Here is a 57671-nt window from a genome sequence, read left to right on the forward strand (position 1 = left end):
CTAATCCCACCTAGGTTCATCCAATCGCGGAAGGCCCGAAGGTCCCCTCCTTTCCCCCGTAGGGCGTATGCGGTATTAGCAGTCGTTTCCAACTGTTATCCCCCTCGACTGGGCAGATCCCTAGGCATTACTCACCCGTCCGCCGCTCGCCACCTCAGAAGTAAACTCCCTTGTGCTGCCGCTCGACTTGCATGTGTTAGGCCTGCCGCCAGCGTTCAATCTGAGCCATGATCAAACTCTTCAATTAAAGTTTTGTTGCTTCCGTCTTACGACTTCAGCGGCTCAATGAATTCTACTGTTTTGATTCGCTTTGCTCACTAAGAAGCATCGCGTTTCAATTCATACATTACTGTATGTACATATTACTATGAACACTCAATCACCCTTTCCCGTTAAGGAGAATGACTTGAAAACATTGATTTAAATTTTTGACTGCCAACCCGAAGGCTAAGCAGTTTCGATTAACTCAACACCTGTGAGTGTCCACACAGATTTGCTTGATAAATTGTTAAAGAGCGTTGACCACACACTGAGTTTTCAGCGGGTCAGGGCTGCGTATTCTACGCATTCCCGTTAGTGCGTCAAGTAGTTTTTTCAACTTTCTCAACACTCATCGTTTAGCTCGCTAACCGATGAACTGCTTGGCTTTCTTTGCTTAACTTGCGTTTCGCGGTCTGCCGTGTCAGTGGATGCGCATTATAGGGAGATTGAGAAAGTCCGCAAGGGCTTTTTATCGATCATTGAATCGCACGTCGATATTTTAAACGTTATGTCCATTTTTTAGCTTATAAGCTCTATTTATCGGAGATAAGTAAGGTTTTTTATCTAATAATTGATAATTCACGCTCAATATTTCAGCAATGGTCTAGTGTAAAAGTAAATAATTCATTACCATATACTTGCTGTTAACAGTTATTTATCAATTTCCCATTCATCAGAGAGCATTCTTATGCAAAAGTCATTTCTTATTGTCTTGATTGTCGCCATTATTGGCGCAGTAGCACTATCTCAGTTCGCAACGCCATTATCAGCTATTGCTTTTGTCGCTGGCGCTATCATTGCAAGTCTTGTTTTTAAATTTGTTCCAGAGACTTCATCATCTCATGCTTCAGAAGAACAATATGTTGGCCCTACTATGACCTTATATGTAGGTAACCTGCCTTATCGTGTTCATGAGGGTGAAGTAAAAGTATTATTTGGCGAATTTGGTCCAGTAAACTCTGTGCGTTTAGTCAGAGATCGTAAGACGGGTCGTCGTAAAGGTTTTGGTTTTGTGGAGATGTCAGAATCAGGCGCTCAGAAAGCCATGGTTAAACTGAATGACTATAGTTTCCAAGAAAGAACCTTAAAAGTAAGAGAAGCAAAAACACAAGATTCGGAAGCTGCCGACCGTACAGGGACAGACGAGTAGCATTACCGCTTAAACTGTTTTGCTTTATTTTGTAATTTAGTTGGTTGTGGTGATTCGTTCGATAGTTGAAAAGCCACAATCAATTAATGTTGTTGTTAACCCTTCGCTGATTCCCACCTTAGTATAGAAAGCTTGCATAACTGACTCCCTTACAGCTTCTCTCTCATCTGTTACTCTGTGCTCTTCCACAATAAGATTCTGTTGCGTTAAAAGAGTAACAACTCGCTTTGCAATAGCAGCGCCAGAATCCATTAGTTTTACGCCAGCACCGAGCACTTGTTGTAATTCAGCTTTGATCATAGGGAAATGAGTGCAACCTAGTACCAGAACATCCAATTGTGCGGCAACGACTGGTGCCAGTAATTGTGCCAATCTATGCATATCCAACATTCCAGTCGCCACTTTTTGTTCTGCCATCATCACTAATTCAGAACACCCAAAGAGTTCGACATGGCAATCATCAGCAAATTGGCTGATGAGTTCATGGGTATAATGACGCTTAACTGTGCCTGGTGTAGCCAAGAGTCCAATACGTTTACTCTTAGACATTAGAGCGGCGGGTTTAATGGCGGGGACAACACCTACGACAGGGACTGTAAGATGTGCACGTAATGCCGGTAACACAACAGTACTTGCAGTATTGCAGGCAACGACCACTATCATTGCATTGGTACGAGCCACTAGATCGCATACTAATTCGACACAGCCAGAAATTAATACCTGCTCTTCCAGCTCACCATAGGGCAACCTAGCGTTGTCGAAAAGATAGCAATAGTCGCTATGGGGCAAACTCTTGCGGATTTCAGCCAGTACAGATAGACCACCAATCCCAGAATCAAACACTAATATAGGTCGCGACAAGCGAATCTCCAGTTTCGGATATATAAATAAACTATACAGATTGGACGCATTAACGATTCGATGGCTGCTTTACCGACGGAATCCAGCCAAATACCATAGAACCACATTCAAGTGCGCGGATTTTCCCATAGCTTTGCGAAAACCGCAAAAGCAAGGTACTGGACATTCGTGTCACCTAGTATAATATTTGCGCCCCAATTTACAGCAACGGTGAATCAAACAATGAACTTAGCAGCAATGGACCCTCAGACTTATGATGCGCAGTTAGAACACAAGCGTATCAAGCTAGAACAAGCCTTTGCCCAATTTGAAACACCGAGTGTTGAAGTTTTTGCCTCAGAGCCAGCTAACTACCGTATGCGCGCCGAATTCCGCATGTGGCATGATGGTGACGACTTATACTATTACATGTTCGATAAAGTATTGAATGAGAAAGTACGTTGCGATCAATACTTACCAGCTAGCGTACTCATCAATCAAATGATGTCGGCCTTAATCGCCGAGCTGAAACCGAATCCGAGTCTAAGGCACAAATTGTTCCAAGTGGATTTTTTGTCGACTTTAAGCGGCGAGATTTTAGTGTCTTTGCTTTATCACAGGCAGCTTGATGACCTATGGCGCGCCGATGCGACTGCACTGAAAGCCAAGTTAAGTAGCCAGTTTAACGTCAATATCATCGGCCGTGCCCGTAAGCAAAAAATCGATTTAGATAAAGACTTTGTGGTCGAGTCATTACAAGTAAATGATAAAACCTTCTTATATAAGCAAATCGAAAACAGCTTTACTCAACCCAATGCCAAAGTTTCCGTAAAAATGCTGGAGTGGGCTATCGATGCGACTCAAAACAGTAAGGGGGATTTACTCGAGCTCTACTGTGGTAATGGCAACTTCTCTATCGCACTAGCGCAAAACTTTAATCGCGTATTGGCCACCGAACTCGCTAAGCCTTCAGTCGATGCGGCGCAATACAATATCGAAGTGAATGGTATTGATAATCTGCAGATTATTCGTATGTCAGCCGAAGACTTTAGCGATGCCATGGCGAAGAAACGCAGCTTTAGACGTTTAGAAGGTATCGATCTTGACAGCTATGTTTGCAACACCATTTTTGTTGACCCACCACGCGCGGGGATTGATCCTGATACGCTGGCGTTAGTCCAAGGTTATGAGCGGATTTTGTATATATCCTGCAACCCAGAAACCTTAAAAGATAACCTGCAACAACTGAACGAAACCCATAAGGTGACCCGCTTTGCCTTGTTTGATCAGTTCCCTTATACAGATCACATGGAAACGGGTGTACTACTCGAGCGTCGTTAATCACTTCAGATAAACTGAGCTCGACTGCAGAACACTTCAACGTAAATTCGCTAAAAATAATGGAGCCTTAGGCTCCATTATTTTAGTAAATCTGCATCTCACTCAGATTAGCGGTGTTCAACCTTATGCTGCAAAGCCTCGGCGCCTTTGGCGACCATGCGCAATTGCATGACTAATTGATCGGCAAGAATTTTGCGGTCAGCCCGTTTCATATCTAATGCGGAAGCGCCAGCATTAAACACCAGTGTCACTAACGCTTCAGCCTGTGCACGGGCTAGCAAGGGGGTTCGACCCGCTTTGGCTTCGGTATAATGAGCCAATTCAGAAATAAAATGTTCAATTTCGCGGGCAACTGCCGCACGGAATGCTGCCGAGGTTCCAGAGCGTTCATGCAACAAAATACGGAATACGTTTGGATTCGAATCAAGCACTTCCATAAAGGTATCAACGGAAATACGGATCACACTGCCACCCACTTCAGCTCGCTGACGGCCTTTACGCATCATCTGCCTTAGGGTTAACCCGCCCTCGTCCACCATAGTAAGACCGAGTTCGTTCATATCTTTAAAATGGCGATAAAAAGATGTCGGCGCGATATTAGCTTCCCGAGCAACCTCTCGTAAACTCAGACTTGAGAAACTGCGCTCAGCACTTAGCTGATTAAAGGCCGCATCGACTAAAGCTCGACGAGTTTTCTCTTTTTGCTGTGCTCGAATACCCATTCTTAAATCCGCTAACTGAATGTAATAACGCGATAATACCGCTTTTAGGCATTAAACACAGCCCCATCGTCCTTGACCAAACAATATAGCTAAGCTAAATTAGCTTACAGATGTACGCTCAAAAGCGAATTTTGGAAACCTATAATGAAAAAACCCCCTATCATCTGGCTTAATGTCAGTCTGTTTGCCATCACTTTTCTCAGTGCGGTAATTTTAGTTCCATGGCGCGGTATTGTTCATGGCTATGGTGCCAGTGAATGGATCGCTTTTATTGTTTTAGCCTTTGCCAGTGGCCTGTCAATCACCGCAGGTTATCACAGACTCTGGTCACACAAGGCCTATAAAGCCCATCCGGCGGTGCGTTTTATATATGCCCTTGGTGGTGCTTTAGCATTACAAAACAGTGCATTGCACTGGGCATCTGATCACAGAGTTCACCACAAACACGTAGATGATAACGACAAGGACCCGTACTCAGCCAAAATGGGATTCTGGTACAGCCATATCGGTTGGATGCTGCGTGAGTATCAGTCGCAACGCTATCACGATTATCAAAATGTGCGTGATCTGCAAAATGACCACATTGTCATGTGGCAACACAAACATTACCTCGCACTCGTGTTGCTGATGAACATTGGACTGCCTGCACTGCTTGGTTGGCTCAATGGTGACGTGCTGTCTATGTTATTGATGGCGGGGTTACTGCGTTTAGTGGTGGTGCATCACTGCACTTTCTTTATCAACTCTTTAGCCCACGTGTGGGGCAGTCAGCCTTATACCGATAAGAATACCGCCCGCGATAATGGCTTCTTGGCCATGTTGACCTACGGTGAGGGTTATCATAATTTCCATCATATTTTCGAAAATGACTATCGTAATGGCATTCGATGGTGGCACTACGATCCGACCAAATGGTTGATTAAGTCATTATCTTGGTTGGGATTAGCTAAGGATTTGCGTACGAGTCCACAGGAACGTATCGAGAGCGCACGCTTACAGATGCAGTTATTACGTACCAAACGGAAAGTTAATAACCTGCCTAATGCCGATGAAATTATTGAAAAAATCCAAGCAGAGTATGAGTTATTAAAGCTGCACTTAATGGATTACTATCAAGCACAGAAAACCTTGCTTGAGGCCAAGCGTAAGCAACTTGTCGATCAGCAACTATTGCAACAAGTTGAAGAGCTAAAGGCGCGTTTCTTAGTCCAGCAAAAACATTGGCGCAGCCTGACCGCAACTTATAGCTAAACCACAATTCTGCCCGAAAGTCATACGGCCACCTTGCATGGTGGCCGTATCTGATTATGATGATGCCTTAATCACTTAAATAGGCTGTTGAGATCATGTCAGATTCCCCAGTTACACTCCCAGAATCAATCAAGCTAACAGAATATAGTCATGGCGCAGGTTGTGGCTGCAAAATATCCCCTAAAGTGCTCAGCACTATCTTAGCCTCGCAATTACCTGTATTTACCGATCCAAATCTGCTGGTTGGTAATCAGAGCCGCGACGATGCTGCAGTGTACAAACTCAATGATGACATAGGCATCATTAGCACTACCGATTTTTTTATGCCAATTGTTGACGATCCATTCACCTTCGGTCGTATCGCAGCGACCAATGCGATCAGCGATATTTATGCCATGGGCGGCACGCCTATTATGGCGATTGCAATTTTAGGTTGGCCAATCAATAAACTACCCGCAGAAATCGCACAGCAAGTGGTCGATGGCGGCAGACAAGCCTGCATGGAAGCGGGGATCATGCTAGCCGGTGGTCATAGCATAGACGCACCCGAACCTATTTTTGGTCTCGCGGTTACCGGGCAAATTGCCTTAAGTGATTTAAAACAGAATGATACCGCTAAAGCCGGCGATCGTTTATATCTCACTAAACCTATCGGCATTGGTATTTTAACCACAGCGCAAAAACAGAAAAAACTCCGCGATGAAGATAGTCTCATTGCGGTAAATGCCATGTGCCAACTCAATACTATAGGCGCGACCATTGCAAAAATTAGCGGTGTAAATGCCCTGACCGATGTCACAGGTTTTGGACTGGCGGGACACTTACTCGAAATGTGCCAAGGCGCCAACCTCACTGCGAAGCTTAAATTTGATGCAGTGCCATTGTTACCACGCGCCTTAGATTATTTAGCCTTAGGTTGTGTTCCTGGCGGAACTCACCGTAATTACGATAGTTATGGCGAGCATCTCCCCGAGCTCAGCGAGCATCAAAAAGCGATACTGTGCGATCCGCAAACCAGTGGTGGCCTGTTAGTTGCCGTCTCGGCCGCAGCTGAAGCGGAATTAATTGCCCTACTCGATGCGAACCACATAACCCCAATCTGCATTGGGTCACTGGAAACACCGACCACTGCAGCGAATGTGGTGTTGTGCTGATGCCAAGCGCTATTGTAGCCGCAGAGCAATATAGGGAAATTTTCCTCAACCAACATCCGATGATGGATGTGCGAGCGCCCATAGAGTTCACTCGGGGCGCGTTTCCCAACTCGACCAACTTGCCCTTGATGCTGGATAGTGAAAGGGAAAAAGTCGGTACTTGTTATAAGCAATTTGGTCAGCAAGCCGCGATTGCATTAGGTCATTCACTGGTGAATGGTCCCATCAAGCAACAGAGAATCGAGGCTTGGGCTAGCTATGTTAAAGCCAATCCTAATGCTTACCTTTATTGCTTTCGCGGCGGCCTGCGCTCGCAACTCACTCAGCAATGGCTCAAAGAAGCTGGGATCGAAGTCCCCTATATTCAGGGTGGCTATAAGGCCATGCGCCAATATCTGATTGGCGTGATTGAAGCGGCACCCGCTCAGCAACCGTTATTGAGTTTGAGCGGGATGACGGGCTGCGGTAAAACCGATTTTCTACTACAGCGTAAAGAAGCGGTTGATCTTGAAGGGATAGCCAATCACAGAGGCTCTAGTTTTGGAAAGAATATCGACCCACAGCCAACGCAGATTAACTTTGAAAATCAACTCGCCATTGCCTTGCTACAACACCAAACAAGTGGCGCGGCGTGTTTACTGCTCGAAGATGAAAGCTTCCTGATTGGGCGTTCGGCGCTGCCGCAGACATTTTACAATGCCATGCAAGCCGCTAATGTTTTAGTGCTAGAAGAGTCGGACGATGCGAGGCTCGAACGCTTACGCTATGAATATGTGCATAAAATGTATAGCGGCTTCTGTGAGCGCCTAGGGCCGGAAGCAGGTTTTGCGGCTTTCAGTGAATATCTATTACAGAGTTTAGTGAGCATTCGCAAACGTCTAGGCGGAAAACAACATCAAGAACTGCAAGATTTGATGCAACAAGCCCTCGATCAACAAATTAACCAGAATGACACTTCGCAGCATTTAGTCTGGATAAACCTGTTATTGCACAAGTATTACGATCCTATGTATCAATACCAATTACAGAAAAAGTCTGAACGTGTACTCTTTAAAGGTTCGCACCAAGCCATGCATGAGTGGCTGGATAGCTATCAAACACGATAAATCGCCACCCTAAAATAACCGCGAACATTAGCTTCGCGGTTATCACTTCACTTTATTTCATACTGCCATAACAGATTTAAGACTTGCCCAGCAGGCTCGCCACTTGGACTCTCAAAGATTCCTTATTCGCAAGCTTACCATCGACGGCATCCGTTAAATCCACCGACACCCTTGACCAAAAACGCTTGGGCATTTTAGCCAAAGCATGTCCGCCCTTGTGGCTAAAGTAAGATCCCCATAATCCGTGTAGTGCCATAGGAATGACTGGCACTGGATCTCTGGCCAAAATCTTATCAATTCCGGGACGAAAATCGCCAAGTTCACCGTCAGGTGTGAGTCGACCCTCAGGGAAAATACATACCAACTCGTCATTGGCGAGCGCTTCATGAATCGCCTCAAAGGCACGATTATAGGTCTCTTCACTTTGCTTAGGCGAACAGATAGGGATCACACCTGCATGGCGGAACAAATACTTCAACAGAGGAATTTCGCTGATGGATTTATCCATCACAAAGCGGATTGGCCGTGTCGACGCTCCCATAATAATCAATGCATCCACATAACTCACATGGTTACAAACTATGATGCCAGCCCCTTCCTTTGGAATTTTCTCTCGGCCTGTGACTGTCACTCGATACATAACATGACTGAGTAAGTAACTGATAAATCGTTGTGTAAATTCTGGTACTTGTGAATAAACATAGAGCGCGACTACAGCATTCATCACGGCGAGTAGCAGAAATAACTGTGGAATAGTCCAACCTGCAACGCCCAGTAACAGCATAGATAACAGTGCCGAAACCACCATAAACAATGAGTTCATAATGTTATTGGCTGCAATCGCCTGAGCACATTCGCCCTTAGCCGAACGCGATTGAATAAAGGCATACAGAGGTACAATAAACAAACCGCCACTAACGCCAATCATAAAGAAATCTAGCATCACGCGATAATGTTGGGACTCGCCAATAAAGGCCTTTAATCCATAGACAAAACCAGCATCCACTGGCACAGGTGGAATAGCCCAAAGCAAATCGACACCAAAGATAGTTAATCCCAATACCCCAAATGGCAGCAAACCGAGTTCCACATGGCCGTAGGAGAAACGTTCACAAACGAAGGAGCCAACAGCAATCCCGATGGAAAACATGCCTAATAATAATGACACCACAGTCGCACCAGAATGCAAATGCAGCTTAGCAAAGTTAGGAAACTGAGTCAGATAGGTCGCACCTAAAAACCAAAACCAACTGATCGCGAGGATAGCCATCCAGATTGAAGGCGTTTGACGGGCTTTTTTGATGCTACGCCAAGTGCCCGATAACGGCCTGAAACGTATTTTTTCAATGACGCCCTCTGGGGGTAATGCAGGAATCGCTCGGCTCGATAAATATCCTGCAAAGGCTAATACAGCAACAGTAATCGCCGACCAAAGCGTACCGTTTTCATCAGAAACCAAGATCCCCGCACTCAAAGTGCCCACCAGAATAGAGAGAAAAGTGCCCATTTCAACCCAAGCGTTGCCTGTGACTAACTCGTCCTCTTTCAACGCTTGGGGTAACAAGGAATATTTAACAGGACCGAAGTATGCAGACTGACTACCCGTTAAAAATAACAGTAATAACATCATCATGTAGCTCTCACTCAGAATCGCAATCGCGGCGCTAAACATGATGATGACTTCGAGTAATTTCAATCGGCGAATAAGTTTAGCCTTATCCATATTATCGGCGACTACACCCGCATGGGCCGAAAAGAGGAAAAATGGTAAAATGAACACCCCAGCCGCCAAGTTCACAAACATATCGACGCTTATGGGTAGGTCTTTCACTTGGCTAAAGGTCACTAATAGCAGCAACACATTTTTATAGATGTTGTCATTCAATGCGCCTAAGCACTGAGTCGCAAAATAGGGTAAAAAACGTTTTGTTAGCAGCATGATAGTTCCTTCTGGTAACCCATTCCTTGTAAATACGCTTGTACGTGACTCTCGAGTAAATCCTGCAGTGATAATGACTCAGCGAAGAGCTTATTATCGAGTGACAGAGAGGTCAGCCCATGAATCCCCCCCCATAATACCCGGCTCATACTGAGATGCTGTGTCTGCGTAACTTCGGGAAATAGTTGCGCCAATTCACACTCAATCAGAGTAAATAACCCCGCTATCAATTGCCCTTGCGATTCAGGCAAGGGTTCAGAATCGAGTAATTGCAGCTCAAAAACCAGCTTGAAAGCTTGGCGCTGCTCATGGGCGAATTGACTATACTCCCACGCCATTGCAATAATTTTACCTAAACTGTCGGCCGCACGAACACACGTCAATCGGTCGTGCAAAGTCCTAAGCGTTGACTCAGAAACCGCCAGTAATAAATAGTTGTAGCTACCGAAAATATTGATCAAGGTACTAGGGACATAACCAATTTGGCTGGCCACTTTGCGTAAGCTGAGCCCTATGGCACCTTGATCTATCAGTAACTCAGTTGCCGCTTGTATTGCCATCGCGCGAATTTCATCATGGCTGTGTTCTTTTCGTCTGGCCATAGGTCTCATCCCCTGTTGAATAGCAAGAGACTAACAGCAGTTAAAATAAAAAACAACGTTCAAAATAAGTTTATTTTACGTACAGAAGAGGGTAAATAATGAAGGATATTATTGAAGATGATGGATAAAGATAGGCACTCGAATTAGATTCCCTCAGCAAGCCGAACTGGATCCGTGGGATGACATCACCTAAAAGAGCATAAAAAACGGCGCGCTCAGTCAGCACACCGTCCATTATTTTGATTTAAAAATCATTCTTAATTCAAAGGTGATTTTTATTTGAGGATAATCTTTGGTTCAAAGATAAGCGCGCGATTTAAGGCCTGCGATAAGTCATCACAACCCTATCTGCGCCATCGCCAAAATAATCGGCCTCAAAAGTTGAATCAATGAAACCTAAATGCTGATATAAGCCATGGGCAGGGTTACTCGGATCAACGGTTAAACACACCCGCTCAACTGACACGGGCAACTCGGCTAAACATTGTTGCATCAAACGTTTGCCGAATCCCTTCCCGCGAGCATTTTCACTCACTGCGACAGATAATATCCACATGCAGTTAGGATCGCTACTCTGGGCACTGAGCAAATAGCCTTGTAGCTGATTATCTGCATCCACGGCCACTAAAAATTGCTCTGGCCAACAATCAAATCCCTGACGGAAGAAAAAATCGGGATAGCTGTGCTCGCCAAAAATAGCCTGTTCGAGCTGATAAACCGCGAATAACTCTGACTTTAATACCGGACGTATAGACTGCATTCGAAAATCATTCACCTATTAAAATCTTATCCCACTCTAAGTTGGGTGCGCCCACGACGATGAAGTTAGGGTTCTCTAAGCTCTCGCGCTCATTGTAGGTTAACGGTTGAAGCTCAGTATCCATCAACTGTCCACCCGCTTCCTCGACGATAATTTGCGCGGCTCCCGTGTCCCACTCACCCGTTGGTCCGACTCGTACATAACAATCAGCACGACCTTCGGCAACAAGACAACTCTTTAACGCTGCGCCCCCCATAACGACTAACTCACAGTGTTTAGGATGGTTGAATAGGGTCAACACAGATTGGGGGTCCTGACGGCGACTTACGGCCAATCTTAGCGATACCTTTTCACGGTGCTCAATTTGGCGACTGCTAATACGCACTTCTTGTTTATCCGTGCGTTTGTACGCCCCTAAACCAGCAATAGCGTAATAACACACTTGCGTCATCGGCACATAAACCACGCCCATCACGGGACGATTGTGTTCCACCAGCGCGATAATGACTGAAAAATCACCGCTGCCAGCGATAAACTCCCCCGTACCATCGAGCGGATCCACCAACCAATAGCGCTTCCAAGATTCACGCACATTCAACGGAATGTCAGCGGCCTCTTCAGATAACACAGGAATATCAGGCGTTAAGGCGGTCAATCGGTCACAAATGATCTTGTTCGCCGCTAAATCTGCGGAAGTGACAGGGGTATTGTCAGACTTCATTTCTCGCTCAAAATTACCTTTGAGATAAATGTCACGGATAGTTATCCCTGCATCGGTCGCAATCGCAATAACTTCGTCGATCAACTCTTCTGGCTTCATAACAACTCCAATCGCCTGCTGAGCGAATGTTTTGCAAGCGTGCAAACTCTGAACGCTTAAAAGGAAAAAGATTATTTATGTAAATATTTTTGCGCCAAAAACAACGCGCTCACACTACGGGATTCAGAAAAATCGACATCATCGAGCAAGGCTTCCCAATCGGCGAGCGCCCAAGGCACCACATCAATTGGCTCAGGCTCATCACCTTCAAGGCGACTCTCATACAGATCTTCTGCAAGAAAAATTTGCATCTTACTAGAGAAATAACCCGGAGCTAGGCTGAGTTCTTTCAGTAAGGTGAGCTTATTCGCTCCAAAGCCAATTTCTTCCTGTAATTCACGGTTAGCAGCTTCTATTGCTGTCTCACCGGGATCGATCAAACCTTTTGGGAAACCGAGTTCGTAATTATCAGTTCCTGCAGCATATTCGCGTGCCAGTAGCATTTTCCCTTGATGAATAGGCACTATCATCACAGCGCCACGACTACCGCCTTTCATGCGCTCATATTGACGCTCTACACCATTGGAGAACTTAAGATGCACTTGCTCAATTTGAAATAATCGGCTTCTCGCGACAACTTCGGTATGCAATATTTCCGGCTTATTCTGCCGTTGCGACATAACTGCCTCTGGATAAAAAAGCGATAAATTAAATAAGGTAAGTGACAATCTTACTATCCTGTCTTTAATCTACAACCTGAATTTATTACATGCTCCTAATGGTAAGCCACAAATCCTTTGCGATATGCATCACAAACCCAGCCCAGCCTTAAGTGAACACCTTCAAAATATTCTCAAATATGATGTTTTTATTGGATAGTAAAAAGGGGCGAATGCCCCTTTTGATATGCTAACGTTTAAAATTGATATCGTAGATTGAGCTGGTAACTGAGGAAATCATTAGGCTCGATATCCACATATTGATACCCCAAACCTACAGACCATGAATCACTAAATTGATAGCTAAAACGCACGCCCGCATACCAATCTGTACCATCAAGCTCTGTAGTTAAACGGCTATTGCCCATAGTGCTACTGATATCCGCTTGCCACCTAAACAATCCGATGGGTACTTCAAACCGCCAAGCTTCATGTTGGAGTAAAGTGAAACGTAATCCCAGCATGACACCATCGGCCAGTACTGGCGTTACGGCTTTGACCTGCTCATGATATTGCTCAGGGGTGAGACTTGCGCCCTCAATCCGCGCACTTCCATTACCAAAGTCGGCATAGCCTAATTCGATGGCAACAAAGGGAGTCCATTGATAACCGATACTCACACCCAAAGCAGTATCTTTATCATCAACCGATGTTACAAAGCCTGTCCCCGCTTGTGGCTGTAGATCTCGCCTGCTGCTATCAACCTGAGCTTGACCTACAAATCCCTCGACGTACCAGTTATCAGCCGCATTTGCTTGATTAACGGAGCCTACGAGCAACACAGCGCCCAAGACTAATTTATGTAATTCCTTACGGCGAATTAAACCCATTGTAAGAATCAAACCTAATGCCCATAAGGACATACTGCCTCCACCCGACTTGTTATCTATCACCACATTTTGGTATGCCTTAACTGTGATTAACGCTTGCCCAGTTGCTTCGCCGCCCAATCCATCACTAATCTGATAACTCACAGTATCTACTCCATCAAATCCAGTTTTAGGGATATAACGTAGCTTATTAGATTCAACAGAAACCGTTCCTTGCTGCGCGGTTGCGCTGACTAAGGTTAAAACGTTGCCATCGGGATCGCTGTCATTACTCAACACATCGAGTAACAAGCTCGTTCTGTCATCTATGGCAGCACTATCGTTCACTGTCGTAGGTGCCGTATTGCCATTAACAATCACAGTCAACTCACTACTCGCAGTACCACCTTTACCATCGGTAATGCTATACACCAGCACATCTGTACCGATGAAATCGGTTGCTGGCGTGTAACTTAACTGCTGATTAGCCAAGATAACTACGGTTCCGAACTCGCTGGTGACTTGTGTTACCGTCAAGGCATCACCATCGCTATCCGTATCATTGGCGAGCACATCGACATCGAGACTCTGATTCCAAGGTAAAGATGCCGTATCTGGGTTCGCCACAGGTAAATGGTTACCATTGAGTATCACTGACACGCCACTTGGGTCGACAATGGTTCGGTTAGCGACGCCATCGTCATCGTTTGGCCCACCATCTTCTATGGTTAACTGCACACACCAATGGCCTTCAGTTAATCCAGAAGTCCAACGACTGTCTCCTGGTGGAGGACAGAAACCACGCTCACCTTCACTACTGGCGACACTATTGCGCGCATCAATCACAAAATCCTTCCAACCATTTTGGGCTTGATACTTACGATATACCGCATTGGCAGGAACTGGCGAACGTTGTGGTATCACCAGACTGTAACTCTGCCCTTGTTGCGGTAGTCCTGTAGCAATGAAGTCAAAAATCCCCCCCACATTGGCCGCGATACTGTCTTCAGGAACCAGATTAGGTAATAGTTGAATACCACTTTGCTCTTGCATCAGTGCAATATTACCTAAGCGTAAGCACACGCCCGCTTGCCCCTCTGCCAAGAAGTACACAGGCTGCAACTCACCTTCAGGCATCACGTTACAATCATTGATTGCATCCAAGTAATCTGGAATGCCATCGCGGTCTGTATCGGTAAATCCCTCTTGGTTATCAGGGATCAAATCACCGTCGGTATCAGTCCCCGTCAGAGGTGGCAAAGATGGGCGCACAACAATATAAACTTTCTCCGTGGTAGACAGCGCGGGTAAGCCGCTATCCGTCACAGTCAGGCTCACAGGATAAATGCCCGGTAAGACCTCTGTCGGCAAGAAGAACATCCCCGCATCATCGGACTGCAAGTTCAGCGCGCCACTCGACCATACAGATGTCAAAGTATCGTTCATGTTGGCATCGCTAATCTGCGCATGAATATGAACCTCGCCACCATTTTGTGCCACGATCAACTGACGTTCACCCGCTTGAGTCACCTCAAGAGTCACACTCGGGGCAATGTTAGCCTCAGTGATCGACACTTGTGTTTGCTTCTTACTGCCTAAATTCAAACTTGGATCTAGGCTGATCAACACATCTTCTTCAGCCTCAACTTCCCCATCCTCTATTGTTCTAAAGTGAATATGGGCCAATGTACCTGAAGTAATCTCCACTACCGCATCGACTAAGTCATGATCATTGCTGTCCGCGGAACCTGCAACCGTATAAGGAACTGATATTGGATACTCAGGCGCATCACCGTTTAAGTGAATACTAACAACAACCTCATTACCCTCACCCACGACTTGATCTTTACTCAAGGAAATTAATGGATGCACTTTTACTTTCTGAGCCTTAGTCGCTTTGTTGCCATCACGATCTACGGCTTGCCAGTAAGCAAGATAACTACCAGGGGCAAAGAATAAACGCTTATCGACCAAAGAAACGGGCAGTGGATGACCATTACGATCGACGGCCTTCGCAAACCCTAGATCCACCCGAGTGAACAAGCCTGTTGCATTAACCTCAACATCACTAGGTACAGTAATAACAGGTAAATTGTCAGCCTCCCCACCTTCTACCAGTAAGTTGACTTTTGCACTTGCGCGCCCTTTCTGACCATCACTAATGGTATAACGAAGTGCGACCGGACCAACATAAGCTGCAGGGGCAGTAAATATGAGTCCATCATCAGTAATCTGCACACTACCTATGTCTGCTGCCGCGCCATCGATAGTCAAAGTATCACCGTCCACATCAACATCATTCTCTAGCGCAGGTAGTGTGTATTTATCATCCGCTGTGCTGGCTAGAGTGTAATTATCATCTACAGCTTGTGGGTCATCATTCACTGGGGTGACATTCATGGTGATAGTCGCAGGCTCAGAACTCAGTTCAGCATCCTTAGCAATAAAGCTTATCTGATCTGCACCGTTGAAATCTTTCTCCGGTGTGTATAACCACACAGTTCCATGCTGCTCCAAAGTGCCCGATTCAGGTTGGCTCACCACTTCATAGGTAAGAGGATCACTATCTGCATCCTCCCCAGTAAGCGTGATCATCACAGAGCTATCTTCCTCTAAGGTCACACTTGCACTCGTCGCAACAGGCGCATCGTTAACGTTAGTCACTGTAATGCTAAAGCTTTGCTCAGCCGTTAAGCCATCCGTGTCCGTCACTCGTAAGGTGACCGCATGACTGCCCACATCAGCATTGCCAGGCGTGCCACTGAGTAACCCTGTCGCCGCGTTGAAGCTCAACCAGCTTGGTATCGTCACCGCACTAAATGTCAGTACGTCGTCCACATCGACATCTGTAGCGGCAAAGGTATAGCTATAAACAGCATCTTGCACTGCGGCCATAGTTGCTGTTGAAGTGATGGTAGGAGCGTCGTTGCTATTAGTGACTGTAATACTAAACGATTGATCTGCTGTTAATCCATCCGTGTCCGTCACTCGCAGTAACACAGCATGACTGCCCACATCCGCATTGCTCGGCGTACCACTGAGTAAACCTGTCACCGAGTTGAAACTCAACCAGCTCGGTTTGGTCACTACACTGAGGGTTAACACAGCACCCACATCTAAGTCGGTAGCTATCACTGTGTAACTGTAAGCTATATCTTGAGTTGCTGTAGTGATGGCTGGAGAGCTAATCACAGGTGCATCGTTGACGTTGGTCACAATAACCATGAAGGATTGGTCAGCCGTTAAGCCATCTGTGTCTCTAACCCTCAGTGTCACTGGGTGAGAACCCACATCAGCATTTGTAGGCGTGCCGCTTAATACACCAGTTGCGGCGTTGAAGCTTAGCCAGCTAGGCTTAGTTATCGCGCTTAACGTAAGTACATCGCCCACATCAGTATCCGCAGCCGCAAAGATGTAGCTATACGCTGCATCTTGGGTCGCTGCAGTCATAGCCATAGAACTAATCGTCGGTGCATCGTTGACGTTCGTCACAGTTAAATTAAACGCTGGTAGACTCGCGGATAAAGTGCCATCAGAAACGCTGATAACAATTCCGTTAGTCACACCAACATCTTGATTTAATGGAATACCAGACAACATGCCTGTCGCGGTATTAAATGTTGCCCACGTAGGTTTATTACTAATACTAAAGCTAAGTGTATCTCCCACAGAGTCAGACGCTGTCGGCGTAAACTGGTACGAAGCATCCTGATTCACGATTAATATCGGCGAACCACTAATAGTCGGTGCACCATTTGGCGTCACAGAGTTACTCGCACTTGAAGCATTACCACTTCCCACAGTATTCGCCGCAGTAACACTAAATGTATAGGCCGTACCATTTGAAAGCCCTGTAACTGTAATTGGAGATCCTGCTCCCGAACCCGTAAAACCACCGGGGCTAGATGTCACTGTATAAGCTGTAATTGATGAACCGCCATTAAATATCGGTGCAGTGAAGCTAACAACCGCTTGGCTATCCCCAGCGATTGCAGCTCCTATGGTTGGCGCTCCAGCCACGACAGCATTTACCGCAAAGGTTCTGCTCACCTGTGTAGCAGGTAAATAGCTACTATTACCTGCTTGATCTGCATTAATAGTACAGCTACCTGCCGTCACAAAGGTCAGTGCACCACCGGAGGTAATAGTACAAACGCCCGTAGTGAATGAAGTAAAGACAGGTGTTAAGCCTGAATCAGCTGTAGCCGTTAATGTTGGCGTAGTACCAAAGTTTTGCGCTCCAGGATTAGCAAAAGTAATGGTTTGGATTGCTGCCGGAGTAATCGAGTTGGATGCGCCCGATGCAGGGCCAGTACCCGCCACATTATCGGCAGTTACGGTAAAGGTGTACGCTTGGCCATTGGTTAAACCGGTCACCACAATCGGAGATGAACCACCGTGTACTGGAACGACATCTGCCGGGTTTACCGTCACGATATAACCGGTAATCGCCGAGCCACCAATATTCACTGGGGCAACAAAGGCAACACTTGCCTGGGTATCACCGGCGATTGCAGTCCCTATGGTTGGTGCACCGGGAACTACGGGGCTAACGCTGAAAGACTGGCTCACCTGCGGTGCAGCCAGGAAAGACAAATCGCCCGCTTGATCCGCATTGACCGTACAGGTTCCTGTCGTTATAAAGGTCAACACACCGCCACTGGTAATAGTACAAACACTGGTGGTAGATGAGGTGAAAGTGACAACATAACCACCACCTGCCGATGAGCTTGCGGTCAGCGTTGGCGAAGTACCAAAGTTCCGTGTTCCTGGATTAGCAAAGGTAATCGTCTGTGGTGATGCCGGAATGATCGAGTTGGAAGCTGCCGATGCTGCACCCGTCCCCGCCGAGTTGGTCGCGGTCACTGTAAAGGTATAGGCCACTCCGTTAGTCAACCCCGTTACAGTAATCGGCGAACTTGATCCTGTACCAGTTGCACCGCCGGAGTTAGCGGTGACTGTGTAGCCTCCGGCAAGGATCGGTGCGCCGCCAGTGCTTACCGGTGCCGAAAAGGTCACAGTGGCCTGAGTATCACCAGCAGTTGCAGAACCAATCGTTGGGGCACCGGGAACTATCGCATTCACAGTAAAAGTTTCGGTTGCAGTAGTGGCTGCATTGGTAGCCGAGTCACCCGCCTGATCTGCATCAATGGTACAGCTACCCGCTGTTACGAAGGTCAGTGCACCGCCGCTGGTGATAGTACAAACACCAGTGGTGGACGAGCTGAAAGTGACAGTTAAATTATCAGTTCCTGTGGCAGAGTCTGCTGTCGCTGTAAGGGTTGGCGTAGTGCCAAAGTTTTGTGCCCCGGGGTTCGGAAAGGTAATGGTTTGATTACCTTTAGGGGTTGCCTCGTTGGAGGCAACGGAAGCAACGCTGTCACCGACCCCATTGGTTGCTTTCACTGTAAAGGTATAGGCAGTACCGTTAGTTAAGCCAGTCACCACAATCGGCGATGTTGTAAAGCCATTGCCACCGGCAGTGATATTTCCCGGGTTAGAGGTCACGGTATAACCTGTGATTGCCGAACCACCATTATTCACAGGGGCCATAAAGGCTACAGAAACCTGCCCGTCTCCCGCTGTTGCCGTACCAATCGTTGGCGCATCAGCTACTGTTGGAATTGCAACTGTATGGGATGAGCCACTGGTAAACGCTGCCGGACCAATATTACCTGCCCCATCGGCAATATTGGTTGATGCATTGAGGTTTACTTTGATAGTACCGTTGCCAACAATACCACTCACAGTAACCGTGAAACTGGAACCAGACCCGGAGACACTGGCAATAGTGCCATTGGCTGTTCCGGTAATTCCTAACGCAAAGTCGTCGGTTGAAACGCCGGTCACCGATTCATTAAAGGTCACAGTGAAATTCACACTGGTAGCGGCCGCCGTTGGACTCCCGCTTACCACAATGCTGGATACCGAAGGTGCAACACCATCAATAACCAAGGCTTTATTGTTACCTAATGAATTGGCTGCACCCGGTGAAGCCAGGGTCAAGGTCGCGTCATTACCCGCAGCGTCCCTGATAGTTCCCCCGCCCAATGCCAGCGAACTGGTAGCTACATAATCAAGGTCACCGGAAATATCCCCAGCCTGAACGGTATAGTTAAATGTCAGCGTAGAGGTGCCACTACCGCTCGCATAGTTGATTGTCCGGTCGGTTGCACCCGTCTCCAATGTTAGTTGTGGAGTGCCGGTCACGGTTACGGCTTCACTGAAGTTGACCTGCACATCAATCGAATTCCCCGTGTTATAGGTTCCATTAGCTGTACTGGAATTTACTGATGTCACTGTGGGCACCACGCCATCAATAACCAGCGCTTTATTATTACCCAGTGAATTTGCAGCACCGGGGCTAGCAAGTGTGAGGATGGCATTGTTGCCTGCTGCATCGCGAATAGTACTGCCATTCAAAGCCAGGGCAGTGGTCGTGGTGTAATCCAAATCAGCAGTGACATCACCCGCCTGTACGGTATAGGTAAACGTCAGGGTGCTGCTGTTGGTGCCGCCGGTATAGTTGATCATTCTGTCGGTAGTACCTGTTTCCAGGGTTAATTGCGGAGTGCCGCTGGCCACAATCACGTTTTCACTGAAATTCACCTGGATGCTGATTGGATCACCCACTTTATAGGTGCCATCTGAAGTACTGGAGGTGACGGAAGTTACCGTGGGCGGTGTAGTATCAGGCATGCGTGGGCTGGTAATTTCTATGTCATCTACGGCAATCTGCAAACCAGTATTGACCGTAATTCGAACACCGTATATGCCGTCAAAATCTGTATTACCGGATACACTGAAAGTTCCATAGTTGTTAAACGGAACACTATTTAAAGTAACTGCAGCCCCCGCCGGAGAAAACGAGCTATCAAGCGCCTGGAGAGTAAAGTTATAGCTTGTCGCAGTAATACTATCTCCACTAGCTACCTTAATTGTCGTGAGATCAAATATTCCTTGATTGGCACGTAATTCGAGCCACTCTGGCGTATAACCGTTAACCGCCCCTATGCGCACAAAAGGAGCGCTGGTAGCACCTGTCATCCCTGTCGTCTGGTTGCGCATGGTAAAGTTCTGTGAACTGGGGTCAGAGTTGTTCTTCGCGTAGATGTCAAAGCCACTACTTAAATGGTTAGTTACGGAGATCAGACCACCAGGAGTCTGACCAGTGGTTGCACCTGCAATAATTCCGTTGCTTATGATTGCATCCCAACCGATAGTGCCGTCAACACCGTTATTTACCAGCGTCGCGAAAGCAGCTCGCGGCGTTAGTAACATCATCACGATGGCAAGCCAAAATAATTTATGCCATTTATTGTGGGAGGTGTTGGCAAATGGTTTGGTCTTATCGAGGTTGGTACGCAACATGGTATTTCCTTGAAAATTCATTAACGATATTTACATTACAAAAATTTCCGAATCGCATTAAGCAGCTCACTTATCGATCCAGGAACTTACCTTCCGCACTCTTTAACCGTTTGCTTTAACAAATTGCACAAGCGCCTGTGCAAACACTCTAAAGAACATTTACACAGATGCTTTTAACTCATACTTTTACTTAATTACGCGATGGGAATATCCCCTCAACCGCAATAATGAAGCTAACACCCAAATAAGGCTGAGCGATTGAAAAGGGAAGACCGTTACCTGTTGCGCCCACAGTAACCGTACCTGCTGGCGTTACAGTACCACCGCCATGAACTCCACCCAAGCTACCTGTAGCACCACTTGCCGGCGCAGTGCTGGTAAATAGCCCATGGAAATCAACAGTATCACCAAGGTTGGTGGCGGCGGTTACGGCAGTTAGATAAGTGGTTGAACCATTGGTGGGATTAGCTAATGCGTTTGCGGATGATGTGCCCACATCAATCGTCGGGGCACCAACCTGGCTGGCACTTCCCTGGAAAACTGCCGAGTGGTTGTGAGTCGGCAACTGGTTGATGGTGAGCGTAGTAGAGGGAGTACCTGCAACTTCTCCCAGAACAACCGCAGGAAGACCAGGCCCTTGCCCTTGCCCTGTCGGCACACGGCCACGTAGATCCGGTAACCCAAAAGTCGCTTGACCATCACCACCATAGGTAGTGCCCAGAATTGCAAAAAGCGCAGAATTTTGCGAAATGGACAGTAATTGCCCATTGCAAAAGGCCCAACCACGGGGAGCGAAATTACCAGCGAACATAGAAATTTGACCGATAAATGGATCTGACATTGTTTTTCTCCTTAAAATCACGATTTTGTCTGTTTAACGTTTTTCAACAATTTAAATACTCACGACATTTAATCGACAGCGAGTTCCTTTAGCTGATTTCAACATCACACGATAAAAGGACTATCTAGATAACATAAACCAAAAATAAAACAAGTTAATTACAATTAAACATACATTAAAAATTGATAAACACAATTGGGTAAAAAAAAATCAATATAGATACTTTCACTTCACTCCACCCCATAGCATCAACTCGTGAGTGTCAGAACAACTCTGGAGCTCAAACCCATACTGTAGATAAAGCTTTTTAGCTTGAGTATTTTCGCTCTCCACAGATAAACCAACAAGCAAATGGCGTTTCAGCGCTTCTTGCTTAATGGCCTCTAAAATGACCGAGCCAAAACCTTGTCCTCTCATGCCAGGTATAATAATTAAATCAACAATATGGATTTTATACTCACTGATATCGAGCATCACTTTCCCTACGGCTTGCTGGTGATAAAACAAGATATAAGTGTTGGCATTTGGATATTGTTCCCGATAAGAGGCCTCCTGCAGTCGATATTGTTGCTCCAGCATGGTTTCAACGACTTCACAGGACAAACCAAGTTCATAAAAGAACGTTTTTGTGGAATAAAAAAGCTGCGCCATAAATAAGCTATCGTTTGTATTAGCGGCTTTAACACTCAAGCCTATTGGTAGATTTAACTCACCTAGCATCATGCCTTTTTATCCCAATATAAACGCTGTAAAAGTTGGTTATAGATCATTAATAATTGCTGCCACGATGGGCTTTGAAATTCACGGAGTGGGACGAGCTCATTTGACACAACAGGTGTAAATAGTTGCCCCTGCTGTTTCGCATCAAAACACCAATGGTTTTGCCAGCGCTCAATCTCACCTTCAGATAATGGCCATCCTAAGATGGTAGAGAATGTTGTGGGTTTAAAATCTTTTAATTGATGATAATCAAGTAGAATAGCTCGAGATGATTGGTATAAAGCGGCAGATAATTGCGCAAAATGCTGTAAGACGGTGGTACGAAATTCATCTAAGCTAGGCTCAGTATCCGTATTTTTCATCTGTTGAGTATGCAGTTCAGTTGGAAGTAAACTTTTCCCTCCAGCCATATGTCTCCCAGCAACTCGTTGATGAGAAAACATAATATGCTTAGGATTGCGTATCAAGCATAACACTCGGCTCTTAGGGTAAAGTTCGAGTAACATGGGCCAGCAGGCCAGATCCCATGCATTCCACTTGATCACTAACTCACGCTCTCCCAGCCTCAATCGCCCCTGTAGTCTTAAGCATAAATCGACGAGCTGAGGTTTTAGTTCCAAAGGCCAATGGTCATCATGCATAACATCGCTGCATAGCATAGGTTCAGAGAGCACTCGGCAAGTTTCTAGCAGAGCAAAGCTGCTCGACACTAGTGTCGAACCACAACGGGACCAATGAAAAATCATCAAACTTGGATTTACGATAGGCAAACTTTCGCGTTGGGATAATAGGGGTTCGAGCAAAGTTTTAGGTTGGATAAAACTGGCGAGCAAACAACGACGAGCATCACTGATATCATCCTCTAAGAAGGGTTTAGATAACCTATGAAATGCCGGAACCCAACTCACCGTTTTATGTTGTGAGTGATAACGACAAGGGAACCAGGCTTGACTGAAGCGATCTAAATCTGGAATAAAGCTATCTTGCTGCAAAGCAATAAATGCGAGCATGTGTTCCAAACTAAGCTCTGGCCAAGCAAGAAAATCCGTCATCAGCGCAATAAAATGCTCAACATCATTCGCTTGATGCAGTAAAAACAATGAATCTGGTTGATGCAACAATTGCCAATAGCGTTGCTGTTGTTCTTTAAAATCAATCATTAGGAAGCCATAGGGTAAAAGTTAATGTATTGCACCATACGCGGTAACGTCCCACGATTAGGACTGGCGCCGTGGGGCAAGGCATGGTGCCAAATGATTAAATCGCCCGCTTTAGCCGCTATAGGTTTTACTTGCCAGCGATGCCAATCCTGTTGCTGAAGCTCAATATCAGGCTTGTTCTGTTCGAGAAGCCACTCCTCTATCTTGAGATGAAATCCGGGGACACAACAGAATGCGCCTTGTTCCTCGCCAGTGTCGGTTAAATAAATTAACCCTTGCGTCGCAAACTTAACGGGGAGCTGTAGCGGCATATCCCAGTGCATATCAGGACCGGGGAAATGCCAAGTTGGCGTTTCAGGTGGATTAAAGCTGACTCTATCGGTTGTCATGACTAAATCAGTTCGCTGCCACAACTGTTCAAACACTTGACGGATTTTGGGGACTTGTCGATTCGCGTCCAGTTGCGGATGGCGAAACAGTTGCAGCATAATTTTCTGCATAAAATCATGAGGTTGATACCAAGTGGTGGGATCTTGTTCATTGGCTCCTAACTGCTGCCAAATAAAATCTCGTGTTGCGGCGCATTGCTCTGCCGTGAGTACTTGCGGGATCACTAAGTAGCCTTCATTTTGCCAAAAATTAAGTTGTGACTCGCTAAGTACTGCCGCCGGATTTGAGTCTTCAACCTCTGTAGAATTTAAGTCTTCGACTTCTGGTACTGTGACCGATGGCATTAATCCATGGGAAATAGCGCCTAATTGCTGATTAATCCCAGCAATATCCGCGGCTGTCAGCTTGGCGATTTGCTGAATGTAAGCAACAAAAGCTGACTGATGATCGTTTTGATATAAAGCTCTTAGACCCGGCTCGAGCCCTATTCCACAAAGATCCAGCAAGGTTTTATCTAAGTGCCATTCATTAGCCGGTTCAGTGAATGGCACTCCCCGTTTGCGTAGCTGTATCTTTTGCCAAAGCCGCTGCAAATGATAAATGCCTAAGCAGCTCAGATCGTCACTCGACACAAGCACAGGTTTTTGCTCTATAACATCAAACACAAAATCGGGATGAGTACCCTGCTCATATCGAAAAGCAAGGCATGAGAGCGGCTTAAGCCAATGTTCACGTCGATATCGAGGTAACGTGAGTTGAGATTGGTTTTCGCTCAGCGTGGAATTACCATAGACTTGAATGGAAGTCGTGAACTTAAGCGTTACCGCACTCGGGCTGAAATCGGGGAGCAGTAAAGTACCAGCCAAGAAGCTACGGTCTCCACTGGCAAGTAAGCGCGCTGTTTGTAGGTTGAGCGCGAATAACGGTCCTAAATAATGCGTCTCCACAAAATCCTGCACAGTACGACACTCAAGCCAAGCGTCTAACTCAATATTTTGCGGGATGAGCACACCATCATCGGCAAGATACGCCTGTAAATGGGTAAAAATTTGCACTTGCGGCTCCTGTTGCAACAAGTGCTTCATGGTTTCGGAAAGAATCACATCAAACTTTACGACTGTATTTGGCTGCCAAAGCGTGGCATCCGCACAGACACGCTCCACCACACGATCAGCCAAATCAAAGCGTTCAATAAGCTTAGTGACTTTATCTAACGAGGCTTGATGAATGTCGAGCAAGGTCACTTGAATTTGACTCGCAGAAAATAACGGCAGCAGAGGTAATAATAACCAAGCAAAAGGTCCAGTCCCCGCATATAGGATGTTCACAATCTGCCCGGGATGAGCCTTTAGACGATCTTGTATTGCTTGATAAATCCCTTGTATAAAGACTCGGCCCCGCTCGGGATCTTCGGCACACTGCGCCGCGGTAGTGAGTGACACCGCCTTACCAAAAGGCGTATGGCTCGCCTCAGTATCCAAAAAAGACTCGGGGTGTAACTCCACTGCCGCTATTTGGCATAACTGCTTCAACATGGGATCGATGAGCCGTTTAGACTCCCCTGCTGAGGTTGACAGTAGTAGCGCATTAGCAAAATGCGTTAATACAGCTACATCCAAACTATGCCCTAATTCAAGCTCTGATTTTTGCAGCATCGATTAACTCCCTTAACCAAGTATTGACCTCGCAATCAATCACTAAATTGATCCGCGCATCCTGCCCTTTATTTTCAACCCAATGGACTTGGTCGGCATTGATATACCAAAGCTCTCCGGCCTGCATGGGTACACGTTTATCGTCCACGTAAAAGTTGAGTTGCTCATTCGTTTGCAGTGGCAAATGCAGTCTTGCTTCGCCTTGTTCTAGGCAGAGTCCTTGATCTCTATGGGGTTTGATTTCTGCCCCCGCATGTAAGCGCATCAAACGCACGGATTTCACTGGGCAGGCTAAAGATTGCAGAAAATGGCATAACGCAGGGCTCGATTCGAGTTGAGGCAAATCTTGCCAGTGCTGACCGGTAGAAATTGAGAAGGCTTGCAAGATAGGATGAGCACCGCGATACTCTGCTGCACAGCGTAAGACGAGAACATCCCAACCACCCATATAATCACGCTGATTTACATGGGGTAACCAGTCTTGTTGCAGCAAAGCATTCAACTCTTGCTGTAAACTAAGGGGGTTTGAAACTTGAGCTAATAGGGCAAAAGAACAGATATCCATATCCAACCGCTTAATTTTCAGACTAAAAATAATTAATCATCCAAGACTAGCACAAAGATTTGAGCATACAAGTGACTCGAATCATCGTCATCACTGAGTATTACGCAGTGCAACAATCAATGCTAAGCGTGATTCAGTTTTGCAAAAATAGGAAATACCCATGTTTAACTGGAAGACTATCGATACGGTTCTGCTCGATATGGATGGCACCCTATTGGATTTGCACTTCGACAATCATTTTTGGCTGAATTTAGTACCGCAGGAATTGAGTCGACAACAAGGTGTGAGCCACAACGAAGCGCAGCAATTAGTTGTGAATGCCTATGAGAAAGTCGTAGGCACACTCGATTGGTACTGTCTCGATTATTGGCAGGAGCAACTGCAGCTCGACATTATGGGCTTGCACCGCACTTTAGTGGATCGTATTCAACTGCGCCAAGACAGCATGCCATTTTTAACGGCCTTGGCCTCTGCGGGTAAACGGCGCATCTTAGTGACCAATGCGCATCCCAAGAGTCTTGCCTTAAAGCTTGAACATACCGAGCTGGCCGCAGGGCTCGATGCCATGATCTCCAGCCACGAGACAGGTTACCCTAAGGAACACCCACAATTCTGGCTCACCTTGTTTGAAAAGTTTCAACTTGAGCCAAGTCGCTGTCTCTTTATCGACGACAGCGAAGCCATACTCAAGGCCGCTAAACTTGCTGGCGTGGGCCATCAATTGGGGATTGCTAACCCAGACAGTAAAAAACCAATCAAAGTCTTTCACGATTTCCCCGCGATTACCGACTATCACTCACTACTGACTGATCTAACGCGATAAAAAAGACTATAAAAAAGGCACCTAAGGTGCCTTCGTTTCTATTCATCGCATTGTTTTATGATCGGACATTTAATGCAACTCTCGCATTACGGCCTTCACATCTGAGCACTCACATTAAGTTTAAGTGCTCATCTAAAACAGCGCTATAACCCAGGGATCCGCCCCTGATATACCACAGGGAAATAGCCATCCGCACCACGCTTACCTAAAATATTCAGCGACTCACGCATATCTTCTGGTTGCTCTGCCGTTTCTTTAATCTTAGCCTCAACCTTCACCATATTACCTTCATCTAACTGTAAGGTACCAACAATACCAAGCTGGTTCTTGGCTTCATCTGTGGCTAATTGCGCTTTGCCATCAACGCAACTAAGGCCGAGTTCGATATTGCCTAGTGGATAGTTGCCAAACTGGTTTTTAACATTGGTTTGATTCAAAAACAGCTTACCAGACAGCTGCTCGCACCAAGGCTTACCTTGCTCTAACGTCTCGACTAATAGGCTAACTTCACCGGATATTTCGGTTTTAAAAGGCAGTTTTGCATTGCCGAGTAAAAAGCTATCTGGCGCTTCGAAACGTAAACCCTGCGCACTTAAGCCTCCCATAGACCAAGAAATTAATCCCTTAGCACTGACAGGTGTTGCGCGGCTGCCCACTTGAAAATCCACTTTCACTTTACCTAAAAATAGCGCCCAAGGACTCAGATCCCAACGCACTTGCTCTACCTGGCGCTGCGGCATACTTAAGGTTTCTATGCTGCCAGACCAAATACTGCCACTCACACCCGAAACACTGATATTCGCGGGCAATAGGGCTAATGCTATCGCAATCTTAGCGGGGAATAGAACGACTAAAAATATTAAATAAATCAGTACGCCTATGATGACTTTTTTTATCAAACTCACAGCTACACCTTAATTTATTGCGCTAATTGGATACGTCTCACTTTGACATAGCCAGGTACATCGGCCTCAGCCAAATCAACACTTTCGAGTGAAAGTCCTTTCTTCTGTACTAACTCACTCAAATAACCTAACAAGGCATCAAAAGGAACATCGTCCATCCACACTTGGATCTTATCGCCTTGGGGCTGCATGCGAGTAATCACTAACCCATAATTGCCCGCAGTTTGATTAACCACTGAGCTTAAACTGCCCGACGTAGTCGGCTTAGCACCGTTCTGCTTAAGACTCGCTATTTTATTCGCCGTTTGTTTTACATAGTTCAACGTCTGTTGCTGTGCATTGAGGTTACGTAATGCATCGGCTTCAGCATTGGCAATCGGCGTCCAAACACCCCAATAAAAAATACCTATAACTAAGAATACCGAGCAAAAGCCCACTAATTGCTGCTCGCGCGATGCGAGCCCTTGCCACCAAGTCCGCAAATTATCCATCTTATTTGCTCCTCAAGGTTAAGGTACTGGTGACTTGCTCTTCACCGCTATTCATAGTGCCGCCATCGAGTTGAAAACGACGACCGACAATCTCTTTAAACTTCTCGATCTGCGCGTAATTTTTCGCACTCACTTGCATGCGGATCTCGTTACGCGCGCTTTCGAATCTTAAGCTATTAGGTTTAAGTTCAGGCACTTGCTTAAAGGCATCCTGTAAACCATCGAGCATGGCAAAAAACTCCGCACCACTACCCTGTCCCTGCAATGCACGTAACTGACTTTCCATCTGCGAACGTAGGTTAACAATGCGCGAATTTCCCGGGATCACTTGCTGATAAATGGATTCACTCTGGGCTTTAAGATCGGCAACCTGACCATTGACTTGATGTATAGTCAGCCCTTTATTCACTAAGGCCAGCACACAAGCGATGGCGATAACGATGGCAGCGCTCTTCCACATCATCAACTGTTTGCTGTATTCACGCTTCGGCGTGTAAACGCCGCTCAGTAAATTCACTGGCGCATGCAAAATACCACGGGCTAACACTAACATAGGTAGCTCAAGTGACTGCGGCTTAAGCTCAACACCTTCGAGTTGCATATCGGTATAACTGGCGACAGACACTTCGCCCTGTGCAGGCCTAAGTTGCTCCAGCGCAATCGGTAACCAAGGCAAAGGTAAACTCTGGCCTGTGGCGAATCCGGTACGCAGTAATAGTTCATTACCAAAATTCATTGCCGCCCATTGGCACTCTTGCAATGGTAAGGCTAAGCAGTCGGGTACGATGCGCTTCACCTTTAAACCCGCTTCGGTCAAACAACTCAGCCAAGTCTGCATTTGCTCATGGGCCACGGCGACCACGCTTAAGGCATCACCGTCACGTGGACCAACAGTAAAATGCATGGCATCGACATCATCGGCTAAGGCTTCTTCGAGCATAAAAGGCAAGGCTTTCAAGGCTTGGCGTTGGCCTTTTTCGGGCAAATGCACACTAGTGAGTGTCATTGCCGCGGCGGGCACTAACACATCGACGGGACGATTGCCCGCACGCTCGGTTAAGGTCGACAAACCTTGGGCATTGGCGAGCTCACCAGAGGCGATAATTTCCTGTTCTTGCTCCGACCAAACGAGCCAAGAGCACGCTTGCTCTGCTGTTCTGCCTAAGCGAATAAATAGCCGTTCACTCACAGTTTTTCTCCACCAGTCCCAGTCAAGAAAGCGTGACTGAGCTCGTTGCTATTATTTTTGTCCACCAGATTCTGCCGGGTGAGCACTTCCATTATTTTTGGCCACCAACATCAAACCCTGCCGGGTGAGCACTGCCATTATTTTTGTCCACCAACATCAAACACTGACGGGTGAGCACTGCCATTATTTTTGGCCACCAAACTGACGGGTGAGCACTTCCATTTTATTGCCGCCGCTCTTTTTGAGCACACTTTCCATTCTAAATACGGCGTTATCAACCTTCGCCCCCGAGGCCAATAAAAAATATTGGCTATCGATGACAAAGCTCGACTTCATGGCACCTTCCCACTTGATCGATCCCATGGATGAGCTTTCATAAAAATCATCTATCTTGGCAAAGCCATCACCGGGGCGTTGGTTGATGATACTTTCTGCTTCGCCTACCGAAATCTGATTTTCGAGCATGCCAGCTAACAGTGCCGCTTGCTCGACTTCCAAGGTATTCACATTCAGTAATTGCCTGTCATTGCCTGGGATAACGCATACATAGGGCAAGAGTTTCAAATAGATATCTTGGGTGTATCCCATCACTGCCCGTAATTCACTGCGATGATTCATCAGCGTATTGGCCGCACGGTAAGGCACATTTCGCGCTTCGTATTCCGCATCTTCGGCACCATAAGGGCTAGCAGTGGTGTCTTCGTCGATATAATCTTTTAAGGTCTGGGTCAGACGGTCCGCACTAAAGTCGTCCATCCCTAAACTCACCAACAAGGCCTTATATTGCTTCGCCGCCAGCGGCAGCTTAGGTTGACTGTTTTCCACCTCTTTCGTGGTCACAGACAAGGCATTTAAGTTAAAACAGGCGCGCATATCAGTGATCTTGCCAGCAATTTCACCGTATTCCGCCGGAAACACAACATCGGCCATGGCCCAATATTGTTGCCTGTGGACCCGACCTTCCGAGTCGTCTAAATCTTGTTTTAAAATCTTCTTCGCCAGTTCTTCGGCAGAAATAGCATACCAATAGGCTTGATCGTACTGGGCCAAGTTCAACGTTCGACGCATGGATAACTGATTACGGCCAGTGATATTTGTCGCGATGATCACCACCATGGCAACTATCAAGAGCACAACTATCAGTGCGACACCGCGCTGTTTAGACCGATATTGGGTTCTCATTCGCGACCCTCGTCTTCAGGGTCACCATCACCTGGATCACCAGAACCGTCACCAGGATCGTTCCCCGAGCCATCATCGACTCCATCTCCATCTTTGTCTTTATCTTTGTTCGTATCGTCAGGATTTTCGTCTTTATTATCGTCATCCTTAGACTTTTCTGGTGCAACAGCACCCAGCGGCAACAAGAACTTACGTTGGATCTTGCCTAAACCTTCAATCTCAATCTCCATGGCGATCGCTTTAGGCAACTTAGTCGCCTCGACTTTACGCTCCCACTTGTCTTCCATGAAGAAGGAATATTCCACCGACAGCACTTTGTCGATAATCACTGTCTTAATCGGCTCGGCGCCAAATTCAGGCTCAGGATAAGGAAAATACCAACGTTCCAGCCGCCCTTCATGCACCACATACGCCACCGACTGTAAGCTGCCTCGCGGTAATAAACCGTCGGGATTTAACCAGCCTAAGCGGTAAAACACTAAGGCTTCTGATTCCGAATCTAAGATATCATTGCCCGTTTGGAAGACGGTCGAACCTCGACCACCTTCGAGTAATCTTGGCGTGCGCGCCACCATTTGCGCGAGATCACGCTCAATCGCACCAAAGCCTTGTTGTAGAGCTTTAAGCCGAGTTGAAAAAGCGCGCGTCACTTCATCGTTAGTCAGCACTGTGCTGAGTACCGCATTAGAAGCCAAACCTATCATGGCGAAAATCGCGATGGCGATCAGCATTTCCAACAGGGTGAATCCCCGCTGCGCACTAGTTAGTTTTAAGGACATAACTGCTCACTTGTGCGGCAATACGCTGATATCGTTCGTCTTCACTCACACTAATGCGGATCATACGAAAATTATCGTCCGTCGTTTTCACCACTTCTTTACGCCAATACCAATCCTTTCCTGCGAGCTCAACTTGACCTTCTTTTTTACCGATTTCAGGAAACTGTGGATCAAGTCTGGCATCGACCATCTGATTATCAGCCACCCACTGTGCCAAAGTGCGCGATTCCAGAATCGGCATGTTTGCCATCTGCTCGCCCAAACTTTTAGTGATAGACACGGCCGCAATCGAAAATACGGCAAGGGCCACAATCACTTCGAGTAGGGTCATGCCCTTAACGCGTTTCATCGGGGCGCCCTATGGTTAATCTGCCCAGCGCATCACCGATCACTAACGTTTCGGCCTGCTGGCCTTTGTTAGTTTTAGCGATAAACGTCAGCTCAAAAGCGCTCATTTCACCGCTCGGGAATAGCATGACCTGTGGCTCAGGGTGTTTCTTCTTATCATCGGCAGAGGGTTCAATCAGCGGTTCTTCAAACCAAGAATCGTCTTTCTCATCCTCTTGTACCAAAGGTAAACCATCGAGCACTAAGTTCAGCTCAACCCCTTGCTCCATTTGCTTTTCAGATAAGAGTCTGTCTTTATCCAAAGGCTCCCACTTACCTTCTTTATAAAAAACAAACTGATAACTAGTTTTCTCAATCACAATACCAATAAACTGGCCACTTAAAACAGTTTCATCAAGCACCATTTCAGTGGCCGCAATAAACTGCCGCGCCGTTCTATCTAAGGCCTGTTGCGGCCCAGAATTGCCGATAGACATAGTCACGGCCGCAGCCGTGAGCCCCATCAACAAAATCACTAGCATCACCTCCATTAAGGTGAAACCAGCGTGACGCAGCTTTAGCATCTTATTGGAAATTCTGTAAATTCCAGTTACCGATGTCATCTTCGGTACCTGGTTGACCATCGGGGCCTGCACTGAAAATATCTAACTTGCCGTTTTCGCCAGGGCTTAACAACAGGTAGTTATTGCGCCATGGATCTTCTGGCAAACGTTTTACATAACCATCTTCACGGTAGTTACGTGGCTCAGGCGAAATCGTAGGCTTTTGCACTAATGCTTCTAAGCCTTGTTCGGTCGATGGATAGACACCGTTATCTAACTTATACATATCTAAGGCATTTTCGAGTGCAACTATGTCAGACACGGCTTTTTGTTGGTCAGCCTTATCTTTGTTACCCATCAAGTTAGGCACAACCATAGAGGCTAAAATCCCTAAAATCACGATAACAACCATCACTTCGAGTAAGGTAAAACCTTGATGTTTCTTGTTCATTTGCATCGACTACTTCTCCTAAAAAATCCTATGCCAATCGACTTGGTCATAATCCATAAATTCAAAAATTAACCGCTAATCAAGTTATTCAAGGCTAAAATTGGCTGCAAAATTGCCATCACGATAAAGAGCACAACACACGCCATACTGACCACCAGCATAGGCTCGAATACACCCAATGCTATGTTGACGTTACCTTCGAATTCCCTGTCTTGGTTATCGGCGGCCCGCTCTAACATCTGCTCAAGTTGACCACTCTTCTCGCCCGACGCAATCATGTATAACATCATAGCCGGAAACAACTTAGTATTAGTCAACGCTGCACCTAAGCTAGTTCCTTCCCGCACGCGTGCGGTCGCATCGTCAACTGCGGCGCGCACTCGCATATTCTGCAACACTTCACTGGCGATACGCATACCATCGAGCAAAGGCACTGAACTGGCGGATAAGATACTTAACGTCCGCGCAAAACGCGCCGTATTTAATCCCTTACTCACGCGGCCAACAACCGGCATGCTCAATAAAAAATTATCGTACTTCATCCGAAACGCAGGTGACTTTAACATGCGCCGAAAGAGTGCGAACAGCAGCACTAAGGCGATGACCACAAACACACCATAGTTTTGAACAAAGTCAGAGGCCGAGATCAAAAATCGGGTCGAGGCGGGAAGCTCCGCGCCCATGTGCTCAAACTGTCCGACCACTTTAGGCACAACCGCAGCTAGCAGGATTGAAATCACCCCTATCGCCACTGTGGTCAAAACCGCGGGATAAATCATGGCTTGGGTCAGCTTAGATTTAAGCTGTTGGCGTCGCTCTGTGTAATCTGCTAACCGATTAAGCACCACTTCTAAGTGACCGGACTTTTCACCCGAGGCCACCATGGCACGGTATAAATCATCGAAAATATGCGGAAATTCAGCCAAGGAATCGGCCAGACTATAACCTTCCACCACCCGAGAACGTACCGCCATGATCATGCTCGCGAGACGATCTTTCTCGCACTGCTGACCAACGGCTTTAAGGGATTCTTCAATCGGTAAACCCGCGGCCACTAAGGTCGCAATTTGGCGGGTGATCAAAGCTAATTCAGCAACTGAAATGCCACGTTTGAAAAACGAAAAACTGCTGCTCTTAGCTTTGGCTTCTTTTTCAGTAACAGGCAGTATTTCCAAGGGCATCATGCGCTGATCGCGCAGTTGGCTGCGGGCATGTCTGGCGGTATCCGCCTCAATCACGCCCTTAAGCTGCTTTCCCTTGGCATCCAGTGCCTTATATTCAAATGCTGGCATAAATTACTCCTCGCGAGTCACACGTAGCACTTCTTCGAGAGTGGTGATGCCCGCGAGCACTTTGCTCATGCCATCGTGACGAATGCTCGGTACAAACTGACGAATATACTTTTCGATGGCTAACTCTCCGCGGCCGCCATGGATCAATTCACGCACATTATCGTCAACCAGTAATAGCTCATGAATACCGGTTCGACCACGGTAGCCATTGTTACCACAGGATTTACAACCATTGGCACGGAAAATACGCCTGTCATCATCAGCGGCTATGCCCAGCAACTCACGCTCACGCGCATCGGGCACATGCTCGATTTTACATTTAGGACAAAGGGTTCGGATCAAACGTTGAGCCAACACGCCGAGTAAACTTGAAGACACGAGGAAAGGCTCTACGCCCATGTCTTGCAAACGTGTAATCGCGCCAGACGCTGTGTTGGTATGCAGGGTTGAAATCACCATGTGGCCAGTGAGTGACGCTTGTACCGCAATTTGCGCGGTTTCGAGGTCGCGGATCTCGCCTATCATCACGACATCGGGGTCTTGACGCAAAATAGCGCGCAGACCACGGGCGAAGGTCATGTCGGCCTTAGTGTTAACTTGGGTCTGACCGATACCGTCTAACTCGTATTCGATAGGGTCTTCTACTGTGAGTATGTTGGTGTCTTTGGAGTTGATCTCCGTCAAACCCGCATACAAAGTGGTACTTTTACCCGAGCCCGTTGGGCCAGTCACCAAAATGATCCCGTGAGGGCGACGAATAAGATCTTCAAACTTAACCCGAATACTGTCGGTCATCCCCAATTGCTCTAAATCGAGGTTGCCAGTATTTTTATCCAGCAGACGCAGTACAACACGTTCACCGTGGCTCGATGGCATAGTCGATACCCGCACATCCACCGCACGACCTGCGATACGCAGCGAAATACGGCCATCCTGTGGCACACGTTTTTCGGCGATATCGAGGCGAGCCATAACCTTAATCCGCGAGACTAACAGCGACGACAGTTTACGGTTTGGCTTAAGGACCTCTTTGAGCACACCATCGATACGGAACCGCACTACAAGCTGTTTCTCGTAGGTTTCGATATGGATATCCGACGCTTCTTCTTTAATCGCTTCAGATAACAAGGCATTAATCAATTTGATGATAGGCGCATCATCATCACCTTCAAGTAAGTCTTCGGTCTGCGGCAGCTCTTCGGCAAGGGTGAATAAATCCATCTCGTTGCCTATGTCTTCCATCAACTGCTGCGCTTCAGACGAGTTCGCCTGATATGCTTGAGTGAGTTTGGCCTCAAACTTTGCGACTTCGAGCTTAACCAAAGGCAAATCAACACCCGAATAACGCCGCGCTTCGAGCATAGCCGTTAAGGGTGTTTTACTCGTATAGAACAAGCTTAACTCGCCCGTTTCGCCCAGCGCGAGCACCACATCGTGGCGGTGTGCAAAGGCAAAAGGTAAACGCTCTTTACTGCTCGAACGAAATACCTCATCACCTTCAGCTTCAAGGCCTAGCTCATTAGAGACTTGACTGAGGTCATCGACTTGGGATAGTTGAATTTCACTCATTGGTTTTATCTTTGTTTTTGTTTTCATCGAGCGTTTTGAGCGTTGGATCCGTTTTACGCATCTGGGTCTCTAAACCTTTACCTTCTTTATAACGCTCTAAAATCTCGTTAACTTCAGGTGGTAAATACTCAGACTGATTCCATTCATCTAGTACAGGCACTTTAGTATCAGGCATTAAGTTAACGCCACGCTCTTGCTGTTCAAGCTGTAATGCTCTGAAATAATTATATTTACGTCCAGCAATCCCTTCCATCGTGATGCCATCACGTATAATCGTTGGCTTGATGAAGATCATGAGGTTTTTCTTCGTTTTTTTGCTCGAAGAAGATTTAAACAAATGTCCTAGAATAGGGATATCCCCCAAGAACGGTACTTTTTGTATACTTTCTTGTACTTCTTCGTTGATCAAACCACCGAGTACCACAATTTGACCAGAATCCGCCATAACGGTAGTGGTTAAGCGACGAGTCGCGAAGGAAATATCCACGCCTGTATTACCGTTAACCCCAGAAACTTCTTGTTCAATCGTCAGCTTAACTGAGCTGCCTTCGTTGATCTGTGGCACCACTTTCAGTTTAACCCCAACCTCTTTACGCTCAACGGTTTGGAATGGGTTGCTGTTGCTCGAGCTGGCGGTAGAACCTGTCAGAATAGGCACTTCGTCACCCACAATAAATGAGGCTTCTTGGTTATCTAAGGTCGTAATAGAAGGCGTTGCCAGTACGTTTGAGTTAGTGTCACTCGACACTGCTTGAATTAAGGCGCCAAAGTCGCCCATGGCCACGCCCCAAGCCATACCGTTAACTTTGCCTAAGGCTTGGGCAAGTAAGGTAACATCACCACGCTTGTCTGGGTTGGTGGTCACTACGGGCTTTCCTTCAGGGTCAAGCGTTGTGATTGATGAGCCTTTTTCCCCCTGTGCCTGCCATACACCAGCGCCAATCTCACCTATGGTTGGGCCTAAGTTATTAAACTGAGTGCCGCCGCCCGCTTTAGCCGCCCATTGCACACCGAAGCCAACGTTATCGCCCTCAGCCACTTCCACGATAATCGCTTCAACTAACACTTGAGCACGGCGGATGTCGAGTTGATTAATCACGCTCTCGATAGTACGCATCTGATCAGGTTCAGCACTGATCACTAAGGCGTTGGTTTCAGTATGCGCCATGATATTAATTTCATTACGGCGTTTACCACCACCCGCAGCCTGAGCGCTCGGATCTTTCTCGCCTTCCAACTTTTGGGCAAAACCGGTCAGCACTTCAACTAAATCTTCGGCTTTGGCATAACGTAGATAACGGACTTTTGTGTTACCTGTGCTGGCTTGTTCGGCATCGAGACGATGGATAAGCTCGACCACACGTTGGCGGCTCTTCTCATCACCGCTCACGACCACGGCATTGATACGTTCGTCAGCAACCACTTTTGGCGCTTGGCCTGGCAATTGAGATTGGTTAGCGGTAGCACGATAAAGGGTATCGATAATTCGTACCATTTCACCCGCAGAAGCAAATTCTAACGGCACCACTTGCACCGAGGTATCGCCTTGCTTATCCACTCGGCGGATAATTTCGACTAACTTGTTCACTACAGCAGCACGGCCAGACAACATCAAGACATTGGAAGGGTCGTAGTTCACTACGTTGCCGCCACCCGCATTATCATTAAGTTGGCGCAATAACGGCGCTAATTGCTTGGCCTCAGTGTTATACAAGGCCACGATACGCGTCACCATTTCATCACCAAGGCCGGGGTCGTTATCGTTAGCGACTCGAATTGCTGCGGTTTTGGCATCTTTGTCTTTAATGACTTTAATAACGTTATTTTCCATCTCAACAATGGCATAACCGTAAACTTGTAAGACGTTGAGGAAAAACTGGTAATACTGTTCATCGTTCAACAGATCATAACTGCGAACGTTGATTTTGCCGCGAATTGTCGGGTCAACTATGATGGTCTTATTCAGGTTTTTACCAACGATATTGATAAATTCTTGAATATCCGTGCCTTTAAAGTTGGCCGCATACTGTTCAGACCAAGCGAATTGGGAGGAGAACATGGCTGCACCCGCAACAACCCCAGCAATCAGCTTGCGTCGAATCCTTTTGTTATTCATTCTTTTTCTTTCCTCTAACGCGTGTTATTGCGGCAAACTAAACATGATTTCAACCAATTGTCCTTCCCGCTCAACCATAATAGAAACTTCAGTTAACTCAGGTAATTGGCTCATCATTTCTAACGCTTGACTCATTACGGTCAAGTCGTATCCATTAATCGATTTGGCTAAATCGTTAGCTTTAAAACCCGCCTGCTTAAACAAATTGGCGTCTTTCCCTGGATTCAAGCGATATCCCGCCACAGCGTCACCCTGTCTGACAGGCGAAATGGCAATATAATCGGTGATCTTACTAGGGTCGGCTAACAATTCGGTGCGGGATTCGGCGAGTTCTTGGGAGATTTCGGCATTTTTACGTTGATCAACACGGCTCACTGCCGAGCCAGTCTTATTAGTCTTAGCTTGTTGTAACTGTTGATTGGCTGGGCTTTGGCTAGTGTAAACTAAGCCATCGAGCATTAATGTCTCGTAACGGCCAGCGTTAGTGATGATAATACGGTCGGCATAGACTTCTTTCAGTGATGCCGAAGTGCCCTTAATTTTATCGCCTAAGCTGTAGGTCTCTTGGCTGCCGTTTGACTCAATGATCGCTAAGCCTTTCTGATCTGCTGTCGATGCAACAACGCCAGTGAGCTGAATAGAGAGTGTGGTCTTAGGCGCGTCGGTCACAGTCTCAACGACTTCGACTTTAGGTTTATCAGATGTCGCATCCGCCTTACCAAAGAGTCCAAGCTGCTGCAGACCCGCAAGATCAACCTGACCGGCACCTTTGCCATTCACGCTTACGGGCGTTGGCGACCAAGCACTGGCAGATGAGTGAGTAGGCACTAATTTCCATGTAATTTGCGCGGCTAACAACATGATCACAATAAAACCCAACCAGAAGACTATCCGGCTTAAGGGCTTATGGGGCATGCCAATGGCTTTTGCGATAACTTTATCTAATAAATCCATATTTTATGTGGACCCTCGATACAGGTCTCTGTTCTGATTATAATAATTAGGCGATTACCGTCTCATGCTAACCTAGGCAGCATTTGGCAACAAGCCCATAACAGCATTCAAATTGGCGAAAATAGGCCAATTATGCTAACTTTGCCCGCCATAAAAGGGTGTGAAGCACGCCACCCTTTAACATAATAGAAATGCTCTTCACGCATTTTCTTGCTCGGCATGTGAACTCATCGATCTTTTAGCTGGAGACACTATGACTCAAGGTCAAAGCGATAAAACAGACATTCGACTCGATAAGTGGCTTTGGGCTGCACGTTTCTATAAAACCCGTGCCATCGCCAAAGAAATGATTAACGGCGGCAAAGTACATTACAACGGCCAGCGTGCCAAATCTAGTAGGAATGCCGAGATAGGCGCCGTCCTTAAGATACGCCAAGGATATGACGATAAAGAGATCGTCATAAAAAAATTATCGCAATTACGCCAAAGTGGTGCGATTGCACAAGAATTGTACGAAGAAACCGCGACAAGTCTGGCTAAACGGGCCATTAATGCTGAGCAACGACGCCTCCACATGCTCAATAACCCGATACCCGATCAGAAACCAGATAAAAAGCAACGACGCCAGCTCATGCGCTTTAAAGACCTTTAACAGTGAGATACACGATGAACCAAGATACTTTACACCGCTACTTGTTCGATAATGCCGATGTGCGCGGTGAACTGGTGCAGTTACAAGACAGCTATCAACAAGTGATCAGCGCCCAAGAATACCCAGCCGTACTGCAAGTGCTACTGGGTGAATTAATGGCAGCCACCTCACTATTAACCGCTACATTGAAATTTAGCGGTGATATCAGCGTACAGTTACAAGGCAACGGCCCTGTTTCTTTAGCGGTGATCAACGGTAACAATTTACAAGAGTTACGCGGTGTGGCTCGCTGGAATGCTGAACTCGCCGATGATGCTAGCCTCACAGAACTCTTCGGCCAAGGCTATATGGTCATCACCTTAACACCCGACGAAGGTGAACGCTACCAAGGTGTCGTTGCACTAGACAAGCCAACGCTTGCTGCCTGTGTTGAAGAATACTTCAATCAATCTGAGCAGTTACCTACTGGAATTTGGTTATTTGCCGACGGCAAACAAGCGGCGGGCATGTTCCTACAAATTCTGCCAAGCCAGCAAGATCACAACGCCGACTTCGAACACTTGAGCCAACTGACGTCGACCATCAAGGCCGAAGAGCTATTTACTCTTGATGCAGAAAGCGTGTTACATCGCCTCTATCATCAGGAAGAAGTACGCTTATTTGATCCTATCGATGTGAGCTTTAAATGCACTTGTTCCTATGAACGCAGTGCCGGCGCGATCAAAACCTTAGATCAAGCAGAAATCGAAGCCATACTGGCCGAAGATGGCAAGATAGAAATGGGTTGCGAATATTGCCACGCTAAATACACCTTTGATGCCATAGACGTAGCAACCTTATTTGCTAACGGTCAGACATCAACAACCCAGCAGTAAAACTACTACAGCTAAAAAATGGGCGCCCTATTTGGCGCCCATTTTTTATTCATACCTATAATCCCCTCACACATTGCACTCGGCTTAGGCTACAATCGCCCTCACTTTGTCACCTAGCACGACTCAGGCGATAAATAAAATTAAATCGGCAGACGATCGATATTAAAATAACCTTACAAATCAAATGGAGACCTCACTATGGCGGATGGATTAAACCGCGTTCACTTTAACCCCTCAACAGCACAACTTGTCGAATTTGCCCTGCTACGCGGCGAGGGGGAATTGACAGCCAATGGCGCATTAGTTGCTAAAACAGGCGCTCGCAGCGGTCGCTCACCTGGCGATCGTTTCATTGTAAGAGAACCCAGTTCAGAAGCTGATATCGAATGGGGCCCAGTCAATCAGGCTTTCGATCCAGGTGCTTTTGAAGGTTTATGGGCACGGGTTGAAGCTTACCTAGCCGATAAAGAACTGTTTGTATCTGATCTCGAAGTCGGTGCCGACACTGAACATTACCAACCAGTACGAGTCACCACGCAATACGCTTGGCACCAACTGTTCGCCCGCAATCTATTTATCATTCCTGAAGAATTTAATCGTAAAGACAAACCAGTGTGGCAGATCATCAATGCCCCTGACTTTATTTGCGTACCAGAACGTGATGGCACTAACTCAGATGCAACCGTGATTTTAAACTTCGCCGAACGTAAAGTGCTGCTTGCTGGCCTGAAATACGCTGGCGAAATGAAAAAGTCTATGTTCTCAGTGCAGAACTTCCTACTGCCAGCCCAAGGCGTGCTACCTATGCACTGTTCGGCTAACGTAGGTAAAAATGGCGACACTACGCTATTTTTCGGTTTATCTGGCACAGGTAAAACCACACTCTCTGCCGATCCAAAACGCTTCCTGATTGGTGACGATGAACACGGCTGGGCACCCGGCGGCGTATTCAACATCGAAGGCGGTTGCTACGCCAAATGTATCGATTTAAGCCAGAAGAATGAGCCCGTGATTTGGGATGCGATTCGTTTCGGCACTGTGCTTGAAAACGTCGTGATGGACGAACACCGCGTACCTAACTACAAAGACAGTAGCCTAACGGAAAATACCCGCGCAGCCTATCCGCTGGAGCACATCGCCCAACGTAAAGAAGACAACTGCGGCGCTGAGCCACATGCGGTTGTATTCTTAACCTGCGACGTATCTGGCGTATTACCACCGGTTTCTATCCTGACCAAAGAACAAGCGGCATACCACTTCTTATCTGGCTATACCGCCAAAGTGGGTTCGACTGAAATCGGCTCAACCTCAGCGATTCAATCCACCTTCTCAACGTGCTTCGGCGCACCTTTCTTCCCACGCCCTGCTGGCGTGTACGCAGAACTGTTGATGAAGCGCATTGAGTCCTTCGGCAGCCAAGTGTACTTAGTCAACACTGGTTGGACTGGTGGCCCACACGGTGTAGGTAAACGTTTTGACATCCCAACCACCCGTGCCATCGTCGATGCGATTGTCAGCGGTGAATTGAAAGATGTTGAAACCGTCCACTTAGACACCTTGAACCTCGCCGTTCCTGTGGCAGTAAGTGGTGTAGACAGCAATTTACTCAATCCAATCAACACTTGGGGCGATAAAGCGCTATATGCCGAATACGCCCAGAAGTTGGCCGAAGCTTTCACTAAAAACTTCGCTAAGTATCAAGTGTCAGACGCTATCCGCAATGCAGGCCCAAAAGCATAAGCGCGTAGTGGATCCATTCGGATAATGTAATCAAACACATTGTTGAGTAAAAAAGCGCGGGTTCTGTCATGAACCCGCGCTTTTTATTTGCGGCTAAATTGATTTAGTGATGATTAAATCCACCCACACTAAAGCCACTACGATAGATTTTTATGTGTTTTATTTCTTATCGATTAGTTAAACCAAGCTTAAATTAATGCTGCGTTTTTATAATCACCGATAACAATCATCATTTTTTAGGAAGCGGCACCCAAATGGAAAATCATAAACCTGTCACTGGATTCCAGCGATTTCTCAATGGCGTCGAAGTCGTCGGCAATAAACTGCCTGATCCGGCGGTATTATTTGCGATGTTTCTGGGCTTAGTCTGGTTGATCTCTTGGGGATTATCGGGTGTCAGTTTTGATGAAATCGACCCTCGTACTGGTAACCCGATTCAAGTCGTCAATATGCTTGATGGTGGTGCGTTAACCGCTTTTACCTCGGCGATAGTCACGACCTTTGTCACTTTCCCGCCGCTAGGTGTGGTGCTTGTGGCCATGCTGGGCCTAGGCGTTGCTGAACATACTGGCTTTATTAATGCAGGGCTGCGCTCCATTTTATCTATTACCCCCAAGATGTTACTCACTCCGGTATTGATAGCCGTGGGTATTCTAAGCCATGTCGCGGTTGATGCGGGTTATGTACTCGTTATCCCACTCGGCGCGGTGATCTTCTATGCCGCGGGTCGTCATCCCTTAGCCGGTATTGCCGCCGCTTTCGCTGGCGTATCCGGCGGTTTTTCTGCAACCGTTGGCGTGCCATCCAGCCTTGATCCTATGTTAGCGGGCTTAACTCAGGCAGCGGCAAGATTATCGGCCGATCCCGCGGCCGCCACATTAACGATTAACCCACTGAATAACATCTTTTTTACTTCGGCTTCTGCCATTTTAATTATCTTAGTTGGCTGGTTCTTAACGGATAAAGTTATCGAGCCGCGCCTAAAAAACACTGCGGTGAATGGCGATCCCAGCACGCTCCCAACCCTAGATGAACTGCAACCCCATGAGCGCCGCGGACTCAAATTCGCCATGGCCGCCATGTTGTTGTGTGCATTAGGATTAGTATTAACCGCCTATGGTGAACATTCTGCTTGGCGTGCTACTGACGGCGCCTTAACCAGTGCTTCAGCCCCCTTAATGCGCTCCATTGTGGCGATTATTTTTGTGTTCTTCCTCGTGCCCGGCATAGTGTATGGCTATGCCGCTGGCACGGCAAACAACCACAGAGCCATTATTCAAGGCATGAGCAAATCCATGAGCGGCATGGGTTATTACATCGTGATGGCCTTCTTCTGCGCCCAGTTTATTTATGCTTTTGGTCAATCTAATTTAGGCGCGTTAATGGCCATTAAAGGCGCGTTGGCGTTAAAGGAATTAGCCCTTCCTATGGGTGTGACTTTGGTGGGAATTGTGTTTCTCACGGCGTTCGTCAATCTATTAGTGGGTTCCGCTTCAGCCAAATGGGCATTGATTGGTGCCATTATGGTGCCCATGTTAATGGAGCTGGGTGTATCACCGGATTTGACTCAAGCCGCTTACCGAGTGGGCGACTCATCCACTAATATCATCACCCCACTGATGCCTTACTTTCCGTTAATTGTGGTGTTTTGCCAAAAATACGTTAAGGAATCAGGCATCGGCACCTTAGTGGCACTGATGTTACCGTTTTCAATCAGTTTTCTTTTACTTTGGAGCGGTTTCTTACTGGCATATTGGGCCTTAGGCTTGCCTCTAGGGATTGGCAGCTCGCTCTCCTTCCCGGCACTATCTTAGTGTGAATATCGCTTGGCTGAGATTTTCGGCTGAGCGATCACAGATAAACAAAAATGGCGCCCACTTAGTTAACTGTGAGCGCCATTTTTATATCTATTGAATCAAGCTATTGTGTTTACTTAGTATCCGATCTCAGCACTAACTCTACTCGACGATTCTGTTGTTGCCCCGCCTCATCATTATTGCTGGCAATGGGCGCATGCTCGCCAATACCCACAGCTTCAAGCTGTTGAGTTTTAATACCATGACTTGCGGTAAGCAACTTGACGACTGCAACAGCACGACGTTGTGACAAACCTTGGTTATAAGCTTGGTTGCCTTTGTCATCAGTGTGGCCAACCACATAAAATGCGCGGCTTGGGTTAGCGCTTAAATAACTCGCCAGCACTTCCACAACGGGCAGAGCTTCTGGTAATAACTTGTCGCTATCGTACTCAAATAACAGCCCTTCTAGGGTGACATGTCCTTTAGCTTCAATTTGATCAGTCAAAGCCGCAAGGTTGATACCGACACGGTCATCCTTAAGTTGAGTTTCTTCCAATACCCGTAACTCTGTCCATAAGCCGCCAATAAAGCCAATGGTATAAGTACTTACATGCACATTGCCCTCGGGGCGAGTTAAGGTATACCAGCCATAAAACTGGCTCTCTTCATTACCAATATTGACTAAAGAATCAATTGCCTCGACAAATTTTCTTTCAGGGCCACAGGCCTCTCCCTTACACTCAAATTGCGCCTCGAAGCCGAGTTTAGTCAGCGCTGCTTTATAGTTGCTAAACACCTCATAACTTGAGTATTCCTTTGGCAACTGATAACCATTCTGAGTCAGCTTACCTGCACGCTCCACCACCACAGGTTTGTTGGCAGCATCCATAGCAGATACGAAAGCTGTGCTAGCAAAACCCTGACGTTTAAATTCATGAATCACAGCGCCCTTTAAGCGACTTAGCAACGGATGATCTTCAGCACCTTCAGTGTCCTTTTGTACATTGTCATTAAACTCAATCTGCTTAGGTGCTTGTTGTAAAAATGCCGCATTAGCAGTGACTAAACCTAAAGGTTCAGGCACAACTTCTAAGGTCGTGATATGGATAGTTGCATAAGAATTAGTCGTGCTTGCAGTTTGTACCGCAGTATAAAACTCTTTCTGCTCATGCTTAACTCGAGCGAATAAATAACCATTATCGACACCAATCACGCCATCCAACAAGGCAATATTCTCTCGCAATATCCGAGTATTACCGCACGTTTCAAGACGACACTCGAATAATACTTCACCGCCAAGCTTTTTCAATTGAGCCCGATAATTATCGAGTATATGGTTAGGACTATATTCAGGTGCTAATTCGTATGTTTGCTGCTGTAACTGGCCAAATATCGGCTTAAAGCTAAAGTCCGCTCTACTCTCGCCAACGCTGATAATAAAAGGATACTCAACATAGTGGCGAGTCAGCTCTTCTTTTAACTTTGCCGTAGGAAACAGTGTAAATAATTCCTCATCGGCCGCCTGTAACGGCAACGACGTAAAAGTACCCATTGATAACGCCAATAAACCCACTAAGCAACCTGAACTGAAAACACGCATTAATATTTACCCTCCATAGAAATACTGGTGAGCAAGTTAACACTAAATGCAGTATCAAATAACAAATCAGAAACAAGTTAATACTTTAGCGTGATTGTGATGATGAACTCTACACGCAAAAATAACTGACGAAAAAAACAGGCTAACAACATATTAGATGTCAATCGCTTAGCCTGTCTGTTAGCCGAGATTCACTTTCATCACCAGGACGTTTATTTTGCGACTAACCCACTCCGCCCGAACTCTATCCATAATCGTCCTTTTATTTATGCCGCTATGTGTGCAAGCAGTAAATCAAAAATTAGACGATGAATTAACCCAACGCTGCTTAGGTACTTTCGATTTTATTAAGACCCAAGACCTAGCGGCTTTTATCGCTCTTATGCCATACGCACCAACTCAAAAAGAACAGGAATATGCTGGCGAGATTTTGCAACGCTCCCACAAGCGCTGGTATGTTGACCGAACCATGGATGAAATTACTCCCAAAGGAGTGAGCTATAGCACAGCAGACGAATTTAAACGGCAAAAAGGCGCTATCCAAGAAGCAAGAGTTAAACTGCTGATCACCAGCCCCAATAATCAAGCCTCGGTCAGTTGCAAATTTGTCGAAGCACCAAAAGGTTGGTTCCTCTCCAAATTGCCGTAAGTGACCTAAAACAGACAACGACATAAAGGCAAGGTAGTGATGCAGTATTCGCAATTATCTAAAAAAGCTCAAAGATTTATCAATCCTGATGGATTACCTGAACAGCTTCGCCTTGCAACTAAGAGCCATTATGTTCGTCGAGGGTTAGCATTATTGGGACTATTGCCACTTTCGGCATCTCTTATCATGACGATCACCCTCGACGGCGGTGAGCAGACTTTTTACCAGTTTATGGTGGCATTGTTGCTACCTGTAGTGCTCATTCTCTGGGCGCTCAAGCAGCATTTAGTGCTCGATAATCCAAGTCAGCAACGCTTTGTACAATCACAATTTTTGGGGTATCACTTCGAAAAAGCCTACCTAGCACCACTGAAATCTACTGAGTTACTATTGCGCCACGATAGTTACAACAGAAACCAATATGAGCTTAAGTTGCATAATCTTGTGTACTCCATCGGCAGTTTAACCGATACCACTCAAGCTATGATGTTCTTTGTACAGACATTTAATCTTCCTGCCAAAGAGCAAATCACCCAATTTCCCAATATCCGTGAGCTAGACATACTCTCATCGAATGAACCACTTATCGCGTCACTCTCGCTAAATGATCAGAATAAACCGCTAGTGCAAGAGGTCGACACCATCAACACGGTCGATGGATATAGCGCACAAGCGATTGACGCTAAAGAGAATGACAATCCTACTCATCGTCCGCCTTCGGCAGATATCGAACCACTTTGGCACCCCAAATTAATACTTAAACTGTTTTATCCGCTGCCATTTATTATGGTGTTTGGCTTTGCGATGAAGTTTATTGGAAGCCTATAGCGATGCACTTTAAACAACTCTCACCGACCATAGCAATCATGGCTAAAACTCGAGCACAAAGCATTGGGCGCTGGATTTTTGCAAGCCTAGTCGCTTCAATCACCTTATTTAACGCACTAGGTTTTGAACATTGGTCCTATGGCGAAGTGATTATCTGGTCATTCATTGCACTTCTTAGTTGGCATCTGCTATTTGCTCGAAGGCGTATTCAGATTGATCTCGAACGACAACTGATCACCACTAAAGTCAGTTCGCTCTATCTGCTAACTCAACAAGTCATCCCCATCAACCACATCGCAGCATTTCAAATACGGCAACGTCTCGGCCAGCCCCATGGGTATGATTTGTTGATAGTGATGGATACTCAAATTGAACCATTGAAATTTCAATATGGTGACTTGCACCAAATACAGGCGATAGGTAAGCAATTATCAACATTTTGCAATGTTCCCCTGCTTAGCTAACTGGAACCTACTATGTATGTTTTAAAATAATCTGAAAATTGAAGCTAAACGGATATTGATACTTATGGAAAAGATAAGAATTATTGCACTGTGTAGTTTACTTGCCTGCAGTATTTTTCCTGCTAGCGCCGCACAGGATAGAGATCAGGCTTTGGCGACTTTTGACAGCCAAACAGTACCACTCATAGAGCAAGCCATTGCATTAGGGGAAACAGCGCCTGAGGACAAAATTGACGATGCGTTAGATCGTCATCAAGGCGATGCACTTGCCGTTATAAGGGAAGGCATTCCTCAACGTCTGGCGATTAAGGCAAAGCAACAGCTTACGTTAGCGAATGAGTACCTTAGGTATTTTAAAGAATTACAGCAGCAAGTTCCGCATGCGAGTCAATGCCATCAACCAGAACTTGTGGCAGATTTCAGAACACAAATCAAAGAGCTCAACGCCTATGTGGATAGGCTCAACACTTACCCTAAACTCCAAAACCTAGGCGACGCTTTTCCAACCTTAATGGACATGAATATTAATCAGGCACGGGTAAACACCTTAACGAGTCTGTTTCATCGATTTCGGCTCTGTGTTTTAGGCGATGATACACCAGCTATTGTCGATGGACTCACAGGCGAGAAAGGGGATGCAATAGCCAACGCCTTGATCAATGCATTTGCTGCTAAACAGGGCTTGCCCCACCCAACTGCATCACAAAATATGGCAGATGAAATGGCTAAAGATGATGCGCCAATACTCGATGATATGGGAGATGAACAAGCCCTCGAAGAGGATATTGGGCCAGACAATAGCGAGTCTGATGAGCCTGAAACGGAGCTCGCTACTGAAATTTCACAACCGATATCCGCCGTTAAATTCAGTAATATGCCACTTAATGACTGCATCCAAAAACAAACTAAACTCTTCACTATTCAGCAGAGCCAAGAACTCAGTCTGCTTAACTGCCAATTTAACCCCACAGACATAGTGACGTTGCAAGATCTCAGCGCCTTTAACAATCTCGACACCCTAAGCTTAAAAGGTGGCACGCTCAGCACACTCGGTAATCTGAACAGTAATAATCTTAAAACCTTAATGCTGACCGATATGAAGGTCACTGACTTTTCGGGTAAAAACATAAAACTCGATAGCCTGTTCCTCAGCCGCATTAGCTCAAATAATTGGCCAAGCTTAATCGAACTTAACGTCCAGACCATCAGCATTGACAAAACAGTGAATTGCGCTGAACTCAAAACATTATTGGCATCAAAAAAGCTTATTCCTATCCATCCTGGACTGAGTCCAACAGAAATGGCAGAACGTATGCAACAAGCAGAAACCAATGGCATACCGCTGTTAATGCTGGAATGTGCGATCTAACCAGCTCAAGTCTCTCATTAAAATCTTCAAGCTAAGTATGCACCTTTCATACTTTTGCATACTTGTTTGATTTTTAAACAGAAAGGAAAATACACAAGCAATTAACACTAGCACAACAGTCGCCTGAGTTAATTACAGGATTGGATGTTAAGTCGTAGCGAAAGGGATTTCTCTAAAAAATGGTAAACGTCTCATCAAAAGCGTTCTCAATTACTATCCGCTATTGCCTACCCCGTCATCGTACCCAATGTAAAGCTAATCACATTTGAACAATAGAAAAACGCTCCAAGATATTGATTCATATTAAAATAAAATAGACACAGCTTAAATAATGGCGATGGAAGTTGCCGAGTATATTCACGTAAGGATACAAGATGTTTAAACCTAAACTGCTCTCTTTGCTTATCGCCACCAGTTTGCTGACGGCATGTTCTGGCTCGGACGATAAAGATGATACAACACCGATCCCAGAGCCGACGCCACCCACAGAATACGCACATAAAGTCACAGGTCAGGTCACTTATATCGGCGCTATCGCGGGGGCCAACGTGTGCGTCGATCTTAACCAGGATTTAAGCTGCTCTGAGGGCGAACCTAGCACAACGACGGATACCGATGGTAAATATCAAATAGATTGGAAAAGCGAGACCGAAAAACCTAACTATTACCTGTTGGCCAATTGGATTGATAACGCGGCGTCATCTGCACGCTCAGCATTGGCGATGAGCTCCGCCGCAGCTAACACCAACGCCACCACTGGCGGCATGAATATCGTTGCCCTGCCCGATCATGCGGGTCATATCAATGCGCTGACTAATATTGAATTTTCACGCTATCGCAAGATGATTGAGGCCGACTTAACGCCACAGCAAGTGATTGAGTTCCGAGCAAAACTAAAAACCTTATACGCCAGTGGATTTAAACAAGTTGAAGCCGATTTATTTAGTCTTTCGCCCGAAATCACCCTGCAACCGACATTTATCGACACGCTGCTGTTACACGATTATCTGCTAAATCTCACCAATGAGCGCACAGTGGAAATTTTGGCAGCCATCGAAGTGTTAATCGCCGCATTTGAAGCCTTCGAGAATTTAATCCTAGGGTATGGATTTGGCACTGATGCTTATCTGCAAACCAATCCTGTTGCCGTCACTAATAAGGTGGAAAGCACCTTAGTGTCCTTCGGTTATATGGAAGCGCCGGTTGATGACAAAGCCATGAACAGTGTTGACTGGGATAATGTGTATAGCAGTATGCACAATCAAGCAGGCGAATTACACGTACTCAGTATACAAACCGTACGCAACAGTCATTTTATCACCTTGGATTATGGTGTTGATAAGCAAAGCCTTACTGGCGTAATCTCAGGTAAAGTCGCTATGCTCATCGAAAAAACATCTCAAGAGGATACTGAAACCGAATGTTGGAATGAGCCGATGCAAAAATGGATTAATTCCACACGTAACGATCAAGGTTATGCCAGTAAAGAGCCGATCATCGAGGGCAACCTATTAAAAACCGTCTACGCTGGCACTGATGTCGAAATCCAAATGAATTTTCAGAAGTACCAAAACAGTGCCGCTGACTGGCAAGATTTGCTAGTGAACCTCCCTGCGGATCTTAAACTGGCGCCACTCGCTTGGCCTGCACAGATATATCGTATGGATCTTAAGCAAGTTGCCGATGTGATTTGCCGCAATGAAGCTCCCATCAAACATGAAACTGATGTTGCAACAGCAAGTCAGATGTACTCTAAGCTGCTAGTGCAACTCTTCTGGTCGTACGCTTACCCTGACGGGTATATTCAAGATACGCCCAATAAGTTCACTCTTCTCGATAGTTTCGGCCAACCCGAAGCGCAATATGAATGGGGCATTAGTACCAGTCCAAGTAATGAGCAGCTGTTGACCATAACTCAAATAGTTGAAGACCCTATTGAGCGCGAAATGGTTAGTGCACACTACTACCTAGTCAGCCCTTACTTGCTGACCGAAGTTGAGCTAAACAAGGCTTTTGATACATCAGTAAATAAACAGTTTTATCGCTTCACCTACGACAGCAGTTTCAGCAATACGCTGTACAACCACTTTAAGTCCTTAGCAAAGTAAACCTTAATCCATCCGCGCCCCTGAAGTGACATTTCGGGGCGTTTATCTGGGCTCATCTTAAGTGGCTAAGCGCCAAGGTAACGTAGGGGCGACTCGTCACCCATAGCGCCATCAAGCAAATTAGCACCGATTAAAGGCTTATAAACGCATCTCGCTCATAGTAAAAGATAATAGCTTCAAGTAGTTCCTGTTCACTGGGCTGAGCTTTTTGCTGCTTAATATTATCGATTACATCCTCGATTTGATCCATATTGAGCAGATAGCAATAACCATTGTTTATCAGACTATCTTCAAACTCATCGATTTCTTCATTAGACCAATCCCTCATATCATCGACAATTGGCAGTAGCCGCGTGGTCAGTTGGAGAATTTCATTTTCCGCAGTATCTTGATAAACGAGCCAATATTGTAAGCCTCGCTGAGTAATACACTTATTAATCCAGTTTTTTAACGGCTCTGATTCGCCAAGGAATGATCCTATATCCACCAATGTCTCCTTCATATTAACGTCAGAGTGACATGTTAACTTGCTTAAAAAATATAAGTCTATGGCTTTGAGTTAATCTGCTTCTTCCAATCACTTGCAGTCAGTTCATCCATAAATAATGGAAAAAACGGGTTGTATACCACAGAAAAAACTACGCAAAGGTTAAAATTGATACTTTCAACAGTCGTTATATCTACCCAACGCGACTCTGCAACCTAACGCAAAATCACAATTCATCAATCCAGAAGTTAAAAACCCACAATAAAATAAGCTTTATTCATTTTTAAGTGCATAAATTTAAGCATTCCTCATTTAACGTTAACGTGATTTAGACTTTGGTTATTTTGAAACCAAGGTTAGTGATGTTTCACAATCCCCTGCTATGCAATTGTGGTACTTTACTCGGTCAAAAATGTCGGGCATTTGCCTTTAACATAGAGTGAACCTTTAGCCTAGATTAAGCCTTAATCACTAAGCCTTGAGTCGTCTAGGTTCAAATCGTCTGTGCATGACACAAAATGCTGCGGCAACTGGGGAGTTTCGCAAGAATGAAGAGCAAGAGTTTATTAGGTAACATTGGTGTGCAAGTGGTTATTGCCATGATTATCGGTGCACTGGTGGGTTTTATGATGGGCGAGAGTGCAAGTGTGTTTGCACCACTCGGAACCATTTTCATCCATTTAATCAAAATGCTAGTGATACCACTGGTATTGGTTTCTATCATCAGCGGAGCAGCGAGCTTAGGCGATAGCCCATCGGCGGGTAAGATTGGCATTGGCACTTTCGGCTTTTTTATTGTCACGTCGGGCTTTGCCGTTGTGCTTGCACTCTTGATGGGTAATCTGTTCCAACCGGGTGCAGGCGTTGATTTTACCGCCCACAGCAGCACAGACTTGATGGAAGTAACCAAGGAACATGGCGCATTACCAGGGGTAATGGATACCTTTATCGGCATGATCCCAACCAATGTGTTCGAGTCGCTGAACGGCGGTAACATATTACAAATCTTAGTCTTTAGTATCTTCTTCGGCATCGCACTGACTAAAGTTAAAGGCGATGGTGCTAAACCTATTTTGGCCGCACTCAACACAGTCGTTGATGCCTTTGTGTGGATGATCAACTGCGTGATGATCATTGCCCCTATCGGTGTATTTGGTTTGATGGCCGATTCTGTCGGCACCTTCGGTTTTGATGCACTAGAAGTCGTGTTTAAGTTATTCGCCGTGTTTGTTGCCGCGATTCTGATCTACGGCTTTATCTTCTTCCCATTAGTGGTACAACTCTTCTCAAGAGTGTCTGCGCGCCAATTTATTTCGGCAATGAAGAAGCCGCAGGTGATGGCATTATCGACCGCCTCTTCAATGGCGACTCTGCCAGTGAATATGGAAACCTGCGAGGAAGATCTTAAAGTCTCTAAGGCAACCACGGCTTTTGTACTGCCGTTAGGCGCCACCATTAATATGAGCGGCAACGCGATTTATTATGGTTTAGTGGCCATGTTCTTCGCCCAAATGTATAACGTTGATCTATCGATGACAGCCTATGCGGCCATCATTTTCACCTCAACCTTAGGCGCAATTGGTCAAGCAGGTGTGCCAGGTCCATCCTTCTTAGTAGTGGCAGTGCTGTTAGCTGCGGGAATTCCTATCGATGGTTTACCTTTGCTGTTTGCGTTAGACAGGGTTTTTGACATGATCCGTACCGCACTCAATATCACTGGCGATGCGGCTTGTGCCTTGATTATGGATAAATACACAGAAGTTGACGTTAAAGCGGATAGTGAGCGCAGCTTAAGCTAACTCAAACACTTTGAATATCGGCTTGAATAGGCAACGCTTATTCAAGCCTTTTTTATATCTGCAGCACGGTATAATGGCCTGCCTCTACACGCATCAGTTAAGTCTATTTAATCTGAGTGTTAATGTGATCTCTCCCGCGCCATCCACTAAGCTCAATTTGCTAGATTTCGCAATTTACATTTCTTTATGGCGCTATGGCCGCAAGTGACACGGTTTTTCTGCGATACTGCCACCAGATTAACATCGCTAAGTTAGCTCAAAGGAATTTTGCCCTATGTCTGTATTTGCCCCAGCCACACACTTTGCCGACTTTATCTATCGCCATTTCCGCTCAATCCACGCCCTAAAGCTCGGGCTAGCCTTACTCGTTGCTGTCACTATTAATGCCATTTGGGCGCCACCGCATTTTATTTGGAGCATGGTCACGATAGTGATCATTATGATGAGCTTACCTCAAGTAGGCGGCGCGATTGAAAAGTCGCTACAAAGGGCGATAGGCACTTGTTTAGGCTCAGCTTATGGGGTGATGTTAGTTGCCACTGTGGACAGTTATTGGCTAATCATGAGCCTGCTGATCTTAGCCGTTAGCTTGATTTGTTTTATCTCGGCCGGACGTTACAGCTATGCCTATTTAGTGGCTGGATTTACCATCATAATCGTGGTCGGCGACGCCAACCATGACACCTCTGAGGCACTATGGCGCACGGCCAACATCCTCTCCGGCTGCGTGATTGCTATTTTGGTCTCACTGTTCATTTTCCCGATTAAAGCTAAACAAGATTGGCGCTCCCAACTCACCCATGCCATCGACAATATGGCCGAAGTATTAGCCGAGCATCTTAAGGCGCCCGCCAATCATGAGCTCGATTTTCGCGCTAGACTAGAGGCTGCGATGAAGGCCGTACTCACTCAAAAGAAACTGTTTTTCTCCTTGGAATGGGAAAGTCAAACCCTCAAAAAACACAAAGTGCTACTGTCGCAGTTAGCCAATAAACAAGTGCGCTTAATCACCTTACTCGAACTCTTACCCTTAACCCGCTGGCAGGAAGAAGACAAAGACGCCTATCTGCAGATTAATGCGGTTGCCTCTGAGCTTGCCTTCTATTTGCAACAACTTGCAGAATTTGTAGCGGGTAAAGCTCAACAATTACCGACACTACCAGAATGCTTAGATCAAGAATTACAACACAGACTCCAGCTTGCCCTAGTCGCAGCCACTCAAGCATCAACCGCTGATCCAGTGACAGCCGTAAACGACCAAGTGCCGCAGGGATTTGCACTCACAGGTTATAGCTGGCTGATTTATCAGCTCGCGATTGCCGTCGAAGCACTTTATAAAGACATTGCCATTATCGACATTGCCTATCACAAGCGGCCAGCTTCTCAGATAACGCCCAACAAAACGGCTTAGTCGATTTTCCCATTCCGCTTAGTGCTTAAATCCATGTCAGAAATGCCGGATAACCCTTAGCCGCCCTTGCGTTAACGGGGCGTTTAATGAAAAGATACCGTCCTAATAAAAATTCGATAGATGGACTCTTTTCATGCGCTTGTTTTCTTTCTCCGTTATCGCCATTGCCTGTCTCTCTACGGGCAATCTGTACCCTGGGAATGCTTTTGCCAATGATGCGAAAACCACAGCCCAAACAACTCCGGCAGCCACGATGGCGCAAGCCTCTACCACAGAAACATTGGCAGTTGGCTCCCCAGTAATCACAACGTCACAGGATGCAAGTCCAGCAGCGAATAGCCAAGCAACTGAAACTGCGACTAATGTACTTGCCGATACCACAGTTACGGCGCCAGAAGCACAACCAGCGCCCATTCCTGAACGAGCCAACACCTTTGTCAACGATGCGATTTTACCGCCCAGCATCACTTGGCATGGCGCCAGCGAATCGCTCATGTTAAGTGTTGATAGCGAGTGGGCGACTCCCTTTGAGCAAAGTGGCGGTATTGAAAGTCCAAGCTACGATGCCACTATCGCTTGGCTCGACAAACTCGCGGGCGAGACAGATAAATTACAAAAGGTGAGCTTAGGTAAGAGCCCACAAGGGCGCGATATTTGGATGTATATCGCCAGCAGCGAAGGCATTAATGAATCGGCACGCCTCAAACAAAACACTAAGCCGACAGTGCTAGTGCAGGCGGGAATTCATGCAGGAGAAATCGACGGTAAGGATGCCGGCATGATGCTACTACGTGACATTATCCAAGGCGATAAAAGTGCCCTGCTCGATAAAGCTAACCTCTTGTTTGTGCCTATTTTTAGTGTTGATGCCCATGAGCGCAGCGGCGAATTTAATCGTGTAAATCAACGTGGCCCTGTGAATATGGGCTGGCGCACTACGGCTAATAATCTCAACCTTAACCGCGATTATGCTAAGGCCGACAGCTTAGAAATGCAGCACATGCTGCGCGCAATCAACGTATGGCAACCGGATCTGTATATCGATGTCCATGTTACCGACGGCATCGACTATCAATACGATGTTACCTTTGGTTATAACCTTGCCCAAGGCTTAAGCCCTGCGAGCTACCGCTGGCTCGAAAACAGCTACAGACCTGCGGTTGAAGCCGCATTAACGGAACAAGGCCATATTCCCGGCGCACTGATTTTTGCCGTGGATAACGCCGATATTAACAAAGGCATGTCGCTGTGGAATCCAAGCCCGCGCTTCTCTAACGGTTATGGCGATGCTCGCCATTTGCCCACCATTCTGGTTGAAAACCACAGCCTAAAGCCCTTTAAGCAAAGGGTGCTCGGCACTTATGTGATGTTAGCGCAAACCCTCAAAACCGTGGGTGAACAGGCGACGAAACTTAAGAGTGCGATTCAAGAAGATAAATACCGCACCTCACCGCTAATCACCCTTACTTGGAAATTAGCACCATTAGAAAAAGGCTGGGATTTTAAAGGCATAGATTATCAACTTGAAAAGAGCCCCATCAGTGGCGCTGAAGTTGTGCGCTGGACAGGTGAACCTAAGCTTTACCCTAACTTGCCTGTGATGGCTGAAACAGTGCCCGACATTAAGGTTACTCGTCCGAGTGCTTACTATATTCCCGCTCAATGGACTCAAGTGATTGATCGTCTTAACGTGCATGGCATTCGCATGACCACGCTCAAAAAGCCAACCGAGTTGAAATTGCAGCAATATACTCTCAGCAATCCCGTGTTTAACACTAAGGATTTTGAGGGCCGCCAAACGATCAAAGCCGAGTCAGAGTTAACCAAAGTCAGCACTACTCTGCCCGCTGGCACCATTAAAATCAGTACGGATCAACCGCTAGGTGATCTGGCGATTTTACTGCTTGAGCCGCAATCACCAGATTCTTTACTGCAATGGGGTTTCTTCAATCCTATCTTCACTCGCACTGAATACATTGAAGATTATGCGGTAGAGCCACTGGCGGCCAAGATGCTAAAAGATGATCCTAAGCTACAAGCTGAGTTCGACAAAGCACTGACTAATACAGAGTTTGCCGCCGATCCTGAGGCACGCCTACGCTGGTTCTATGAACGCAGCCCTTACTACGATAACCAATACCTTAAGTATCCGGTCTACCGTAGTCGCTGATCATCGCGATTACAAAACGGCAGTGATTAAGCGGGCTTACGCGCGCTGATGCTATACACCAAGGGCACCTTCTGCCCTTGGTGTGTTAACACATAACGACCATCTTCTTGCGCTTCGAGCCCTTCAAAGCAGTTGTAGGGGCTGAAATCAAATTCGTGGAAAAACTCCAACACTAAGCCCGCCTGCAATAACGCATTGATCACTTCAGATAAACTGTGCGACCAGCACATTAAGGTTTGCTGATCATCACCGGTATTTTCGGTATATGTGCCTTCCTGCTCTATGTCTGGCTCACCCCGATTAAAATAGCTATAGCCATCGAACAACTGCTGCGCCGGATGAAACTCGGCCATGTAAAACTGTCCGCCGGGTGTTAAACAGTCGGCAACCGTCTGCGCCCATAGGGTTAAATCCGGCAGCCAAACAATGGCACCATAGGACGTAAACACAATATCGTGAGGCTCAACCTTGCTCGCCACACTGTAAACATCGCTACAGATAAACTCGGCGGACAACTGTGTCCGTTCTGCCAGCTTTTGCGCTTCAACAATCGCGACCTCTGACAAATCGACGCCAGTGACTCTCGATCCCATTCGCGCCCACGACAAGGTGTCTAAGCCGAAATGACATTGCAGATGCAGCAAACTTTTACCTGCAACCTCGAGTTCACCTAGCTCAATTTCCCGCAGCGAAGTCTTACCACTAAGAAAGCCCGCCACATCATAAAAATCAGAAGTTAAATGTACCCGAGTGCGCGCATCCCAAGCCGTTTTGTTTGTTGTTAAATAATCCATCAGCATCCCTTCTTGTCTTTTTTGTATTTTTGATTCCGCGTGACTTACGGAGCTTAAACTAACTTAATAAATGAGCAATTTCACTAATCTATGAGTAAATCACCCATGTAGCGGACATGTCCGCACAGTTAACCTCGGACACTTTCAGCTTAACCAATTGATTATAAAT

Annotated in this window: 46 protein-coding genes and 1 rRNA gene; 18 read left to right on the forward strand and 29 right to left on the reverse strand. The window is 46.3% G+C overall.

Features of this window, described 5'->3' with window-relative positions; genetic code table 11:
• Positions 1–247: ribosomal RNA gene (locus L5L97_RS17705) — 16S ribosomal RNA — on the reverse strand; the annotation flags it as partial.
• Between the two features lie 702 nt (positions 248–949).
• Here L5L97_RS17705 and L5L97_RS17710 point away from each other — a divergent pair.
• Positions 950–1411 carry an RNA-binding protein gene (locus L5L97_RS17710; RefSeq protein WP_113941557.1) on the forward strand — a complete coding sequence of 154 codons (462 nt, stop codon included), beginning with the start codon at positions 950–952 and terminating at the stop codon, positions 1409–1411.
• A 36-nt stretch (positions 1412–1447) separates the two neighbouring features.
• Here the strand turns inward: L5L97_RS17710 and murI are convergent, their stop codons facing one another.
• Positions 1448–2272: a glutamate racemase gene (murI, locus tag L5L97_RS17715; RefSeq protein WP_263164006.1), complete on the reverse strand. Its 825-nt coding sequence runs from the start codon at positions 2270–2272 to the stop codon at positions 1448–1450.
• 222 nt (positions 2273–2494) lie between these two features.
• Here murI and trmA point away from each other — a divergent pair, with 222 nt between their 5' ends.
• Positions 2495–3592, forward strand: coding sequence for a tRNA (uridine(54)-C5)-methyltransferase TrmA (trmA, locus tag L5L97_RS17720; protein ID WP_263183154.1), 1098 nt, complete (start codon positions 2495–2497; stop codon positions 3590–3592).
• 107 nt (positions 3593–3699) lie between these two features.
• On the opposite strand, the gene fabR is transcribed toward trmA, so the two are convergent.
• Entirely contained in the window at positions 3700–4314 is a 615-nt protein-coding gene (fabR, locus tag L5L97_RS17725; protein WP_105251021.1) for an HTH-type transcriptional repressor FabR, read from the reverse strand.
• A gap of 144 nt (positions 4315–4458) precedes the next feature.
• Between fabR and L5L97_RS17730 the strand changes: the two genes are divergently transcribed.
• From L5L97_RS17730 to mnmH, 3 genes are all read left to right on the forward strand, one after another.
• Positions 4459–5565: an acyl-CoA desaturase gene (locus L5L97_RS17730; protein WP_263183156.1), complete on the forward strand. Its 1107-nt coding sequence runs from the start codon at positions 4459–4461 to the stop codon at positions 5563–5565.
• Positions 5566–5660: 95 nt separating this feature from the next.
• Positions 5661–6719 (forward strand): selenide, water dikinase SelD, encoded by a 1059-nt coding sequence (selD, locus tag L5L97_RS17735; protein WP_105251019.1) that lies wholly within the window; start codon positions 5661–5663, stop codon positions 6717–6719.
• Positions 6719–7825 (forward strand): tRNA 2-selenouridine(34) synthase MnmH, encoded by a 1107-nt coding sequence (gene mnmH, locus L5L97_RS17740; protein WP_263183160.1) that lies wholly within the window; start codon positions 6719–6721, stop codon positions 7823–7825. The genes selD and mnmH overlap by 1 nt, the downstream gene beginning before the upstream one ends.
• A 76-nt stretch (positions 7826–7901) precedes the next feature.
• Here the strand turns inward: mnmH and L5L97_RS17745 are convergent, their stop codons facing one another.
• The 11 genes from L5L97_RS17745 to L5L97_RS17795 form a co-directional block, all read right to left on the reverse strand.
• Positions 7902–9764 carry an MFS transporter gene (locus L5L97_RS17745; RefSeq protein WP_263183163.1) on the reverse strand — a complete coding sequence of 621 codons (1863 nt, stop codon included), beginning with the start codon at positions 9762–9764 and terminating at the stop codon, positions 7902–7904.
• Positions 9755–10366 carry a TetR/AcrR family transcriptional regulator gene (locus L5L97_RS17750; RefSeq protein ID WP_263183165.1) on the reverse strand — a complete coding sequence of 204 codons (612 nt, stop codon included), beginning with the start codon at positions 10364–10366 and terminating at the stop codon, positions 9755–9757. Before L5L97_RS17750 ends, L5L97_RS17745 begins: the two co-directional genes overlap by 10 nt.
• 316 nt (positions 10367–10682) lie before the next feature.
• A complete protein-coding gene (locus L5L97_RS17755) occupies positions 10683–11126 on the reverse strand; it encodes a GNAT family N-acetyltransferase (protein ID WP_263170315.1) in 444 nt (147 codons plus the stop codon).
• A gap of 7 nt (positions 11127–11133) precedes the next feature.
• The gene (gene cysQ / locus L5L97_RS17760; protein WP_198573335.1) at positions 11134–11946 is read right to left on the reverse strand and encodes a 3'(2'),5'-bisphosphate nucleotidase CysQ; all 813 of its coding nucleotides are present in this window, start codon (positions 11944–11946) and stop codon (positions 11134–11136) included.
• A 71-nt stretch (positions 11947–12017) separates the two neighbouring features.
• Positions 12018–12566, reverse strand: a complete 549-nt coding sequence (gene nudE / locus L5L97_RS17765) for an ADP compounds hydrolase NudE (RefSeq protein ID WP_263183166.1) — start codon at positions 12564–12566, stop codon at positions 12018–12020.
• 236 nt (positions 12567–12802) lie between these two features.
• The gene (locus L5L97_RS17770) at positions 12803–20785 is read right to left on the reverse strand and encodes an Ig-like domain-containing protein (RefSeq protein WP_263183169.1); all 7983 of its coding nucleotides are present in this window, start codon (positions 20783–20785) and stop codon (positions 12803–12805) included.
• A 190-nt stretch (positions 20786–20975) separates the two neighbouring features.
• Positions 20976–21626 carry a phage tail protein gene (locus tag L5L97_RS17775; RefSeq protein ID WP_263147043.1) on the reverse strand — a complete coding sequence of 217 codons (651 nt, stop codon included), beginning with the start codon at positions 21624–21626 and terminating at the stop codon, positions 20976–20978.
• A 225-nt stretch (positions 21627–21851) separates the two neighbouring features.
• Positions 21852–22349 carry a GNAT family N-acetyltransferase gene (locus L5L97_RS17780; RefSeq protein ID WP_263164026.1) on the reverse strand — a complete coding sequence of 166 codons (498 nt, stop codon included), beginning with the start codon at positions 22347–22349 and terminating at the stop codon, positions 21852–21854.
• A complete protein-coding gene (locus tag L5L97_RS17785; RefSeq protein ID WP_263164029.1) occupies positions 22346–23506 on the reverse strand; it encodes a hypothetical protein in 1161 nt (386 codons plus the stop codon). Before L5L97_RS17785 ends, L5L97_RS17780 begins: the two co-directional genes overlap by 4 nt.
• Positions 23506–25551 carry a phytanoyl-CoA dioxygenase family protein gene (locus L5L97_RS17790; protein WP_263183171.1) on the reverse strand — a complete coding sequence of 682 codons (2046 nt, stop codon included), beginning with the start codon at positions 25549–25551 and terminating at the stop codon, positions 23506–23508. The genes L5L97_RS17785 and L5L97_RS17790 overlap by 1 nt, the downstream gene beginning before the upstream one ends.
• Positions 25529–26116 (reverse strand): aspartyl/asparaginyl beta-hydroxylase domain-containing protein, encoded by a 588-nt coding sequence (locus tag L5L97_RS17795; protein WP_173242591.1) that lies wholly within the window; start codon positions 26114–26116, stop codon positions 25529–25531. Before L5L97_RS17795 ends, L5L97_RS17790 begins: the two co-directional genes overlap by 23 nt.
• Positions 26117–26276: 160 nt before the next feature.
• Here L5L97_RS17795 and yrfG point away from each other — a divergent pair, with 160 nt between their 5' ends.
• Complete coding sequence (yrfG, locus tag L5L97_RS17800) at positions 26277–26939, forward strand: GMP/IMP nucleotidase (protein WP_263147052.1); 663 nt, start codon at positions 26277–26279, stop codon at positions 26937–26939.
• A 143-nt stretch (positions 26940–27082) separates the two neighbouring features.
• Here yrfG and L5L97_RS17805 read toward each other — a convergent pair whose 3' ends face one another.
• From L5L97_RS17805 to gspC, 12 genes are all read right to left on the reverse strand, one after another.
• Positions 27083–27844 carry a type II secretion system protein N gene (locus L5L97_RS17805; protein ID WP_263183173.1) on the reverse strand — a complete coding sequence of 254 codons (762 nt, stop codon included), beginning with the start codon at positions 27842–27844 and terminating at the stop codon, positions 27083–27085.
• 14 nt (positions 27845–27858) lie between these two features.
• Positions 27859–28335, reverse strand: a complete 477-nt coding sequence (locus tag L5L97_RS17810; RefSeq protein ID WP_105251002.1) for a type II secretion system protein M — start codon at positions 28333–28335, stop codon at positions 27859–27861.
• 1 nt (position 28336) lies between these two features.
• Complete coding sequence (gene gspL, locus L5L97_RS17815) at positions 28337–29524, reverse strand: type II secretion system protein GspL (RefSeq protein ID WP_263183176.1); 1188 nt, start codon at positions 29522–29524, stop codon at positions 28337–28339.
• 183 nt (positions 29525–29707) lie between these two features.
• Positions 29708–30706: a type II secretion system minor pseudopilin GspK gene (gene gspK / locus L5L97_RS17820; protein ID WP_263147059.1), complete on the reverse strand. Its 999-nt coding sequence runs from the start codon at positions 30704–30706 to the stop codon at positions 29708–29710.
• The gene (gene gspJ, locus L5L97_RS17825; RefSeq protein WP_105250999.1) at positions 30703–31485 is read right to left on the reverse strand and encodes a type II secretion system minor pseudopilin GspJ; all 783 of its coding nucleotides are present in this window, start codon (positions 31483–31485) and stop codon (positions 30703–30705) included. Before gspJ ends, gspK begins: the two co-directional genes overlap by 4 nt.
• Positions 31466–31834 carry a type II secretion system minor pseudopilin GspI gene (gspI, locus tag L5L97_RS17830; protein WP_105250998.1) on the reverse strand — a complete coding sequence of 123 codons (369 nt, stop codon included), beginning with the start codon at positions 31832–31834 and terminating at the stop codon, positions 31466–31468. Before gspI ends, gspJ begins: the two co-directional genes overlap by 20 nt.
• Positions 31821–32396 carry a type II secretion system minor pseudopilin GspH gene (gene gspH / locus L5L97_RS17835; RefSeq protein WP_263183238.1) on the reverse strand — a complete coding sequence of 192 codons (576 nt, stop codon included), beginning with the start codon at positions 32394–32396 and terminating at the stop codon, positions 31821–31823. Before gspH ends, gspI begins: the two co-directional genes overlap by 14 nt.
• A gap of 1 nt (position 32397) precedes the next feature.
• Positions 32398–32832 (reverse strand): type II secretion system major pseudopilin GspG, encoded by a 435-nt coding sequence (gene gspG, locus L5L97_RS17840; RefSeq protein WP_105250996.1) that lies wholly within the window; start codon positions 32830–32832, stop codon positions 32398–32400.
• Positions 32833–32894: 62 nt separating this feature from the next.
• Entirely contained in the window at positions 32895–34118 is a 1224-nt protein-coding gene (gene gspF, locus L5L97_RS17845; RefSeq protein WP_105250995.1) for a type II secretion system inner membrane protein GspF, read from the reverse strand.
• Between the two features lie 3 nt (positions 34119–34121).
• Positions 34122–35687 (reverse strand): type II secretion system ATPase GspE, encoded by a 1566-nt coding sequence (gene gspE, locus L5L97_RS17850; protein ID WP_105250994.1) that lies wholly within the window; start codon positions 35685–35687, stop codon positions 34122–34124.
• Positions 35680–37803, reverse strand: a complete 2124-nt coding sequence (gspD, locus tag L5L97_RS17855; protein ID WP_131525236.1) for a type II secretion system secretin GspD — start codon at positions 37801–37803, stop codon at positions 35680–35682. The genes gspE and gspD overlap by 8 nt, the downstream gene beginning before the upstream one ends.
• A 24-nt stretch (positions 37804–37827) precedes the next feature.
• Positions 37828–38757: a type II secretion system protein GspC gene (gspC, locus tag L5L97_RS17860; protein WP_263183180.1), complete on the reverse strand. Its 930-nt coding sequence runs from the start codon at positions 38755–38757 to the stop codon at positions 37828–37830.
• Positions 38758–39010: 253 nt separating this feature from the next.
• Here gspC and hslR point away from each other — a divergent pair, with 253 nt between their 5' ends.
• The 4 genes from hslR to L5L97_RS17880 all read left to right on the forward strand — a co-directional run bounded on the left by hslR (position 39011) and on the right by L5L97_RS17880 (position 43838).
• A complete protein-coding gene (gene hslR / locus L5L97_RS17865) occupies positions 39011–39409 on the forward strand; it encodes a ribosome-associated heat shock protein Hsp15 (RefSeq protein ID WP_011848177.1) in 399 nt (132 codons plus the stop codon).
• Positions 39410–39423: 14 nt separating this feature from the next.
• A complete protein-coding gene (gene hslO, locus L5L97_RS17870; RefSeq protein ID WP_263164041.1) occupies positions 39424–40284 on the forward strand; it encodes an Hsp33 family molecular chaperone HslO in 861 nt (286 codons plus the stop codon).
• 198 nt (positions 40285–40482) lie between these two features.
• A complete protein-coding gene (locus L5L97_RS17875; protein ID WP_263183182.1) occupies positions 40483–42024 on the forward strand; it encodes a phosphoenolpyruvate carboxykinase in 1542 nt (513 codons plus the stop codon).
• A gap of 254 nt (positions 42025–42278) precedes the next feature.
• Positions 42279–43838 (forward strand): AbgT family transporter, encoded by a 1560-nt coding sequence (locus L5L97_RS17880; RefSeq protein WP_263183184.1) that lies wholly within the window; start codon positions 42279–42281, stop codon positions 43836–43838.
• A 115-nt stretch (positions 43839–43953) separates the two neighbouring features.
• Here the strand turns inward: L5L97_RS17880 and L5L97_RS17885 are convergent, their stop codons facing one another.
• Positions 43954–45423: an OmpA family protein gene (locus tag L5L97_RS17885; protein ID WP_263183186.1), complete on the reverse strand. Its 1470-nt coding sequence runs from the start codon at positions 45421–45423 to the stop codon at positions 43954–43956.
• 280 nt (positions 45424–45703) lie between these two features.
• Here L5L97_RS17885 and L5L97_RS17890 point away from each other — a divergent pair, with 280 nt between their 5' ends.
• The 5 genes from L5L97_RS17890 (at position 45704) to L5L97_RS17910 (ending at position 50841) form a co-directional block, all read left to right on the forward strand.
• Positions 45704–46072, forward strand: coding sequence for a hypothetical protein (locus tag L5L97_RS17890; RefSeq protein ID WP_263183189.1), 369 nt, complete (start codon positions 45704–45706; stop codon positions 46070–46072).
• Positions 46073–46111: 39 nt separating this feature from the next.
• A complete protein-coding gene (locus L5L97_RS17895; protein ID WP_263183191.1) occupies positions 46112–46900 on the forward strand; it encodes a hypothetical protein in 789 nt (262 codons plus the stop codon).
• A gap of 2 nt (positions 46901–46902) precedes the next feature.
• The gene (locus tag L5L97_RS17900; protein WP_263147081.1) at positions 46903–47364 is read left to right on the forward strand and encodes a hypothetical protein; all 462 of its coding nucleotides are present in this window, start codon (positions 46903–46905) and stop codon (positions 47362–47364) included.
• A 64-nt stretch (positions 47365–47428) separates the two neighbouring features.
• Positions 47429–48733 (forward strand): hypothetical protein, encoded by a 1305-nt coding sequence (locus tag L5L97_RS17905; RefSeq protein WP_263183193.1) that lies wholly within the window; start codon positions 47429–47431, stop codon positions 48731–48733.
• A 374-nt stretch (positions 48734–49107) separates the two neighbouring features.
• On the forward strand, positions 49108–50841 hold the full coding sequence (locus L5L97_RS17910) for a hypothetical protein (protein ID WP_263147086.1): 1734 nt from the start codon (positions 49108–49110) through the stop codon (positions 50839–50841).
• 130 nt (positions 50842–50971) lie between these two features.
• Here L5L97_RS17910 and L5L97_RS17915 read toward each other — a convergent pair whose 3' ends face one another.
• A complete protein-coding gene (locus L5L97_RS17915; protein WP_263147090.1) occupies positions 50972–51328 on the reverse strand; it encodes a hypothetical protein in 357 nt (118 codons plus the stop codon).
• Positions 51329–51876: 548 nt separating this feature from the next.
• Here L5L97_RS17915 and L5L97_RS17920 point away from each other — a divergent pair.
• From L5L97_RS17920 to L5L97_RS17930, 3 genes are all read left to right on the forward strand, one after another.
• Positions 51877–53127, forward strand: a complete 1251-nt coding sequence (locus L5L97_RS17920; protein ID WP_131525701.1) for a dicarboxylate/amino acid:cation symporter — start codon at positions 51877–51879, stop codon at positions 53125–53127.
• Between the two features lie 274 nt (positions 53128–53401).
• Positions 53402–54538, forward strand: coding sequence for an FUSC family protein (locus tag L5L97_RS17925; RefSeq protein ID WP_263183195.1), 1137 nt, complete (start codon positions 53402–53404; stop codon positions 54536–54538).
• Between the two features lie 133 nt (positions 54539–54671).
• Positions 54672–56708, forward strand: coding sequence for a M14 family metallopeptidase (locus tag L5L97_RS17930; RefSeq protein WP_263183197.1), 2037 nt, complete (start codon positions 54672–54674; stop codon positions 56706–56708).
• 26 nt (positions 56709–56734) lie between these two features.
• Here L5L97_RS17930 and L5L97_RS17935 read toward each other — a convergent pair whose 3' ends face one another.
• The gene (locus L5L97_RS17935) at positions 56735–57502 is read right to left on the reverse strand and encodes a class I SAM-dependent methyltransferase (RefSeq protein ID WP_263183199.1); all 768 of its coding nucleotides are present in this window, start codon (positions 57500–57502) and stop codon (positions 56735–56737) included.
• Positions 57503–57671: the final 169 nt, after the last annotated feature.

The sequence above is a fragment of the Shewanella sp. SM71 genome (assembly GCF_025653905.1).
GTDB lineage: Bacteria > Pseudomonadota > Gammaproteobacteria > Enterobacterales > Shewanellaceae > Shewanella > Shewanella oncorhynchi.

What these genes read in the sequence shown, in the direction of transcription:
- L5L97_RS17880 (WP_263183184.1), top strand. Translation starts at nt 42,279, where the DNA reads ATGGAAAATCATAAACCTGTCACTGGATTCCAGCGATTTCTCAATGGC.
- L5L97_RS17900 (WP_263147081.1), top strand. Translation starts at nt 46,903, where the DNA reads ATGCACTTTAAACAACTCTCACCGACCATAGCAATCATGGCTAAAACT.
- L5L97_RS17925 (WP_263183195.1), top strand. Translation starts at nt 53,402, where the DNA reads ATGTCTGTATTTGCCCCAGCCACACACTTTGCCGACTTTATCTATCGC.
- L5L97_RS17895 (WP_263183191.1), top strand. Translation starts at nt 46,112, where the DNA reads ATGCAGTATTCGCAATTATCTAAAAAAGCTCAAAGATTTATCAATCCT.
- gspI (WP_105250998.1), bottom strand. Translation starts at nt 31,834, where the DNA reads ATGAAACGCGTTAAGGGCATGACCCTACTCGAAGTGATTGTGGCCCTT.
- gspH (WP_263183238.1), bottom strand. Translation starts at nt 32,396, where the DNA reads ATGCTAAAGCTGCGTCACGCTGGTTTCACCTTAATGGAGGTGATGCTA.
- L5L97_RS17755 (WP_263170315.1), bottom strand. Translation starts at nt 11,126, where the DNA reads ATGCAGTCTATACGTCCGGTATTAAAGTCAGAGTTATTCGCGGTTTAT.
- L5L97_RS17780 (WP_263164026.1), bottom strand. Translation starts at nt 22,349, where the DNA reads ATGATGCTAGGTGAGTTAAATCTACCAATAGGCTTGAGTGTTAAAGCC.
- hslR (WP_011848177.1), top strand. Translation starts at nt 39,011, where the DNA reads ATGACTCAAGGTCAAAGCGATAAAACAGACATTCGACTCGATAAGTGG.
- L5L97_RS17750 (WP_263183165.1), bottom strand. Translation starts at nt 10,366, where the DNA reads ATGGCCAGACGAAAAGAACACAGCCATGATGAAATTCGCGCGATGGCA.
- L5L97_RS17785 (WP_263164029.1), bottom strand. Translation starts at nt 23,506, where the DNA reads ATGATTGATTTTAAAGAACAACAGCAACGCTATTGGCAATTGTTGCAT.
- trmA (WP_263183154.1), top strand. Translation starts at nt 2,495, where the DNA reads ATGAACTTAGCAGCAATGGACCCTCAGACTTATGATGCGCAGTTAGAA.
- L5L97_RS17910 (WP_263147086.1), top strand. Translation starts at nt 49,108, where the DNA reads ATGTTTAAACCTAAACTGCTCTCTTTGCTTATCGCCACCAGTTTGCTG.
- L5L97_RS17775 (WP_263147043.1), bottom strand. Translation starts at nt 21,626, where the DNA reads ATGTCAGATCCATTTATCGGTCAAATTTCTATGTTCGCTGGTAATTTC.
- L5L97_RS17905 (WP_263183193.1), top strand. Translation starts at nt 47,429, where the DNA reads ATGGAAAAGATAAGAATTATTGCACTGTGTAGTTTACTTGCCTGCAGT.
- gspE (WP_105250994.1), bottom strand. Translation starts at nt 35,687, where the DNA reads ATGAGTGAAATTCAACTATCCCAAGTCGATGACCTCAGTCAAGTCTCT.
- L5L97_RS17920 (WP_131525701.1), top strand. Translation starts at nt 51,877, where the DNA reads ATGAAGAGCAAGAGTTTATTAGGTAACATTGGTGTGCAAGTGGTTATT.
- hslO (WP_263164041.1), top strand. Translation starts at nt 39,424, where the DNA reads ATGAACCAAGATACTTTACACCGCTACTTGTTCGATAATGCCGATGTG.
- L5L97_RS17875 (WP_263183182.1), top strand. Translation starts at nt 40,483, where the DNA reads ATGGCGGATGGATTAAACCGCGTTCACTTTAACCCCTCAACAGCACAA.
- gspK (WP_263147059.1), bottom strand. Translation starts at nt 30,706, where the DNA reads ATGAGAACCCAATATCGGTCTAAACAGCGCGGTGTCGCACTGATAGTT.
- L5L97_RS17795 (WP_173242591.1), bottom strand. Translation starts at nt 26,116, where the DNA reads ATGGATATCTGTTCTTTTGCCCTATTAGCTCAAGTTTCAAACCCCCTT.
- mnmH (WP_263183160.1), top strand. Translation starts at nt 6,719, where the DNA reads ATGCCAAGCGCTATTGTAGCCGCAGAGCAATATAGGGAAATTTTCCTC.
- L5L97_RS17930 (WP_263183197.1), top strand. Translation starts at nt 54,672, where the DNA reads ATGCGCTTGTTTTCTTTCTCCGTTATCGCCATTGCCTGTCTCTCTACG.
- yrfG (WP_263147052.1), top strand. Translation starts at nt 26,277, where the DNA reads ATGTTTAACTGGAAGACTATCGATACGGTTCTGCTCGATATGGATGGC.
- gspG (WP_105250996.1), bottom strand. Translation starts at nt 32,832, where the DNA reads ATGCAAATGAACAAGAAACATCAAGGTTTTACCTTACTCGAAGTGATG.
- selD (WP_105251019.1), top strand. Translation starts at nt 5,661, where the DNA reads ATGTCAGATTCCCCAGTTACACTCCCAGAATCAATCAAGCTAACAGAA.
- L5L97_RS17790 (WP_263183171.1), bottom strand. Translation starts at nt 25,551, where the DNA reads ATGCTGCAAAAATCAGAGCTTGAATTAGGGCATAGTTTGGATGTAGCT.
- gspJ (WP_105250999.1), bottom strand. Translation starts at nt 31,485, where the DNA reads ATGTCCTTAAAACTAACTAGTGCGCAGCGGGGATTCACCCTGTTGGAA.
- gspC (WP_263183180.1), bottom strand. Translation starts at nt 38,757, where the DNA reads ATGGATTTATTAGATAAAGTTATCGCAAAAGCCATTGGCATGCCCCAT.
- L5L97_RS17730 (WP_263183156.1), top strand. Translation starts at nt 4,459, where the DNA reads ATGAAAAAACCCCCTATCATCTGGCTTAATGTCAGTCTGTTTGCCATC.
- nudE (WP_263183166.1), bottom strand. Translation starts at nt 12,566, where the DNA reads ATGTCGCAACGGCAGAATAAGCCGGAAATATTGCATACCGAAGTTGTC.
- L5L97_RS17745 (WP_263183163.1), bottom strand. Translation starts at nt 9,764, where the DNA reads ATGCTGCTAACAAAACGTTTTTTACCCTATTTTGCGACTCAGTGCTTA.
- L5L97_RS17770 (WP_263183169.1), bottom strand. Translation starts at nt 20,785, where the DNA reads ATGTTGCGTACCAACCTCGATAAGACCAAACCATTTGCCAACACCTCC.
- gspF (WP_105250995.1), bottom strand. Translation starts at nt 34,118, where the DNA reads ATGCCAGCATTTGAATATAAGGCACTGGATGCCAAGGGAAAGCAGCTT.
- L5L97_RS17810 (WP_105251002.1), bottom strand. Translation starts at nt 28,335, where the DNA reads ATGGATAATTTGCGGACTTGGTGGCAAGGGCTCGCATCGCGCGAGCAG.
- L5L97_RS17885 (WP_263183186.1), bottom strand. Translation starts at nt 45,423, where the DNA reads ATGCGTGTTTTCAGTTCAGGTTGCTTAGTGGGTTTATTGGCGTTATCA.
- fabR (WP_105251021.1), bottom strand. Translation starts at nt 4,314, where the DNA reads ATGGGTATTCGAGCACAGCAAAAAGAGAAAACTCGTCGAGCTTTAGTC.
- L5L97_RS17935 (WP_263183199.1), bottom strand. Translation starts at nt 57,502, where the DNA reads ATGGATTATTTAACAACAAACAAAACGGCTTGGGATGCGCGCACTCGG.
- gspD (WP_131525236.1), bottom strand. Translation starts at nt 37,803, where the DNA reads ATGAATAACAAAAGGATTCGACGCAAGCTGATTGCTGGGGTTGTTGCG.
- cysQ (WP_198573335.1), bottom strand. Translation starts at nt 11,946, where the DNA reads ATGAAGCCAGAAGAGTTGATCGACGAAGTTATTGCGATTGCGACCGAT.
- L5L97_RS17710 (WP_113941557.1), top strand. Translation starts at nt 950, where the DNA reads ATGCAAAAGTCATTTCTTATTGTCTTGATTGTCGCCATTATTGGCGCA.